The sequence below is a fragment of the Olivibacter jilunii genome (assembly GCF_900607235.1).
Taxonomy (GTDB): Bacteria; Bacteroidota; Bacteroidia; order Sphingobacteriales; family Sphingobacteriaceae; genus Olivibacter; species Olivibacter oleidegradans.
The window spans coordinates 769269-826939 of the sequence record NZ_LR027848.1; the positions used below are offsets into that span (position 1 = coordinate 769269).

Annotated in this window: 48 protein-coding genes (2 of these 48 cut by a window edge); 16 read left to right on the forward strand and 32 right to left on the reverse strand. The window is 41.0% G+C overall.

The annotated features are described in order from the left end of the window. The 5 genes from E0E36_RS03270 to E0E36_RS03290 all read right to left on the reverse strand — a co-directional run. Positions 1-1687 carry the 5' portion of an ABC transporter permease gene (locus E0E36_RS03270; protein ID WP_130854711.1) on the reverse strand. It extends 716 nt beyond the left edge of the window, so only the first 1687 of its 2403 coding nucleotides appear in the window; its start codon is at positions 1685-1687; its stop codon lies off the left edge, out of view. 77 nt (positions 1688-1764) lie between these two features. Beyond that, positions 1765-4209, reverse strand: coding sequence for an ABC transporter permease (locus tag E0E36_RS03275; protein ID WP_130854712.1), 2445 nt, complete (start codon positions 4207-4209; stop codon positions 1765-1767). Positions 4210-4530: 321 nt separating this feature from the next. Next, positions 4531-5184: a hypothetical protein gene (locus E0E36_RS03280; protein WP_130854713.1), complete on the reverse strand. Its 654-nt coding sequence runs from the start codon at positions 5182-5184 to the stop codon at positions 4531-4533. Positions 5185-5247: 63 nt separating this feature from the next. Beyond that, complete coding sequence (locus E0E36_RS03285) at positions 5248-5460, reverse strand: helix-turn-helix transcriptional regulator (protein WP_013664493.1); 213 nt, start codon at positions 5458-5460, stop codon at positions 5248-5250. A gap of 128 nt (positions 5461-5588) precedes the next feature. Beyond that, on the reverse strand, positions 5589-6857 hold the full coding sequence (locus E0E36_RS03290) for a BamA/TamA family outer membrane protein (RefSeq protein WP_242627114.1): 1269 nt from the start codon (positions 6855-6857) through the stop codon (positions 5589-5591). 450 nt (positions 6858-7307) lie between these two features. On the opposite strand from E0E36_RS03290, the gene E0E36_RS03295 reads away from it, so the two are divergent. Next, positions 7308-8597 carry a WG repeat-containing protein gene (locus tag E0E36_RS03295; protein WP_165446907.1) on the forward strand — a complete coding sequence of 430 codons (1290 nt, stop codon included), beginning with the start codon at positions 7308-7310 and terminating at the stop codon, positions 8595-8597. Positions 8598-8700: 103 nt separating this feature from the next. Here the strand turns inward: E0E36_RS03295 and E0E36_RS03300 are convergent, their stop codons facing one another. Beyond that, complete coding sequence (locus E0E36_RS03300) at positions 8701-9786, reverse strand: aminotransferase class V-fold PLP-dependent enzyme (RefSeq protein WP_130854716.1); 1086 nt, start codon at positions 9784-9786, stop codon at positions 8701-8703. 24 nt (positions 9787-9810) lie between these two features. Further along, positions 9811-9942 carry a hypothetical protein gene (locus tag E0E36_RS28150; protein WP_256377652.1) on the reverse strand — a complete coding sequence of 44 codons (132 nt, stop codon included), beginning with the start codon at positions 9940-9942 and terminating at the stop codon, positions 9811-9813. Positions 9943-10072: 130 nt separating this feature from the next. Here E0E36_RS28150 and E0E36_RS03305 point away from each other — a divergent pair, with 130 nt between their 5' ends. The 3 genes from E0E36_RS03305 (at position 10073) to E0E36_RS03315 (ending at position 12473) form a co-directional block, all read left to right on the forward strand. Then, positions 10073-11281, forward strand: coding sequence for an MFS transporter (locus E0E36_RS03305; RefSeq protein WP_130854717.1), 1209 nt, complete (start codon positions 10073-10075; stop codon positions 11279-11281). 79 nt (positions 11282-11360) lie between these two features. Then, positions 11361-12227, forward strand: coding sequence for an NAD(P)-dependent oxidoreductase (locus E0E36_RS03310; protein ID WP_130854718.1), 867 nt, complete (start codon positions 11361-11363; stop codon positions 12225-12227). 3 nt (positions 12228-12230) lie between these two features. Next, entirely contained in the window at positions 12231-12473 is a 243-nt protein-coding gene (locus E0E36_RS03315) for a VF530 family protein (RefSeq protein ID WP_013664487.1), read from the forward strand. Between the two features lie 17 nt (positions 12474-12490). On the opposite strand, the gene E0E36_RS03320 is transcribed toward E0E36_RS03315, so the two are convergent. Then, the gene (locus E0E36_RS03320) at positions 12491-14662 is read right to left on the reverse strand and encodes a xanthine dehydrogenase family protein molybdopterin-binding subunit (protein ID WP_130854719.1); all 2172 of its coding nucleotides are present in this window, start codon (positions 14660-14662) and stop codon (positions 12491-12493) included. Beyond that, positions 14659-15132 carry a (2Fe-2S)-binding protein gene (locus E0E36_RS03325; RefSeq protein WP_013664485.1) on the reverse strand — a complete coding sequence of 158 codons (474 nt, stop codon included), beginning with the start codon at positions 15130-15132 and terminating at the stop codon, positions 14659-14661. The genes E0E36_RS03320 and E0E36_RS03325 overlap by 4 nt, the downstream gene beginning before the upstream one ends. A gap of 138 nt (positions 15133-15270) precedes the next feature. Here E0E36_RS03325 and E0E36_RS03330 point away from each other — a divergent pair, with 138 nt between their 5' ends. The 4 genes from E0E36_RS03330 (at position 15271) to E0E36_RS03345 (ending at position 21841) form a co-directional block, all read left to right on the forward strand. Continuing rightward, a complete protein-coding gene (locus tag E0E36_RS03330; protein ID WP_130854720.1) occupies positions 15271-16314 on the forward strand; it encodes a Gfo/Idh/MocA family oxidoreductase in 1044 nt (347 codons plus the stop codon). A gap of 174 nt (positions 16315-16488) precedes the next feature. Then, positions 16489-17586 carry a vWA domain-containing protein gene (locus tag E0E36_RS03335; RefSeq protein ID WP_013664483.1) on the forward strand — a complete coding sequence of 366 codons (1098 nt, stop codon included), beginning with the start codon at positions 16489-16491 and terminating at the stop codon, positions 17584-17586. Positions 17587-17773: 187 nt separating this feature from the next. Beyond that, the gene (locus tag E0E36_RS03340) at positions 17774-19270 is read left to right on the forward strand and encodes a sigma 54-interacting transcriptional regulator (protein WP_013664482.1); all 1497 of its coding nucleotides are present in this window, start codon (positions 17774-17776) and stop codon (positions 19268-19270) included. A 180-nt stretch (positions 19271-19450) separates the two neighbouring features. Further along, a complete protein-coding gene (locus tag E0E36_RS03345; RefSeq protein ID WP_242627115.1) occupies positions 19451-21841 on the forward strand; it encodes a TonB-dependent receptor in 2391 nt (796 codons plus the stop codon). A 39-nt stretch (positions 21842-21880) separates the two neighbouring features. On the opposite strand, the gene E0E36_RS03350 is transcribed toward E0E36_RS03345, so the two are convergent. The 9 genes from E0E36_RS03350 to E0E36_RS03390 form a co-directional block, all read right to left on the reverse strand. Continuing rightward, the gene (locus E0E36_RS03350) at positions 21881-22894 is read right to left on the reverse strand and encodes a cytochrome d ubiquinol oxidase subunit II (RefSeq protein WP_013664480.1); all 1014 of its coding nucleotides are present in this window, start codon (positions 22892-22894) and stop codon (positions 21881-21883) included. A 105-nt stretch (positions 22895-22999) separates the two neighbouring features. Beyond that, positions 23000-24307, reverse strand: a complete 1308-nt coding sequence (locus tag E0E36_RS03355) for a cytochrome ubiquinol oxidase subunit I (protein ID WP_130854722.1) — start codon at positions 24305-24307, stop codon at positions 23000-23002. Positions 24308-24456: 149 nt separating this feature from the next. Continuing rightward, positions 24457-25458 carry a histidine phosphatase family protein gene (locus tag E0E36_RS03360; RefSeq protein ID WP_130854723.1) on the reverse strand — a complete coding sequence of 334 codons (1002 nt, stop codon included), beginning with the start codon at positions 25456-25458 and terminating at the stop codon, positions 24457-24459. A 255-nt stretch (positions 25459-25713) separates the two neighbouring features. After that, complete coding sequence (locus tag E0E36_RS03365; protein ID WP_130854724.1) at positions 25714-26697, reverse strand: DUF4097 family beta strand repeat-containing protein; 984 nt, start codon at positions 26695-26697, stop codon at positions 25714-25716. A gap of 130 nt (positions 26698-26827) precedes the next feature. Beyond that, entirely contained in the window at positions 26828-29272 is a 2445-nt protein-coding gene (locus E0E36_RS03370; protein WP_130854725.1) for an ABC transporter permease, read from the reverse strand. A 4-nt stretch (positions 29273-29276) separates the two neighbouring features. Further along, entirely contained in the window at positions 29277-29519 is a 243-nt protein-coding gene (locus E0E36_RS03375) for a hypothetical protein (protein WP_130854726.1), read from the reverse strand. Positions 29520-29533: 14 nt separating this feature from the next. Continuing rightward, positions 29534-31918 (reverse strand): ABC transporter permease, encoded by a 2385-nt coding sequence (locus tag E0E36_RS03380; RefSeq protein WP_130854727.1) that lies wholly within the window; start codon positions 31916-31918, stop codon positions 29534-29536. A gap of 377 nt (positions 31919-32295) precedes the next feature. Then, positions 32296-34647 (reverse strand): ABC transporter permease, encoded by a 2352-nt coding sequence (locus tag E0E36_RS03385; protein WP_130854728.1) that lies wholly within the window; start codon positions 34645-34647, stop codon positions 32296-32298. Between the two features lie 80 nt (positions 34648-34727). Continuing rightward, a complete protein-coding gene (locus E0E36_RS03390) occupies positions 34728-35402 on the reverse strand; it encodes an ABC transporter ATP-binding protein (RefSeq protein WP_013664472.1) in 675 nt (224 codons plus the stop codon). A 133-nt stretch (positions 35403-35535) separates the two neighbouring features. On the opposite strand from E0E36_RS03390, the gene E0E36_RS03395 reads away from it, so the two are divergent. Then, positions 35536-35883 carry a four helix bundle protein gene (locus tag E0E36_RS03395; protein WP_130854729.1) on the forward strand — a complete coding sequence of 116 codons (348 nt, stop codon included), beginning with the start codon at positions 35536-35538 and terminating at the stop codon, positions 35881-35883. Between the two features lie 34 nt (positions 35884-35917). Here E0E36_RS03395 and E0E36_RS03400 read toward each other — a convergent pair whose 3' ends face one another. After that, positions 35918-37168, reverse strand: a complete 1251-nt coding sequence (locus tag E0E36_RS03400) for an efflux RND transporter periplasmic adaptor subunit (protein WP_013664470.1) — start codon at positions 37166-37168, stop codon at positions 35918-35920. Between the two features lie 403 nt (positions 37169-37571). On the opposite strand from E0E36_RS03400, the gene E0E36_RS03405 reads away from it, so the two are divergent. The 3 genes from E0E36_RS03405 to E0E36_RS03415 all read left to right on the forward strand — a co-directional run bounded on the left by E0E36_RS03405 (position 37572) and on the right by E0E36_RS03415 (position 40769). Further along, a complete protein-coding gene (locus E0E36_RS03405; protein ID WP_130854730.1) occupies positions 37572-38915 on the forward strand; it encodes a sigma-54-dependent transcriptional regulator in 1344 nt (447 codons plus the stop codon). Then, a complete protein-coding gene (locus E0E36_RS03410) occupies positions 38915-40234 on the forward strand; it encodes a sensor histidine kinase (protein ID WP_130854731.1) in 1320 nt (439 codons plus the stop codon). Before E0E36_RS03405 ends, E0E36_RS03410 begins: the two co-directional genes overlap by 1 nt. Before the next feature lie 97 nt (positions 40235-40331). Next, entirely contained in the window at positions 40332-40769 is a 438-nt protein-coding gene (locus E0E36_RS03415; protein WP_130854732.1) for a low molecular weight protein-tyrosine-phosphatase, read from the forward strand. Here E0E36_RS03415 and E0E36_RS03420 read toward each other — a convergent pair. The 3 genes from E0E36_RS03420 to E0E36_RS03430 all read right to left on the reverse strand — a co-directional run bounded on the left by E0E36_RS03420 (position 40766) and on the right by E0E36_RS03430 (position 43907). Then, entirely contained in the window at positions 40766-41488 is a 723-nt protein-coding gene (locus tag E0E36_RS03420; RefSeq protein WP_013664466.1) for a 2-phosphosulfolactate phosphatase, read from the reverse strand. The two genes, E0E36_RS03415 and E0E36_RS03420, sit on opposite strands and share 4 nt — an antisense overlap. A gap of 37 nt (positions 41489-41525) precedes the next feature. Continuing rightward, the gene (gcvT, locus tag E0E36_RS03425) at positions 41526-42605 is read right to left on the reverse strand and encodes a glycine cleavage system aminomethyltransferase GcvT (protein WP_130854733.1); all 1080 of its coding nucleotides are present in this window, start codon (positions 42603-42605) and stop codon (positions 41526-41528) included. 699 nt (positions 42606-43304) lie between these two features. Then, positions 43305-43907, reverse strand: coding sequence for a ribonuclease HII (locus E0E36_RS03430; RefSeq protein ID WP_130854734.1), 603 nt, complete (start codon positions 43905-43907; stop codon positions 43305-43307). Positions 43908-44124: 217 nt separating this feature from the next. On the opposite strand from E0E36_RS03430, the gene E0E36_RS03435 reads away from it, so the two are divergent. The 4 genes from E0E36_RS03435 to def are packed head-to-tail and all read left to right on the forward strand — an operon-like array spanning position 44125 to position 49708. Further along, positions 44125-44892, forward strand: a complete 768-nt coding sequence (locus tag E0E36_RS03435) for a hypothetical protein (RefSeq protein ID WP_130854735.1) — start codon at positions 44125-44127, stop codon at positions 44890-44892. A 39-nt stretch (positions 44893-44931) separates the two neighbouring features. Further along, positions 44932-47811 carry an outer membrane beta-barrel protein gene (locus E0E36_RS03440; RefSeq protein ID WP_130854736.1) on the forward strand — a complete coding sequence of 960 codons (2880 nt, stop codon included), beginning with the start codon at positions 44932-44934 and terminating at the stop codon, positions 47809-47811. Between the two features lie 35 nt (positions 47812-47846). Continuing rightward, positions 47847-49079 (forward strand): M16 family metallopeptidase, encoded by a 1233-nt coding sequence (locus tag E0E36_RS03445; protein ID WP_130854737.1) that lies wholly within the window; start codon positions 47847-47849, stop codon positions 49077-49079. 56 nt (positions 49080-49135) lie between these two features. Continuing rightward, on the forward strand, positions 49136-49708 hold the full coding sequence (gene def, locus E0E36_RS03450) for a peptide deformylase (RefSeq protein ID WP_013664460.1): 573 nt from the start codon (positions 49136-49138) through the stop codon (positions 49706-49708). A 2-nt stretch (positions 49709-49710) separates the two neighbouring features. Here def and E0E36_RS03455 read toward each other — a convergent pair whose 3' ends face one another. From E0E36_RS03455 to E0E36_RS03495, 10 genes are all read right to left on the reverse strand, one after another. Further along, positions 49711-50313, reverse strand: a complete 603-nt coding sequence (locus E0E36_RS03455) for a trimeric intracellular cation channel family protein (RefSeq protein WP_013664459.1) — start codon at positions 50311-50313, stop codon at positions 49711-49713. A gap of 40 nt (positions 50314-50353) precedes the next feature. Beyond that, positions 50354-50995, reverse strand: coding sequence for a leucyl/phenylalanyl-tRNA--protein transferase (gene aat / locus E0E36_RS03460; RefSeq protein ID WP_130854738.1), 642 nt, complete (start codon positions 50993-50995; stop codon positions 50354-50356). Positions 50996-51013: 18 nt separating this feature from the next. Further along, on the reverse strand, positions 51014-51388 hold the full coding sequence (gene rbfA / locus E0E36_RS03465; RefSeq protein WP_130854739.1) for a 30S ribosome-binding factor RbfA: 375 nt from the start codon (positions 51386-51388) through the stop codon (positions 51014-51016). 24 nt (positions 51389-51412) lie between these two features. Next, positions 51413-52615: a GTPase HflX gene (gene hflX, locus E0E36_RS03470; RefSeq protein ID WP_013664456.1), complete on the reverse strand. Its 1203-nt coding sequence runs from the start codon at positions 52613-52615 to the stop codon at positions 51413-51415. Positions 52616-52920: 305 nt separating this feature from the next. Continuing rightward, entirely contained in the window at positions 52921-55032 is a 2112-nt protein-coding gene (gene recG, locus E0E36_RS03475) for an ATP-dependent DNA helicase RecG (RefSeq protein ID WP_130854740.1), read from the reverse strand. A 17-nt stretch (positions 55033-55049) separates the two neighbouring features. Next, positions 55050-55430 (reverse strand): RidA family protein, encoded by a 381-nt coding sequence (locus tag E0E36_RS03480; protein ID WP_130854741.1) that lies wholly within the window; start codon positions 55428-55430, stop codon positions 55050-55052. 11 nt (positions 55431-55441) lie between these two features. Further along, positions 55442-55588 carry a DUF6728 family protein gene (locus E0E36_RS28270; protein WP_309010511.1) on the reverse strand — a complete coding sequence of 49 codons (147 nt, stop codon included), beginning with the start codon at positions 55586-55588 and terminating at the stop codon, positions 55442-55444. A gap of 95 nt (positions 55589-55683) precedes the next feature. Further along, complete coding sequence (locus E0E36_RS03485; protein ID WP_130854742.1) at positions 55684-57057, reverse strand: OmpA family protein; 1374 nt, start codon at positions 57055-57057, stop codon at positions 55684-55686. A 306-nt stretch (positions 57058-57363) separates the two neighbouring features. Next, positions 57364-57558: a DUF6358 family protein gene (locus E0E36_RS28305; RefSeq protein WP_013664452.1), complete on the reverse strand. Its 195-nt coding sequence runs from the start codon at positions 57556-57558 to the stop codon at positions 57364-57366. 6 nt (positions 57559-57564) lie between these two features. Continuing rightward, positions 57565-57671, reverse strand: partial view of a rhodanese-like domain-containing protein gene (locus E0E36_RS03495; protein WP_013664451.1) — the final stretch only. Its footprint extends 208 nt past the window's final position; 107 of the gene's 315 nt are visible here — the last part of the coding sequence; its start codon lies off the right edge, out of view; its stop codon occupies positions 57565-57567.

Genomic DNA, 57671 nt, shown 5'->3' on the forward strand with positions numbered 1-57671 from the left:
CCAAAAATTCGTTAATGGTGTCAGACCGATGGATGTTCCTGCCGGCTGCCAAACGCATATTGAATGTAGACAAGTATTGGTCGTCTGCATATTTCAAATTGATGCTCCATCTTTCTTCTTCTGTCCGTGTATCATAGCGTACGCCGGTTGTTCTGTTCGATCGGGAAGCAGGAGGTTGAAAATTTAAGGAAACAGCTTGAACACCGTTGACGTTTTCAAGGCGGTTCTTGAGCGTCAACTTTTTATCGGCGTGATCACGATCCGCTTCCGGAATAGGGAGGTTGACAATAGCGCTTTTATCAAAACCAAGATCGGTATTATTGACATAATTTATCTGCCTCGCGATGATTAAAGTGCCAATGATAAGCATCTGTGAAATAGCAAATTGCCCTACTACCAATGATCTCCGTAAAGCAAAACCACCGACCTCGCGTTGAGTTATTTTGCTCCTTAGGGCTTGAATGGGTTTAAAACCGGCCAATACCAAGCCTGGATAAAACCCGGAGAGAAAAATAACAAAAGAAACAACACTTATTAAAAATACGGGCATTTGCCAAGCACTGAATAGATTTAAACGTATTTCGGATTGGAAGAGATCATTGATACTTGGCAAAAGCACCGATGCAAGCCCACATGCGATTAACGTAGAGATCAAAGTAATAAGTGCTGTTTCTGAAATAAACTGCCAAAAAAGTTGTTTCCGTTGGCTGCCCAGTACTTTTCGGATACCGATTTCTTTCGCACGATTGATCGCTTGTGCCGTAGCTAGGTTTGTGAAGTTAATACAGGCAGTAGAAAGCAATAATAGGCCGATAAATAACAACGCGTATAAATAATTTTTATTGACGGCGCCATTATAAACAGGGTTAAAATGAATGTCTCTTAGTGGTTGTAATTTGAAATTCCAAACCTTTGCATCCCGGCCTGGGTAATGTTTTTCTGAAGTTTGCCGCAGCGCTTTTTCAACCACATCCGCGCTTATACCTTCTTTCAACAAGGTGTAACATTGCGTGCCGCTGTATACACCATTCCAGGCATCGTCGCGAGCTAACTCGGGATCTCGATCCTTTAAGTTCGCGAAGGAGAGGAATATTTCACTTTGAAGATCTGTGTTGTTTGGTAAATCTTGTAGGACAGCTTTAACTGTGAAATCAGTGTTATTATTGACTTTGATCACTTGTCCTAAAGGGTTGCTATCTCCAAAATATTTTTTTGCGATTTTTTCAGTGATGATTGCTGTGTTCGGATCTGTAAGGACTTCTGCCGACTCACCTTTTAAAATAGGAAAAGTAAAGATGGAGAAGTAGGCGGATTCTGTATAGGCGATTGAGCTTTCCTCATTAAATTTCTTCTTGTCCGGTGTTCCCGGTAGCGTGACTAAGACATCCCGAAAATTAATCGACCTTGCCGTATATTCGTCGAGATTAAAGTCCTCGCGAAAGGCCTTACCTAAGGGGCTAGGAACGCCAGCGGAATGATCAACAATATCATCTTGCCATTCTGTAACCAAACGATAGATTCGTTCTTTATCTTCGTGGAAATTGTCAAAACTAAAATGGTAATTGACCAACGCGAAAATCAGCAAGGCGCAGGTGATTCCTAAGGTGAGCCCGAATACATTAATGATGGTAAAGGATGTATTCCTTCTAATATTTCGCCAAGCGATTTTTATGTAGTTTTTTAACATAATCGTTATTTGTTATCCGTTATTAGTTCCTAGTAAGAAATGGCAAATAACCAAGCACGAATGACCAGTAACTAAATTTATTCACTTCTCAACGATTTCGTTGGATTGGCCAAAGCTGCTTTAATGGCTTGGAAACTAACGGTCAGTATAGCGATGACAATAGCAGCGGACCCTGCAATAGCAAAAACCCACCATTTAATTTCAATCCGATAGGCAAAATCCTGTAACCATTTGTTCATCGCCCACCAGGCTAAAGGTGAGGCGATGACAATGGCGACAAACACAAGCCTTAAAAAGTCTTTAGTCAGTAATTGTACGATGCCATTTACGCTGGCGCCAAGAACTTTTCGAATTCCTATTTCTTTCGTGCGCTGTTCTGTGGTAAAAGCCGCTAAGCCGAATAACCCTAAACAGGCAATGAAGATGGCTAAGGCAGCAAAACTGGTGAATATATTGCCTGTACGCTTTACATCCATATACATATTGGCATAACCTTCATCTAAAAAGGTATAACGCATGGCTTGATCAGGTGAAAATTTCTTCCATACAGCACCAATTGCTTGCACTGCTGTGCTCATATCTTTACCGTTTACCTTGACAGCAAGCATGGTGGGGCTATTACTTAATGCCATACATAAACCCTCGACTTCATCTTTAAGTGATTCAAAATTAAAGTCTTCTACTACGCCGATAACTGTAAATACACGGCCATTAGTTATACGGGCACCTACAGGATTTTTAAGCCCTAGCTCTTTCGCCAACTTTTGATTAATAATAACGGACTGGGAGTCGGTAGCCATGTCTTTGGAAAAGTTTCTGCCCGAAAGTAACTTCATGCCTAAAGTGGAAAGATAGTTTTCATCAATTTCCCAAAATTGGCCCCCAGTTCCAGCCTCTTCTGTGATTTTTCCTTCTTTCCAAAAAGTGTTGCCATTTCTTTTTACCCCTTCCAATCGTACTGGTAGAAAATCGCTCACCGAAGCACTTTTCACTTGAGGCAGTTTTTGAAGTTCTTCTTTTAATACGTTGATTTGATCGCCAAGGGTACTGGTGCCCTGTAAAACCATCACCTGGTCTTTATCGAAACCTATTTTCTTGTCCAGTATGAAATTCATTTGATTGTTGATAATCAACGTGCCGATGATTAACGTGATGGAGGTGGCAAACTGGAAAACAACCAAACCGTTTCTAAGAACGGGGTTTCTGGTCCCCTGACTTAAGTCCCCTTTTAATACTGCGATAGGACGAAAACCTGATAAATAGAAGGAAGGATAAATGCCCGCAAGGAGACCAACGAAAAGGGCTGAACAGAGAACAACGGGAATTAATTGCCAGCTGGACCACGGGAAGCCAAGTTCCTTTCCAGAGAGGGTATTGAATAAGGGTAACAATAGCCAGGCAAGTAATAGGCCGATGAGGAAAGATAATATACTGTAAAGAGTAGATTCCGCTAAAAATTGGGCAATTAAACCGCTTCTATAAGAACCGACCACTTTGCGAAGACCTACTTCTTTTGCACGATTGGCCGATTTTGCCGTAGATAGATTGACAAAATTAATACAGGCAATTAACAGGATAAATGCAGCAATACCACCAAATAACCATACAAATTTAATGTCACCCCTTTGCATTTGGGGGTAATCGTGTATATCGGCAGAATATAGGTGGATATTTCTAACAGGCTGTAAGCTTAAGCGAAGGTTTTTTTCCATTTCATTTGCGCGGACGTTCCCTGCCTGCTGCATAGTTGGAATGACATATTTGGTAAGGATTTCTTTTGTTAATATCTTTTCAAATTGTGCAACATCAGTCCCTTTCCGTAGTTTAATATAAGTCGGGTAATTCGTTGCTCCCCAATTGTCCTGCTCGCCAGGATAAAACACTACGCCGTTTAATGTAAGTAAAAAGCTGAAGGGTTTTAAATGTGAAGTAGAGGGGAGGTCTTCAATAACTCCCTTAATGGTATAAGGTTTGGATTTATCGTTGTTCAAGTAAACAATCTTTCCAACCGGATTCTTACCCGGGAAATATTTATCCGCTTTACTTTTCGTCATGACCAAGGTATACGGATGTTTCAAGGCTTTTGATCGATCTCCAAAAGCCATGGGTAGCTGAAGCATATCTAGTAACTCCTGATCCATGTAAGTAAATCCTTCTTCATAAACGCTGGTCGGATTATCCTCAATGCTTACCTGATTACTCCCTGCTCCGTAAAATAAAGAATTGGGAAGGATCCGTCCTACCGTTTCGACTTGCGGAAAATCAGCCTTTATCGCTTTACTTAAGGGTGCCTGAAAAGATACTCCTTTCTTTATTTCGCCATTATCATTGAATCGCGCAATAATGCGATAAATCCGCTCTCCATCGGGATAACTTTTATCATAACTTATTTCATGAATAATATATAATGTAATAAGTATACAGGCTGCAATGCTACAAGCAAAGCCACCAATTTTGATGGCAGAATATAGGCGGTGTTTCAGTAAGTTCCGCCAGGCGATTTTTAGGTAGTTTTGAAACATATTATTTATTTTTCAGAGGTGTTTCAGCTATTCGCTGAATCGCTCATGGTTTTATCATTGTATCAAGTATTAAGCCTGCCTGCCGGTAGGCAGGTGTCAAGATATTCTAAAAGCGCCTTTACGATGTTGAGTCTTACTAGTCGGGCGATCTTGTGTCTTGATACTTGCGTCTTATATCCTTTAGCTAGTAGACCAAGAATATCGCCAAATGGAAAAGTGGGCTTTAAATGTGGCTGGAAAGGAATGTAAAGAGGAATAGTGTTCGATTCCGAACAGTTTACTGTCCAAAATCGAACAAATAGTTGAGCTTAATCTAAGCGCTTATTTCTTATCAGGACGATGACTGAAAAAACTTTCCTTAAGCTTTTCTGCATCGATCTTTAGGTCTTCGTCTAAGCGGAAAAGCCAGGCGCGATCACTCAGTAATGGAACATGCTTTTTGGCTTCCGACAAATCAAGTGGTTTAATACGTTTAGTAATCTCTAAAGCGGGCTTGGGCACCTGTAGCACAACCGTATGAAATAAAAACTTAAAATCGAACAAGGGCCAACTGCTTACTTCGTTAATTTTAGCATTATAAATCTTTTGCGTGCTTTTCGGTGCAATTATACCCGCATATTCGCCTACAATTTGTTTTGCTTTTTCCGTGCTGAAGCTTAATAGTAAATCATACGAGGTTTCATTTACTAAATTGAAGATAGCGATGTTCTGTTTTTGGTCGCCGGTAATGGCTAAATAGATTCCTTCTCCTACAAAAGCGCCGGATATTACCGTCGGCTGCTTTTTATCTTCGTCAAAATCCAGCTCTTTCCGGCTTTGCTGCCCATAAACATGGGTTATCTTGGTCGTTTGTACAGGGATTTCAAAACCATCTTCTCCCGTTACTCCCACCAATTCATCATTGATTATTTTTGTAATGTGTCCTTCAAAGTCCTCTTCCACGAAGCGAACAAAGTCTCCTAATTTATATGCCATTTTCTAATTTAATCTTTTGTACAGAGATGTTACATTTCTTTACTCTTATACAGATTATGCTATTTAATGCTGTTTCGTAGAAACAAGTAAGCTACGAACGTCAACCTGTAATGCGTCTGCAATTTCAAAAAGCGACTCTACCGTAGGCTGCATTTTATTGGTGCTCCATTTAGAAACCGTGTTAATGTTTCTGTCTAGGGTTTCAGCAAGCCATTTGTTGGTTTTCCCTTGCTCAGCTAAGACTGCCTTAATACGATTGTATACTTTTTTGTCCATAAATATATTTTCAACACCTATTTATGTGCAATATAGCAAATGAAAGCGATATCAGCTATCTGAAATCTGCTGTCGGCTTTAAATTGTTTATCAATAGCTGATTGCCGATCTCTAAAAACTGATAGCTGTTAAAACACTTCATCCAGTCCGATTTGAAATCCTGAAAAACCTTTACTACGGCCATAGTCAATGGCAATGTTTGTGCCCGAACCTTTATTGAATTTAATCCGTAAACCTCCGCCATAGGCTTGGTTCCAATCTTTAAAAATATTGCTATTAGGGCCTGAAACGGTATTTGCGTTGGTAAATAATACAAAGCCTAACAGCCCGTTATTGGTAATGTCGCGCCGATACTCGGCCTCTAGATAAAATAGATGTCTGCCCCGGAAACGATTTTGATCAAAACCTCTACCGGAACGGTTATACACATCCCAGCCAATACTCGGCAGGTCTAGATAAGGAACTTGACGATTGAGCACTGACCAATAATAACTCCACAAACCAAGCATATTTTGGCGATTGGGGTCCTCCGTAAAACGGATATACTTTCGAAGGTCGAGATAAACAGAACTCCAGAAATGATCATTGCCGAGAAATTTCGGATTGATACGGTATTGAAAATAAGCATAATACCCATCTAATGGGTTGATAGAGTTGGCCCGTGTGTCATAAAGGAAATTAAAACTTAACCCCGAAGATAAACTTCTTCCAAAATCATCGGTACCGTAAGGATAGTCGACATAATCCTTTAGTAATACTCCATTTTTCTCAGCATCGATATTGGTACGGTAATCTAAATTATATCCTAGACCGGCAAAGAAATTCCGCTTAAATTTTCGTAAGGCATGTTGATAGAATCTGAAATAGGTATAGTCTACCAACATTTTATCATCTTCACTATGTTGCCGTCCTAAGCCCCAGGTATATTGCGGATATTTCATTAGGCGTGTATCTCCGATAATTACCCATTCATTGTTTTTTAACCAAACATAAGAGCGAATCGGGAGGCCAAAGCGCCCTTTAAAGTTGGTATAGGGTGTAAAAGTCACGCGAGACATGTTCGTTGTTTTACGATTGCCGGTAAAGAAACCCGCAGTCGTAGAGGTGATCAGAGCTTGGCCTCCCCCGGGTACAGTGGTGGAAAAAGGGAGAAAGGAAAAGTAAATCGACTTTCCGCTGCTATCAGGGCCCTTTGGAGGCTCTATATTGAGAAAATCTTTTGCTATATCAATAAGATCTCGTTGTTTTGTGGTGTCTGCTTTCGATCTTGAAGGCTCCAATTCATATCCCGGCCGTTGTGCGAAACTAAAATTGTAAAGTATAGTAAAAAGAAGTGAAAAAGAAATAAGTTTACTATAAGGCACATCATGTCGGATATGCAGATGACGTTTTTTCATGTAAGCCTTTCCCATCTATAAATCATTAAAAGATGCGTGGTTCTTCATCCTTGCCTCCCAAACATACTTCATTTTTAGTATATACGAAAGTCATTTAACAGTTTTAGCCACTTGAACAGGCTTACTGAGTTACCGTTATTGTTGTAAGCCGGAACGTAGGGAAAACAGTAAAACCTGACGAAAAGTTTAAAGCCTAGGGACGAATTGCTTTTTTGTGTTGATAAAAACCTGATAATTAGGTTAATAAATTAGTGTCAGCTGACTGAGTGATACTGACGAAATGATCATTATTTAATATAGGACCTTTGCGTTAATTATTAATTTTGAATAGGCACTCTGATGTTTAAAACCCCTGTTTCCCGTGATGAGAGATGCAGCTACCATTACTTATTTTTGCGCCAAGAAGGAACCTATAATAAATTTAAGGAACCGCTATCATTCAATTTTTATATGAAAAAAACATTACAAAGAGGTTTGTTTTTGCTGCTTGGCCTATTCATCTGTCCAATCGGTTTCAATAGCGTGCAAGCACAGGAAATAAAAAAAGTAAAAGCCTGGGTTGTCGGATATGACATCGCTTTTGACATGCCAAGGAAGGACTCGGAAACTATGACCGAGGAGGAACAACAAATGGTGGCAATGATGGAATTAGGGAAGGCTATGAGCGGAGCAAAGGAAGGCGAGCCTTTGCTAAAGGCTTATGTAACAGCAAACAAAATGCGAATTGAACAAAAAGGGATCGTTTCTTCCGTTCAAATAAGTAATTTAGAAGACAGCATTTCTTACAACTTATATGCTGAAACCGAAACAGCATACCGTACAGCTTTGGCGACTCCGAAAGTAAGTACAGAAATGAAAGGTGACAGCATGATTGTGGTAAGTTCTGCGGATGGAAATTTGCGATTTTCCGATGAAACTATGGAGATTCATGGTTTTAGCTGTAAGAAGGCCATATTGGAAATGAATGTTGGCGATGTTAAGCAAGATATGACTATTTGGTATGCCGAAAAACTACCGAAACTTTTTTGGGGTGAATATGATTATTTGGAAAAGATTCCGGGAATGGCCTTGAAAATTTCGACGAATACCAACGGTATGGATGTAGGTATTAAAGCAGCTTCTGTTAAAGAAGAGTTAGTCGACGACACCCTATTCACCATACCCGCTCATTACACCATAGAAAATTCGTTCGACTTGTCAGGCGATACCGCGGCTGTGGATAGTACGGTGGAAGCAGAAGAAGATTATGAATTGGCCGAGGGATATCATTGGACCGACGATGGTGAACTATGGGGTATAGAAGATGATGCCGGAAATGTAATAGTAGAACCGCGCTATCACGACCGTTATGGTTATCGAGCCGGTCTGGCGCCGGTCTCTCGAGATGACAAGTTTGGCGTGGTTGATAAGACAGGTAAAGAAATAATACCATTGGAATATGAAGGGATTTTTGTTGCGGATGCGGATCGTTTATGGGCGATGAGGGATGGCCTGTATGCCCTCATAGATACCACGAACAAGGTGATTGTTCAACCAAGTTATCAAACAGGATCGCTGTTTGTCGACGGCGTTGCTTATGTACAAAAAGGTGAAAAGATTGGCTTTATAGATAAAAATGGCAAGGTCGTCGTTCCTTTTATTTACGATGAAGCGGAAATATTCATCGATGGGAAAGCTTGGGTAAAAAAGGGAGAAGAAGAATTTTATATCGATAGTAAGGGGCAAAGAGTTCAATTTTAGGTTTGGTTTTATGAAAATGGCCTCTTGTGAGGCCATTTTTTTATACGCTTCCTAAAGAAACCCAACCCTAAATGATCACTTTATTTGCTAACTTTCGAAACACTCAGATAGACTGATCAAGGATATCCAATATTTTATTTAAATCATCGACGGTATTAAAAAAGTGGAATCCGACGCGTACGCCCGAACCGCGACGTATGCAAACAACGTTTGCTTCTTGAAGCCGTTTATGAACCGTATCATCAATCGATAAACTGAAAATGGAAGAATGTATTGGCCGTTTTATGACGCTATTGGCCAAAAGGCCACGATCGGAAAACGCAGCGAAGGCTTGAACAGATAATGTTCGGATCCTGTTCTCGATCGTCTGCATCCCTATCTGGTTAAAATAAGCGACTGACTGCGCCAGCGTGCCGAAGGTTAGGGTATCCTGATGTCCAGGTTCAAAGTATAAAGATAAATGCGTTCTGCCTCTTAAGAAGGGTTCTGTTGGAAGTTCCTGCCCTGATGCAAGTCGATACAATCGATCAGCAATACGACCTCTCAAGAACACAAAACCATTACCATATCCGGAAAGCATCCACTTGTAGCCGCTTGCTCCCAGAAAGTCTAAACCGGAATTTTTAAAGTCAAAGCGTTCTGTACCGCAATATTGGGTGCCATCAGCAATTAGCAATAGTTCGGGATACTCGGCCTTTAATTTTTTAATGAATTCAAAATTTAACTTGATGCCACTTATATACTGCACGAGGCTGAAAGCGAAAACCGTAGGCTTAAACTCGCTGATTTTTATCAATATGCGATCTTCCAGATTTTCATCCACTTCGACAGTCTCTACCTTGAAACCTCTACTCTTTACGGCATAATTTACCGAAGGATAATCTCCTTCTAGCAATAAGAAGCGTTCGGAAGAGGCTAGGCCATCCAAAAAGGTGTTCATACCAAAGGAGAAATTAGGAACTAAAAAGGTATAGTCGGCATCCGCTTGAAATAGAGATGCCAAATTTTCTCTGACTCCTTTAAGAAAGTCCTCTTGGTTTATCCGAAAAGAGCTTCCGTTCCGGAAGTACGCTTCGTCATGTTTTCGTCTCCAATCTAAAACGTCCTTTGATAAAATGCCGGTACCTGGCGTATTAACGTACGTGCAGCGATTCAATAGTGGAAACTGTTCGTGTGTGTCTAAAGTCATGTGTCCAAAATAGCTAAATTTTCTTTATTGTGAAAGGCGGGAATCGGTCTCCTCGTTCCCATTTTGCTGCTGTTCGGGCTTGCTAAAGAGTTTCTGTTGCGCATAAACAGTGTTAACACCTAATGCTAAAGCTAGCAAGAGTATGTTTCTTTTCATTTGTGAAATGCTTAAATTGTTTTCTCTGTGTAAATATGAAAAAAACATAGCTATTTATTTAAAATGCATGGCAGAAGTTGGATGAGAATGTACTAACTTTGCAGAGTGTATTTTAGACACTAAGTAGCTTATGAACAAAAACTTACTTCCATTAACTTTAGGAGGATTAGGTATAGGGATAACCGAATTTGTGATGATGGGACTTTTGCCCGATATCGCTCGCGATTTAGCGGTTTCTATTCCGAAAGCCGGCTATCTCATATCCGCATATGCATTGGGGGTTGTAATTGGGGCTCCGTTATTGGTAGCCATTGCCGGCAAATATCCGCCAAAGAATATATTGATCGCCTTAATGGTGATGTTTACGGCTTTTAACGCTTTTTCTGCTTTTGCGCCGGATTTTAATACCTTGTTTATTGCCCGTTTACTTTCGGGCTTGCCACACGGGGCTTTCTTTGGTGTAGGGTCTGTCGTAGCAAGCCGTATAGCCAAAAAAGGAAAAGAGGCGCAAGCCGTTTCCCTTATGTTTTTAGGTTTAACCATTGCGAATATTGCCGGAGTTCCTTTAGGTACATACATTGGCCATAATTTCTCATGGCGCTTTTCTTTTGCTATCGTCGTAGCTGTGGGGTTGATTACCTTGTTTAGCTTGAAGGCCCTATTACCGGCGTTATCAGCTAATGCTGACAGAAATTTAAAAAACGAGCTCAGTTTCTTTAAAAAAACCGAAGCTTGGTTGATTATATTTATGATCTCTATTGGAACAGGAGGCTTGTTTTGCTGGTATAGCTATATCGCTCCAATGATGACGAGTGTAGCCGGTTTTTCAGCGGATGCAGTGACCTACATTTTAGTATTGGCAGGGGTTGGAATGATGGTTGGAAATCTTTTAGGAGGTTTTCTGGCAGATCGTTTTTCCCCCGGAAAAGCCTCTGCTGCTTTGCTGGTTGTAATGGCTATAACGCTGATCATTGTACATTTTGTTTCCTTCAATCCGGTTACAGCGTTGATTATGACCTTTGTTACCGGAGCAGTAGCCTTTGCATTGGCGGCACCTATTCAGATGCTAATGATCAATACGGCCAAAGGGGCTGAGATGATTGCCGCTTCTGTTAGTCAAGCTAGCTTTAACATAGGAAATGCCTTAGGTGCTTTCTTGGGAGGTTTGCCGCTCGTCTATCACTTTGATTATACATGGCCAGCAGTAGTTGGTGCTGCTATGGCATTCGTCGGCGCCCTCTTCGCTTTTGCTTTTATTAAACGAAAAAAGCTGATCAACCCCTCTAAGCCTTTGGAAGAAGTGCTGGTATGCGAGGGGGCCGCATGTGATTGTATTTAAGTATTAAACAATTATCTTTGTTATCTGTTATCTCAACATTCGTTGAAAGCAACTCTTTATGTCAGAAATATTGATTTAAATGACCGACACGATAGGATGGATAGGCTTAGGGAACATGGGATATCCCATGGCAAAAAACTTGCTCAAAGCTGGTTATGCTCTAAATGTTTACAATCGGACTGCATCCAAGGCCGAAGGTTTGGTAAATGACGGAGCCACTTTAGCTAGTAGTATCAAGGATTTATGTGTAGAGAGTGAGGTTATTATTACGATGCTGTCCGATGATCAGGCCGTGAAGGGTATATTCCTAGGTGAAGGCGGCTTACTTAATTGCCAAGCGGAAGGGAAGCTGGTTATAAACATGAGCACAGTGTCGCCCAGAACGTCTTATGAGTTAGAAGAAATGAGTAAGGCAGTAGGCGCAAGGTTTTTAGAGGCACCTGTTTCGGGAAGTGTTAAACCGGCTGAAGACGGTACACTATTGATTCTCGTAGGAGGTGATGAAGATAATTATCGTGCTGCTCAACCGATCTTCGAAAAACTTGGAAAACTGTCTTTTTGGCTTGGAAGTGTGGGCGCCGGATCGTCTGCAAAATTGGCGATCAACTATTTTTTGGCTCTTACGCTGGAGGGTTTAGCTGAAACCGTTTTATTTGCGAAGAAAAACGGAATAAAAGCCGAAGATATGTTGCGTATCGTGAATGAAGGTGCCTGCGGAAGTCCGTTAACAAAGCTAAAAACAAACGCGATTGTCACTAATAGCTATCCGGCCGCCTTTGCGCTAAAACATATGGTGAAAGACCTTCGATTGGCCGTGGAGCAGGGAATCGACTTTCCATTAGCTCAGCCGCTCGCCGAAACCTATAAAAAAGCCTTTGATAAAGGGCTTGGAGAAGAGGATGTGATGGCCATTATAACCTATTTAGAAACTTTGTCAGCAGACTAATCGATGCCACGAGATTTTCATAAAGAGCAACCCAATAATCCCTTGCATGGAGTTACCTTGGAAATGGTTGTTAGGCGTTTGGAACAACACTATGGATGGAAAGAACTTGCACGTTTAGTACGCTTAAATTGTTTTGCTAACAATCCAAGCGTCAAATCAAGCCTCCAATTTCTTAGAAGAACGCCATGGGCCAGGGAAAAAGTGGAAGCGTTGTACATGGAAACAAAATTTGAGGAAAGCGATTAGCTTCCTACAGGGGGTGGTTACCACTGCAATTTATTGGCCCTTAAAGGCAGATTTCTTAGGCGCTGGCCAGTTGCTGCAAACAAAGCATTGGCTATGGCCGCTGCGGTAGGGCCTTGTGCGGCTTCGCCGGCACCCATTGGTTTTTCTTCCGGTCTATCAATAACAATTACCTCAGTTTCAGGAACGTCAGAGAAGCGCATAATGGGATAGCTTTCCCATGTATCACTTTGTATACCATCCGCTGAATACTTCACCTCCTCGAATAGTGTCCAGCTTGCCGACTGTATCATACCGCCCTCAGTTTGATTTTTTAGCCCGTCAGTATTGATCGTTTGACCGGCGTCAATGGCACCGGTTAATTTAGTGAGCTTAAAAGTTTTACGACTGCGATCTACTGCAACCTCAGCAATCACTGCAAAATAGGCCGCGTGATTTTTATACTGGGCAAATGCTAGCCCAAAACCGTAGTCTTTTCGTTCCTTTCGCTGCGACCAATTGACTTTATTGCATACTGCTTTTATCACGGCAATGGCTCGTGCGTCGTTCAAGTGTTTTAAACGGAAGCTTGCAGGATCTTGTTTACCGCGCGATGCCAGCTCGTCTATAAAAGACTCCAACGCAAAGATGTTGGCATAGGCACCGAGACTTCGCAGTGCGGACGTTCTTAACGGACCTTGGAAGGCATAAGCTGTCACTTTTAGACTATCCGTGTTGTAAAGCGGGATCGCATTTCGATAAGCCCCACCGGATACGCCGTTTTTTTCAGCTTGTTTCTTTGGATGGATGTACTGTGCTGCAAGTAGCAATGAAGCTTGTCCCCCAGGGCGGACGCTGTGGGTATCTGACCATAATTGGGTTTCAAGATAGCTTATTTTTCCCTCATGGAGACTTCCATTTAGCTGGATTCGCATAGCTGATCCGTACGGTTCCCAGCAATGTTCATCTTCGCGCATCCATTGTAGACGGATAGTGCTCTCCGGTAATGCTTGCGAAATTAAGACAGCGTCAGCCGCTACATCATCAGCGCCGTTATGACCATAGCAACCGGATCCGGGGACACCAATGACATGAATGGATTCTTCAGGTAAGTCCACCAGGTCCGATAGACTCTTCCTAAGTGGGTAAACGCCTTGGCTGTGTGTCCATACTGTTAATCCCTTTGAACTCCACCTAGCTAGTGCACACGATGGGCCGATGGATCCATGCATATGATATGGACGGGTATAAGTGGCTTCGATGGTTGTTAAATTAGGTTTATTTGTGTCTCCCTTTGCTTCCACCACTTTCACTTCTTTGCTCCGATGTACCATATCTTCAAACAGGATCTGTTGAGAAGGTAAAACGCCTGTTTTCCATTTACTGAAGGATCGAAGGTATTCCCATGCCCGAATGGCGTGATACTCTTCTTGAGCCACTACTGCCAGAAAATCGCCGTTCCTGATAATTTTTCTTATTCCATCCATTTTTGCAACCTCCTTTTCCGGGAAAGATAGAAGCTTGGCATCATAAGAAGGGGGGCGAACTACCCGAGCATGCAGCATATCGGGAAAACGGAGGTCCTGTATATAGTAAGAAGTTCCGGTTACCATGGTACGTATATCTTCTCGTGGCACGCTTTTTCCGATAAGTCGATAATCTTTTGGATTTTTAAGGGGTGCGTTACCCGAAATCGTTCCTTGGATTGCCTTCCCTTTCAGCAATTCCCAATAGCTAATCGATTTGTCGGGTTGCGATGGATCAAGAACGAGCCCATCGTTAACAATCAATGAAGTAAACGGGCTACGAAGCTTTTCCGCGGCCATTCTAATCAATCGATAACGTGCTTCTGCCGCCGCTTGGCGTATGCTCATTCCACTATTTTCTATAGAAGCGCTTCCGGCAGTATATCGTTCATCTGGTGTGCGTTTCGTGTCAGCTATAATGATGTGAATGCGGCTAAGGTCGACATCCAATTCTTCTGCAGCTATTTGTTTCAGCGCAATGCGGATTCCCTGGCCAAGCTCCATTTTTCCGGTCAACAAGGTTACTTTTCCTTCGTCGGATAATTTTAACCAAGCATCAATGTTGTTGCTATCTATCGCTCGGGCAATTTTAGCCCCTCCTTTGCTAGGTGTACAGCAAAGAAAGGGTAAAAGATGAAAACCAATAATCAGCTGGCCGGTGGTCGATATAAACTCTTTTCTGTTCATAGCGATGCTTTTACTGTAAGCGAGGCACGACGAATCGCCCGCATAATCCGATTATGACTACCACATCGGCATAATACTCGTTGTAAGGCTATTCGGATTTCCTCATCCGTGGGATTGGAATTCTTCTGTAACAAAGCTTTGGAGGCTATAATCATCCCGTTAAGGCAATAGCCGCATTGGGCCGCCTGCTCCTTAATAAACGCTTCCTGAATCGTATCGAGCTGTTCGCCTTGGCTAATACCTTCCAAGGTAGTTATAGAACTATCCGCTAGGGAGTGGCAGGGTCGTTTGCAGGAGGGCATGGCTATGCCATCTATCAGTACCATGCAGGAGCCGCATCGCTCAACGCCACAACCGTATTTCGGTCCGTTTAATTGTAAATTGTTTCGAAGCACATAAAGTAAGGGAGTTTCAGGGCCGACCCGTAATGAATAGTTTTTTCCATTTACTTTTAGGTTAATCGTATCCATGGTTCGTTTATTGAAAAAAGGAGAACAATTTCATCTATTCTTCACTTTAAGATAACTGATTCCTAATAAATTTGTTTCAAAGAACCGAAAGTTCGGAAAAATAGACTAGGTTTGAAATAAAACCAATAGAATTTATCGATGCATACCATTAAAACTGCTTTATTATCTTACGGAATGTCAGGGAGCGTCTTCCATGCGCCCTTCATAGATTTACATCCGGGCTTTGAGTTAACAGGCTCGTGGGAACGAAGTAAAAAGCTTATTCAAAAAGACTATCCAACGGTTGCTAGTTATCCGTCGTTTGAATCCATTCTAAACGATGCATCAATCGAACTGGTAATTGTCAATACCCCTACCGGTACACACTACAATTTTACAAAGAAGGTGCTCGAAGCAGGTAAACACGCCGTTGTTGAAAAGGCTTTTACGATTACAGCCGCCGAAGCAATAGAATTAGAAGCGTTAGCTAAGGAGCGTAACCTTAAATTAGCGGTTTTCCAAAACCGGCGATGGGACAGTGATTTTAAAACAGTGAAGAAGATCGTAAAATCAGGTGTTTTAGGCGAAATTGTAGAGGTTACATTTTCTTATGAAGCTTATTTGCCTAAATTAAATACGAAGGCACATTTAGAGGAACCTTCGCCGGCGGCAGGTTTGATAAGAGATCGTGGTCCTCATATGATCGATCAAGCCTTATCCCTTTTTGGCTATCCAAGGGCGCTCTTCGCTGATCTAGCTATAGTGCGAACCAATTCGCAGGTAAATGATTACTTCGAATTAATCTTGTATTATGAAGATAAAAGAGTACGGTTAAAGGGCGGCTTTCTTGCACGGGAAATGGCTCCCTCGTATATTGTACATGGCAAGGAGGGCTCTTTTCTGAAAAGCAGGGCAGATAAACAAGAGGATAGGTTGCTAGCGGGCGAGAAACCCAATACAGATAACTGGTGTGAAGAGCCGGAAAGTGAGTGGGGAATATTGCATGCTGAACGTGATGGTAAGGCATTCAGGGAAAGGGTCCCTTCTGAACGGGGAAACTATCTGGATTTCTTTGAAGGAGTTTACCAGGCTATTGTTAATAATCAAATAGAACCGGTTACCGCGGCAGAGGGTGTTCAAACGATGAAGTTGATTGAAGCGGCTATCGAAAGCGCGGATACCGGCTGTGTAGTGAAGCTGTAAGAGCGCTTTCAGATTTCGGAGATCAGCTATCAGTCTTAACTTAAGTAGGAGCTGATAGCTGAACACTGATTTCTGAAGACCTATAGCTAAAAATGACCTTTAGCTTAGAAATAATCTCCAAGGAAACTTTTATCTTCGGATAAGTGTTCAATATAAGAAAAGGAAGGAGCAGCTATGAGAGGATTTCGCTTTTCGGAATTCGTTCCGACAGATATGCCAAAAGGGGGCTTCGATAGTCTGTTAAAATTGTTTAGTCAATTACTTAATTATACGGCGGGGGATGCGGCGGAAGCGTTAGCATGGATGAATGAGCTGGATAAGCAGTATAATCTGACGACCGATGAATATGGAATGGGAGACTTTATTGAGGACCTTAAAAATAAGGGCTATCTTCAAGAGAATCCGCAAGATGGCTCATTCCAAATTACGGCTAAAACGGAACAAACTATTCGGCAGTCGGCCTTAGAGGAAATCTTCGGGAAATTAAAAAAATCAGGCAAGGGAAACCACGGAAGCAATCGCAGCGGAGTAGGTGAGGAGAAAAATGCTGATCGGAGGGAATACCAATACGGAGATAGCCTTGACCAAATTGACATAACAGCTTCCATCCACAATGCGCAGATTAATCACGGATTGCAAAATTTCACCTTAACGGAGCGTGATTTAGAAGTCGAGGAAAGAGATTATAAGACACTTACCTCCACAGTGCTGATGATTGACATATCGCACAGCATGATTTTGTACGGAGAGGATCGAATTACACCGGCGAAAAAAGTTGCGATGGCTTTAGCAGAGCTGATCCGAACTAAGTACCCAAAGGACACACTCGATATCGTAGTTTTTGGAAACGATGCTTGGCCTATCGCATTGAAAGATTTGCCCTACTTGCAAGTAGGACCTTACCATACGAATACCTATGCGGGCTTGGAATTGGCGACTGATTTGCTGCGAAGACGCAAAACACATAACAAGCAAATCTTCATGATCACAGATGGCAAACCAACTTGCTTGAAGGAGAACGGAAGGTACTATAAAAATAGTATGGGTTTAGACCGCAAGGTTATTAATAAGACACTCACCATGGCGGCACAATGCAAACGGTTAAAGATACCTATCACCACATTTATGATAGCTCGGGATCCCTATTTACAGCAGTTTGTCCGACAATTTACCCAAGTGAATGGCGGGAAAGCCTTCTACAGCTCTTTAACGGGATTAGGTGAATATATTTTCGAGGACTACATTAGGAATAGAAGGCGGACGGTGAGGTAAAATAGCTGTCAGAAATCAGCTATCGGTTTTCAGAAGGAAAATTAAGATTGTTGTCCGTAACGAAGGAATATCAATGACTGATTACCCTGTAATTGATCTAACTCGGGTAAATTAGTAATAAAAGGTTTAGTATGAATTAAATCTGCCGAAAGCTGATTGCCTACGGCTGATAGCTAATAATATAACTATGATCAAAACATTAGGTGAGTTAAAAGCATCTGGATATAAAAGTAAATCCGTTAAAGAAGAATTAAGAGAAAATCTGATCAAACAGTTAAAAAGTAAAGAAGAGGGTTTTGAAGGCGTTTTGGGATATGATGAAACGGTTATACCTGAACTGCAAACCGCTATCCTTTCGCGTCATAATATCCTTTTACTAGGTCTTCGGGGCCAAGCAAAGACAAGAATAGCACGTCTAATGGTTAACCTATTGGATGAATATATACCCTATGTAGAAGGAAGTGAAATATTTGATGATCCCTTGAATCCGATTTCCTGGTTCGCCAAGAGTGAGATAGCGGCGAAAGGCGAAGATACACCAATCGCATGGTTGCATCGGAGCGAGCGTTATACGGAAAAGCTGGCAACGCCGGATGTGACCGTTGCTGATCTGGTAGGTGATATCGATCCCATTAAAGCGGCTACCCTAAAACTTACCTATAATGACGAACGTGTTATCCACTTTGGATTGATACCGAGAGCACATCGAGGTATTTTTGTAATCAATGAATTACCGGATTTGCAGGCAAGGATACAAGTAGCCCTTTTTAATATGCTACAAGAGAAGGATATTCAGATTCGAGGCTTCAAGTTACGGTTACCGTTGGACATCCAGTTTGTGTTTACCGCTAACCCGGAAGATTATACAAATCGTGGGTCCATTGTAACCCCCCTAAAGGATCGGATCGAAAGTCAGATATTAACACATTATCCAAAAACAATTGATGTATCCAGAGCGATTACCTTTCAGGAAGCAAGGCTTTCTCCCCAGCAGAAAAGCTTAATTGAGGTCGACGGCCTACTGAAAAACTTGATTGAGCAAGTGGCTTTTGAGGCGAGAAAAAGCGAGTTTATAGACCAGAAGTCCGGTGTATCTGCACGTCTGACAATCTCGGCCTATGAAAATTTAGTAAGTACCGCCGAGCGCCGAATGCTTATATCCGAAGAAGAAAAAACTTTTGCTAGGATATCTGATCTTATAGGGATCATTCCAGCTATTACAGGGAAGATAGAACTGGTTTATGAAGGCGAATTGGAGGGGCCGATTCATGTTGCGAATAAACTAATCAGTAACGCAATAAAGACATTGTTTGCTCAATACTTCCCCGATCCTGAGAAAATTAAGAAAACAAAGGTTACGAATCCATATCAAGATATTATCGATTGGTTTACGGCGGGCAATAAATTGGATATCAATGATGCTTTATCTACGGAAGAATATGCCATGATTCTAAATCATGTGCCTGGATTGAAAACCGTTGTTCAGGAGTTTCACAAAAAGCTAAGTGACAACCAAAAGTTGCTTCTGATGGAGTTCGTTCTGCACGGATTGGCGGAATATTCTCAATTGAACAAAAACATCATGAACGGAGGGTTTGCCTTTTCAGATATGTTCGGTAGTCTTTTCAATTCGTCATTTGAACAGGATGAAGATGACGAATTGGATGATGAGGATTTTAGGTAATCTCCTAACTCTTCTGATTTAGCTTCGGCAATAGTAAAAATTAAGACTAGACTGATTGCTGATAGCTAAAACTGTCCTACTAATTGCTTATTTAAAATAAGTCTAAAAATGTATTGACAAATTTTGAAACAAATTGTAGGTTTGTGCTCAATTTGTTTAACTAGATTTATTCTAAATAAAGTGAAAAGACTACTATCATTCAACCTAATTGTAGTACTTAGTTTTTGTTTTATGCATTTGGCCCATGCGCAAATTAAAGGAACTGTACGCAATCAATCAAACGAACCGGCGGCGGGTATATCCCTCTGGATTAAAGGTACCCGAATCGGGGGAAAAACAAATAGCGCAGGTGGATATGAAATTCAGGGTGTCAAGGCGGGCGAGCATACGCTCATTTTATCAGCTGTCGGTATTCAAAAACAAGAACGGCTCATTCATTTCGATGGAAACGAACTGATTGAAGATTTTGTAGTGCAGGCAACCAATGAACAACTCCAAGAGGTCGTTATTTCCAGTCAGAAGAAGCAGTATAAGGTGGATACTACTTCAACAAGCTTGCGCTTAAATGAACCATTATTGGAAATCCCTCAAAATATTCAAGTTGTGACCAATAAGGTGTTGGCCGATCAACAAATCGTTAGTATGAGTGACGGGCTGATTCGCAACGTTAGCGGAGCTGTTCGCTTAGAGCATTGGGGTGATTTGTATGCGAACATCAACATGCGTGGTTCGCAGATCCAAGCGTTTAGAAATGGGTTTAATGTTGTCGGTTCTTACTGGGGGCCCCTAACCGAAGACATGAGCTTTGTTGACCATATCGAATTTGTCAAAGGACCCGCCGGGTTTATGCTGGCTAATGGTGATCCAAGCGGATTGTATAATGTTGTCACCAAAAAGCCTACCGGTATTACAAAGGGCGAAGCGAGCTTTACGGTAGGAAGCTTTGACTTATTAAGAGGAACACTCGATTTGGATGGAAAATTAAGTAAGGACGGAAAGCTCTTGTATAGATTGAATGTTATGGGCCAGAATAAGGCCTCGCATCGTCCCTATGAGTATAATGATCGGTATAGTATTGCTCCCGTCATCTCTTATCAAGTAGATGAGCAAACCAAGCTTACCGCTGAATATACCTTGCAGCATGTACGGATGACCGAGGTTGGGTCTTACTATGTGTTCGGGCCGGAGGCGGGCGGCTATGCCACGCTACCGGTAGATTTTACCATGACGAATCCGGGTATTCCACCCACCAATATCGATGACCACAGTTTATTTCTAACCTTGGAACATAAGTTTAATGATCATTGGAGATTAACTGCACAGGGATCGTATTTCTTCTATGATCAGGTTGGCTACAGCTCCTGGCCCTCAAAAGTTAATGCTGATAGAACATTGATAAGAAATGTAGGTATCTGGGACGCCCAAGGTCGTATGGGGCTCGGGCAGGTTTTTGTAAATGGTGATATACAAACGGGTTCCGTCCGGCATCGTATACTTGCCGGTATCGATATGGGAAAAAAGACTTATATTGCTGATTGGGGACAATCACATGATTTAGACCGCGATAGTGCCACTTTGTACTTTGATCCACTTAATCCCTCTTACGGAATTCCGACGAATGGACTACCAAATTTTGATAGAAGCACTGATTTAGAGGCGAGAGCTTTAGCAGCAGGTGGGTTGCAAGGTCAGCGCTATACGGGATTATATTTTCAGGACGAACTGGGTTTTTTTGAGAATAAACTAAGATTGACACTGGCAGGACGTTATACTTATGTACGCCAATATTATGGTGAAAGTGCAGACGAAGCGAAACGCTTTACTCCACGACTAGGACTAAGCTACTCGATTCATCCGAGTGCTTCCGTTTACGCTGTCTATGATCAGGCTTTTGTTCCGCAGAGCGCTTCCGGAACAATTGAAAATGGAGGGAAGTTGAAACCCATAACGGGTAATAATACCGAATTCGGAATCAAGAATGAGTGGTTTGACGGTAATCTAAGCACAACATTATCAGTTTACAGAATTTTGAAAAACAATGAACTCACCACAGGCCCTAATAGCACACCCACCAACCCTACCAGCATTGTTTTAGGACAGAAGAAAGCCCAAGGTTTTGAGTTTGATGCTAGAGGAAGCATTGGTGCAAATCTAAGCGTCGTTGCTAATTATGCGTATACTGATTCGAAGGTCAATAAAGTTACTCCAGGCGTAACAAGTGTGACGGTAGGTCAGGTGATGCCGGGCTTCGCTAAACATGTAATTAACGGGTGGTTAAATTATAAACTGCCGGTGAAAGCGCTAAATGGAGTGGGCGTATCCATGGGCTATACGGGATTGTTAAATCGTGCGACAGATAACTGGGGTGAAGGACAGCTAAGATTACCTGACTACCATAAAGTAGATGGTGGCATTTTTTGGGAAGGGAGGAAAATGCGTATAACGGCTAATGCCTTTAATATCTTCGATAAATACTTATTTAGTGGCTCCTATTATAATTGGTTGAGCAGTTATTACTGGCAAACCGAAGCTCCAAGAAATTATAGGTTAACGGTTACTTATAGCTTCTAAAAAGAGAAGGCCGGCAGATGGTGTTGGCCTTCTCTTTTTTTAATGGGCAATGCCCTTCTTCTTTTCAAAGCTATAAATTAGGTAAAATAGGGCCGGCAAAATAAAAATACTTCCCAGTAGGAGTGCCCAGGCCAACGCTTCTATTGTTTTATTTAAACCGGCATCTTCAACTAGGGATAGCGACGCGCCTCCTTTCAAAAGGATTATCTTTGGAAAGTGAATGTAGGTGGCGGCCAGCAAAATCATGCTTACCTGGAAGCCTGCCAATAAACGGATGAGAATCGCTCGATTTTTACTTAAAGATATCCACAAGAATATTAAGGAAATACTGGCCGCTCCAATCGCCAATGAACCTATCCAATGTCCGAAAATCCAATCCAACAAAGGGATTTGCTCATAATGTGCAGCAATAAAAACAAGCCCTCCTGCCACGAAAGCCGCTACAATCATTTTTTTAGCCACACGAATAAAGTGCTGTCTGTCATCTGAAGAATGCACTTCGCCAATAATGTAAATGGCGGCTAAAAAGCCGCAAATACATACCGTGAAAAGCCCTACCGCTATCCCGAAACTATTTAGCCAGCTATCAACGTAAGCCGACAAAAAATTTGTCGCGCCCACATCTATCTTACGGCTGACGGTGCTTGCGGCAATGATGCCAAGGAAAAAAGGGGTAATAGCACTGGAGTAAACGAAAATGCGATTGTATATGCTTTGCATACGATCTTCAACAGCGTCGTAATTTCGAAAAACAAAGGCTGTCCCCCTCGCGATAATTCCCAGCAACATGGCCGTCAACGGAATATGGACAAAAATGGACATGGTTGTATAAATTTTCGGAAAGCCAACAAACAAAATAACAATGGCTATGATAAGCCACATGTGGTTTGCCTCCCAAATGGGACCGATAACACGATACATGGTATGCCGTGTCTTGCTTTTATGCTCGCGCTTGCTTATTAATTCAATAATACCGGCACCAAAATCTGCCCCGCCTAATAGCAGGTATAACCAAATGGAGGTCCAAAGAAATGCGATGACTATGTATAACATGTTAACGGTTTTCGGCTTTCAGCTACCAGCTGTCAGCTAGGTTCAATCTTTAATACTAATTTTATTCTTTTCTTTAATGAGCCGAGAGCTGATCTCCGATAGCTTCTACACATCATAAACCCACCCAACCATCTTAATTTGCCGGTAAAGTAGAAACGCCACGATGATCGACAAGGAAACATATACGGCTGTAAATAAATAAAAAGAATAAACGATTCCGGGCATGGGCGTAACTGCATCAACAGTTCGCATAATACCATAAATAATCCAGGGCTGCCTCCCAATTTCAGTGACCATCCATCCCGCCTCAATAGCAATAAAACCTAAGGGAATGGCGAGGATGAATAAGTTTAAGAGCCAGGGGCTACGCAGCCATGAGCGCTTCTTAGCCAGGGTGATGAAATAAATGATAGAAAGTGACAGCATCAGCATGCCGAGTCCTACCATTACCTGAAAGGCATAGTGTGTAATAGCTATTGGAGGATGATAATTTTTCGGGATTTGATCTAAACCGGTAACAATTGCTTTGCTATTTCCATGAGCCATCCAACTTAATAAGCCAGGTATCTTCACGGCATATTTTACCTCGTTTGCCTTCTCATCTACGAGACCTCCAATAATTAAGGGTGCTTCTTTTTCTGTTTTGAAATGCGCTTCCATTGCTGCAAGCTTGGCAGGTTGTCTCTTTGCAACATCTTTTGCCGATATATCGCCGCTCAATGGTTGCAATACCGCAGCAACAGTGGCAAAAATAGCCGCAATCCGAAAAGCCTTTTCGTGAAAATTGATGTTCTTTCCTTTTTTGATCATAAACGCGTGAACCCCTGCGACTGCAAAACCGGTTGCTGCGAAGGCCGCTAGGGTCATGTGAAGCGCCTGTGAAAACCAGGCATCATTGAACATAGCATCTATTGGATTAATGTTGGTGTATTTGCCATCTACATATTCAAAGCCCGCCGGACTGTTCATCCACGCATTAGCCGCCACCACGAGTATACCCGAAGCCAAACCACTTACCCCTACAATAACGCCTGTAAACCAGTGAAACCACGGATTGAATTTATCCCATCCATACAAGAAGAATCCTAAAGCGATAGCCTCAATGAAAAAAGCCGTTCCTTCCAGTGAAAAAGGCATTCCAAAAATAGGCCCGGCATGTTCCATAAAGGTTGGCCACAGCAAACCTAGCTCAAAAGAAAGTACCGTACCGGAGACCGCCCCCGTAGCAAAAAAAATCGCGACTCCCTTACTCCACGCCTTCGTGACGTTTTTATATACCTGTTCGCCTGTCCGAAGCCATTTATAATGGGCAATGGCCATAAAGAAGGGCATTACCATACCAATACAGGCAAAGATAATATGAAAGCCAAGGGAGAGGGCCATTTGAGAACGGGCGGCGAGGAAATCGTCCATAACGAGCGGTTATTAAAATGATAAAACGTAAACTCAGGGCTACTGAACTTCCTCAAAGATAGGGCTTATGCCGTTAATAAATGCAGCTTCTTTATGGATAGAAGAGGAATTTTTTATTTAGAATGGATATACATTAACTTTCCACTGGTTTATGGTTTGGATAAGTGTCTCCAATAATTCACCATACCCCAAGAGACAGCGCCTTCATAGGTAAGGGTTTTGTCGGGGGCGATCTTTACGAAATACATGCCGGTCCAGTTGAAAGGAGAGACGTCGGGAAATGTTGGATAACCGCCACTAATGATAATTTCATTAATGGGATGATGGGTGGATAGCAAAGTGATTTCGTTATCTATTGGCGTTCCTTGCAATATTCTAATTAAGCCCTTAAACAGATCTCCTTTATTATGTGAAGGATGATTCAGCAAACTATCTTGTTTGATCGGCAAATTAAGTTCCATCAGTTCCACCGTCTCTATTGCACGATTGAATTCGCTGGCGTAGACCCGACTAATAGGGTAGCCAAGCGCTTTAAGATTGGCCCCTAACTCGCGCGCGCGGATCCGCCCTTCTTCATTCAATTGGCGTGCCAGTGCTTTGTCCTTTGATTTCCACCAGTTAGCCGGACCGGCATCATCATGATTCAAAGAATAATCCACGCCCTGATCGGCATCCGCATGACGTAAAACAAGCGCATATGTCTCGTTACTAACAGGCAATTTTTGTAAGGTTGCCCAACCTTTTAAGTAGGAATTATAAGTGTCAGTAGCTCCTTTTCCATTATAGGTGATTTGGGGCTTATCATGGTTTGTGTCGGTAGCCCCCAATAGATAAAAGCGCGTTTTGTTTTCGGGTTGTTCTTTGGGAGCAATATCAATAGCAACCACCTCTCCCGAGGTTAGGCGTTTTACTAAACCGTTAGCATCCATCTTGACACGACTATCATCGGAGCTAAAGATAGCATCCCTGTTCGTCGTTATTTGGAAGTTGTTTTTGTTTACGAAAAGGAGTTTTCCGTCATATTCAGCGGAAGTAATTTGGATGCCGGGTAATTCATGATCATCGCTTTTTTTACAAGCGCTTAATAAGAGAATGGATAGCCAAAGAATGTTTACGAAATGCCTTTTGCGAAGAGAAAGTAGTATCATCATTTTTATTATCAACGATATATAAGGCTTCACTCCCCAACGAAGGGATGAAACTATCCAGGAGCGATTTAATAATTTGTCTGCTGCTGTTATCTATAAAAATACGACGAAACGCACGATTTATTTGGCACTATACCCGTTAATTGAAGAAAAGATGAACTGATATCACAGAAATGCGCAGGTTTTTGGCTGGATAATGAGGTTATATGCCACAAAATGTATTAAAAATTGTGGCATATATAGTGAAAGGTTAATCTACTAATTTGCTTCAAGGTTTAAATTCCCGACACTTACGTGGACATCCACGTCAGCTCCACCTCCGTTCAATTTCCCTACCACACGATCTTTTTCCTTCGTTCCTGCAAAGTTATTTAAAGAGGGAAGATTAATCTTTCCTGCTGATAAATTCAAGTCTAAGCCTTTATCCATAGGAAGCTGGAGGTTAACACTTCCGGCAGAAACATCGATTTTTAAGTATTTATCTATATTTACCATATTAACCGAAGTACTGCCGGCGCTTGTTGCCAGATCAGCACTACCTGCCATGCGATCAACCCGAATACTGCCGCCAGAGGTTTTTGCCAGTAGTTCGCCACTAATATCATTGGCTCCTATACTTCCACCGCTGGTCCGCGCATCAATTTTTCCTTTTAAATTACTCAATTTGATGGAACCGCCTGATGTATGTAGTAGCAGATTCCCCGTAACATCATCTGCATTAATACTTCCGCCACTGGTTTTTAGGTTTACATTGTTTTTTACATGAGCTACTTTGATACTGCCGCCGGAAGTTGCTCCTTCGATATAACCATTAATGCCATTAAGGGAAAGGCTACCACCACTGGTTTTCAACTTTGCTGATGCTGCTTTAGGCACATAAGCTTTGAACGAAATGGATACCGACTTCTTCCAGTTTTTAAACCCGCTTTTTGGTCTGGCAATTGCGATGAGTTGCCCGTTATTGGAACTAATTTGTAAGTCGTAACTGTCTTTTAGCCGTTGCTCGATTTCTTCTTTGCTTAGGCGATTATTTCCGTTATTACCTTGCACAAATACTTCAAGACGAGCTTCGGAGTCATTTACACCTTCAACCGTTAAACTACCGCCGGAAGTTTGTAGATCTACCGAGCGGATATTTTCACTTCGCAATGATTTCGTTAAATAGGGCGAAGGAGTATCTTGTGCCGATGCCAAAAAATAGCTGCTATAAATGGCAATGAAAAAAAGAGTAAGCTTATTCATGATTTTTTTTCTAAAAGACGCAAATCGAAATTAAATGTTGCATGGCGGTTAGCTGTGAGATTTTTGCTGTCAGCAATCTGTTTTTAATTAAACAGAAAACCGATATCAGATGGCTGCTAGCTTCTAAAAGCTATTCATCCCGCAAACTATTTACCGGATTAGCTGCGGCTGCTTTGAACGTTTGCACACTCAATAATAAAACTGCTAACAAAAGCATTCCCAATCCACTCACTAGAAAAACCCACCAGCCGACAGGCGTTTTATAGGCAAAATTGTCAAGCCACCGATGCGCGGCCCACCAAGCTAAAGGAGAAGCGACAATAAAAGCGATAAGGATGAGTTTGATAAAATCCTTCGCCAATAGGCTAATAAGTTGAACAATAGATGCTCCCAACACTTTGCGAATGCCTACTTCCTTTGTTCGACTGTTTGTGGTATAAAGCACCAAACCTAACAGGCCCAAACAACTAATTAAAATAGTTAAACCTGTTGCCCAGTTTAACAGGGATGCGGTAGCTTGCTCTTTCTCATAAAACTTCTTAATACTGTCTTCCATAAATTCATAATTAAATTCCCCGTCGGGATAGTTCTCCTTAAAAAGTTCTTCCATATCGGAAATTGTTTTCTGCCAGTTCATTTCACCGGAATGGGCGGATCGAAGTTTTACGTGAAAAATATCTCCCCAGCGGTTTTGAAAAATGAGCGGTGCTAATTGTGCGTGCAAATTCTGCGTATGAAAATTCTTCACAATGCCAACAATAGGAACTTCTTTGTCATTGTATTTAAGGAATTGACCTAAAGCTTCTCCCGGTTGCCGAAAACCGATCTCTTTTGCGAATTGTTCATTAACCACAATTTCTGTTAACGAGTCGCTCGCAATCGCATTTCGCCCGGCAATGATTGGAATATTATATAGATCAAGAAAGTCATCGTCACCCCATCTAACATGAACAGTCGGTTTTAACTCTTCTTTCCCGTTGAAATAGCTAACATTGGCAAAGGCTCCGCCCGCTGTAGCTGGTGCAAGAAATCCATTGCTAACAGATGCAATACCCGGAATTGCCTGTAAGCGTTGCTTGAATTGCATGCGGTGGGTGGCGATGGTATCTCTGGGGGTGCGAAAAGTAAGAATGGCTTCTTTGGCAAAACCCATATCTGCATGGAGTACGAAATAAATCTGTTTACTGATAATCAAGGTAGATATAACAAAAAATTGCGCAATAACAAATTGAGAGACGGTTAACCCTTTTCGTAACAGCGCTTGTCTTGACTGCCCCAAGCTGACTAGTTGCTGGTTCTTCAAAACCTGTATCGGATTATAACCGGATAGAACAAAGGCTGGATATAACCCGGCAAGGACGCTAACTAATAAAACAATGAGTAGAACGGAAAACAACATGCTTGGATAACCTAAGAATGAGAAGGTGAGGCCTTCCGGTATAAAGGCAGAAAAGGCCTGTAGTAACAGCGGTATAATGATAATGGAAAGGACGGTAGCAAATGTTGTCAGAAAAAAAGTTTCTCCTAAGAATTGAACGACCAGTTGTTTTTTGTTTCCGCCGATCGATTTCCTAATACCAACTTCCTTGGCGCGTGTTGATGCTTGTGCCGTGCTTAAGTTAACATAATTGATACACCCCAAAAGCAATAAAAAGCCCGCAATGGCGATTAAGCCATACAAAGTGGGTTTATGAGCGATTCGGATATCCATTCCCTGATAGCGCTCATCAAAATGTATGGTAGATAAGGGCTGTAACGCTAAATGAAGTTCGGAAAAAAAATGCTCTTTTTTGGAATGCTTTGCGAGTATCGTGTTTAGTCCTTGCTCTATTTGGGATGGCTGAGCCTGTGGCGATATTTTAACAAGTAAATTTGAGTAACCCATCCAATCGTCCCAAACGTTTAACATGAGGTCGTCTTTCAATGACGTTTTCTCTAATGTGGGTAGTGATATAAACTCCTTACTTCGAAAATCGGTAATTTTTTCTAAATCATCTACAACTCCACTCACACTCACTTCTATATCCCTATACCTTAGGGTACTTCCTGGCACATCCTGCAAATCCTTTTTGGGAAAATAAATCCCGGCCCTACTCTTGGTAAGTACTACTTGAAAAGGTTGTGTCAAGGCAATGGTAGGATTACCGACTAACCACTTATACCCCATTAAGGCTAGATAGTCAGAATTAGTAAAAATAATGCTTTCTTGTTTTTTAAAAGTCTTTTTGTTGACGCTTCCTGCCGGCACTTCAACATCTGCTTTTGCATCACCGGGAAAACTATAAATGGGAATTACTTGCTCAATACCCGTTATTTCTCCTTGAGCTGCCTGAGCCAAAGAGGCGGGTACAGCGGCAGAATGTCCCTCAAAGCCATCTCGTTTTGTGTCTAATACAATTCGATAGATCCGATCTTTATCCAGCTGAAATTGATCGAAACTAAACTCATAATGAACAATCATGGCGATGACTAAGGATGAGCTGATACCTATCGCTAATCCAACGATGTTAACGAGGGAGAAAAATTTGTGTCTCCATAAATTCCGCCAGGTAGAAACAAAATAGTTTTGTAACATAATGTTAGCTTTTAAGGTGTTTCAGCGATTCATCAAATAACCAATAACGAATAACCAATAACGAGTAACCAATAACCAATAACCAATAACCAATAACGAATAACTGATTACCAATAACGAGTAACCAATAACGAATAACCAATAACGAGTAACCAATAACCAATAACCAATAACCAATAACGAATAACTGATTACCAATAACGAGTAACCAATAACGAATAACCAATAACCAATAACTGATTACCAATAACCAACACCAAGTTACTCATTGCGTAATGACTCAACAGGGTTGGTCAATGCTGCGCGTATAGTTTGCGACCCAATAACGATCAAGGCAATACCAATGGCAATGCTTCCCGCCAATATAAAAATCCAGATATTGATGGTGGTTTGATATTCAAAATCATCCAACCATTTATCCATTAAAAACCACATCAATGGAGACGCAACAAGCAAAGCGATTATTACTAATTTCAAGAAATCAAAAGATAACAACTTTACGATGGTTGATATATTGGCCCCTAAAACTTTCCGTATGCCGATTTCCCGATATCGCTGTGTGGTATGATAGGACACCAAACCTAACAAGCCCAAGCAGGAAATAAAAATAGCGAGCATTGCGAAATTGAAAAATAAATTACCGAATCGATTTTCTGAACGATATTGCCTATCAAAAAATTCGTCAGCAAAAAAGTATTCAAAAGGACGATTCGGAATAATCTCCTGCCATTTTTTTTCAATTGACTTCAAGGCCGTGTTTATATGTTGGCCATCTATTTTGAGTGATACCATACCGCCTCCGTTTCCTTGCCCATAACGCATGCTGAGGGGCTCTATTTTCGACTGTAGGGATTTAAAATGGAAATCTTTGATCACTCCGATGATTTTACCTTCGCTTCCCCATTGAGAATATTTTTTACCAATGGCGTCCGCTGGTTTTGCATAACCGAAGAGTTTAACGGCACTTTCATTTAAAATCATAGCTTGCGCAGTATCTGTTCCAAAGTCGGGCGAAAACATGCGGCCGGCCACCAGTTCAATTTTATATAGGGGAAGGTAATTATAGTCTACAAAATAGACCGGGAGGTTTGCGATCTGCATATCGCCTTGCTTGTTCTCAATTTCAGAATAAGCCACCGGGTTCCCACCACCCGGGACCGATCTGGATACAGCGCTAGCTAATACGCCAGGCACGCTGGTTATTGCGTCCTTTAAGATTCTGCTCTTGGCATCTCCGTTTGTTTGCAAAACCAATACTTGTTCTTTATTGAAGCCCAGATTTTGATTTCGCATAAATGCAAGTTGACGGTTTACAATCAAGGTGCCTGCAATCAGCGCAATGGAAACCACAAACTGTACCACAACTAAGGTTTTTCTCAATAGTAAACCTTTTGTGTTAGACGAAAATTTACCTTTTAACACGGTTACGGGTTTAAAAGAGGATAATACAAGCGCTGGATAAATACCTGCAAGTAACCCGATTAAGCAGGCTAACAAAAATAAAACGAGGATGTACACGGGATGGAGAAATATACCTCCACTAATTTCCTTGCCCGCAAGAAAATTAAAATAGGGAATCAAGACCAGACAGAGTAAAATGGAAATTATAAAAGCTAATAAACAGATTAATACGGATTCACTGATAAATTGCCGGGTAACCTGTATGCGATAGGCACCAACCACTTTTCTGATTCCTACTTCTTTGGCTCTTTCAACCGCTCTGGCTGTGGAAAGGTTAATAAAATTAATGCAGGCAATAAGTAGGATGAATAGCGCTACAATAGCAAAAACATAAACATTGTTGATATTGCCGTTTTCAAAACCACCTCGTTTTGAATAAAGATAAACGTCTTTAAGAGGCTCTAAAAAGAGGGTGTAATGCATCTTGGACTGATCCATTTCCTTACCGACACGGTTAGTTAAAAAAGCGGGAAATTTAGCGGTTAATAAGGAAGGATCAGTATTCGGTTTAAGAAGTAAATAAGAAGTGAAACCAAAATTACCCCATTGCTCATCAAATTTAAAATTAGCCATTTTAATCAGGGTGACCATAGAAACAAACACGTCTCCTTTAAACTGCGAATTTTCAGGAATATCTTTCATCACACCTGTAACTTTGCTGTTGAAACCTTCATCGGTCAGTAGCAAACTTTTACCGATTGGATTTTCCTTTCCAAAATATTTTTTGGCTGCCGATTCGGATAGAACCACGCTAAAAGGCTCTTTTAATGCCGTTTCCGGGCTTCCTGCTAGTAGCGGAAAATCAAATAGTTGGAAAAGGGAGGAGTCAGCAAAGAATACGGCGCTTTCCTGATATTTGATATTATCTTTGCGTATTAACAAACTATTGGGCAGTAAACGCACGTAGTTTTCGATCTCCGGAAGATCTTTAGCGGCATACATTGCCATGGGGCCTGACGTGATATTCGCATTGATGGTTTCTGTGGGTGTCTTGACATCGCACACCAAGCGATAAATGCAATCAGCTTTTTCATGATACCGGTCGTAACTTCGTTCGAAATTGACGTAAAGCGCAATAAGAAAGCAGGCCGTCATCCCAACTGCCAAGCCACAAATGTTGATAATGGAAAAAGCTTTGGTTTTCCAGATATTCCGCCAGGCGATTTTTAAATAGTTTTTTATCATGATTTTTAGCGTTTAGCTGCCAGCTATCAGGCATAAGCCGTTAGCGCTATAAGCAGTGATCGAATCTATTTTGTCGTTACTTAGAGTTACTGCTCAATTAAAATGACAGCGCTTAAACTAACGGATAGCCCCACTATGTTAATAACAGCATAGCTTTTGTTGTTAAACAAATTTCTAAATACAGTTTTAAGATAATTCTTAAGCATAGCTCATTAGCTTTTAGGTGTTAGTATTCAGCCCCTTGATCTCGATCTTATCTGTCAAAGGGCCAAAACTTTGTTGTCAGCGTTGTTAATTGACTTATAACGTATAACTGCTGCCTACCGCAAGCAGATAAAACGTATAACTTCAGGAAAACAGCTAAAAGCCGCAACTCATTACTCCGTTCGAATTGCCTTTATCGGATTGTTTTTTGCCGCTTTTAACGATTGTCCGCAAACGGTAAGTCCAGCGATGGCAAAAGCTATAAGTCCTGCGGCAATGAAAACCCAACCTTGAATCTCCGTACGATACACATAATTCTCTAACCATTTACTCATCATCCACCAAGCGATTGGAAACGACAGGATGAACGATATGCCGACCAGCTTCATGAAATCTTTTGATATCAATAAAATTATGTTGCTTACGCTGGCTCCTAAAGTTTTACGGATACCGATTTCCTTAAACTTGGTTTCGGCTGTATAGGTTACCAAGCCAAATAAACCTAGACAAGAAAGTAGAATCGCAATGCCCGCAAAGATGTTGAATAGCCTGCCTGCGCGCATATCGCTTTTATACATATTGTCAAAAGCCTCATCCATGAATTGGTAGTTGAAATCATAATCGGCATTGTATTTCTTCCATAAAGTTTCTATCGCTGCAATCGCCTGTTGTGCTTGTTGTGGCTTTATCTTAACATACATCGCTTGCCAACCCCAGTTCTCGTTCATAAAAATGAGACAGGGCTCAATGGCAGTTCGCATATTTTTGAAATGAAAATCTTTGACAACCCCTGCAATAATGCCAGGCTTGTCATGGAAACTAATGGTTTTTCCCACAGGATTTTCTATGTTCATCTGGGCGATCGCCTGTTCGTTTAAGATGTAATAACCGCTATCTGCAGGTGTTCCCGAGAAGCCTTTTCCTTCAACCAACCTCATGTTCAATACCTGTAGGAAATTTCGATCGGCGGAGATCTGATTGATCATAAAATTGCCCATATTATCGGGTTTCCCTTCCCATACAATGTCCCCGGTAGCGCTTGCGAGATCAATAACGCCTTGGCTTGATACCGTTACGCCTAAAATGCTTGGATTGTTTTCCAACTCGCTCCGAACAGCAGCGTAATGCTTTCCGAAATTATAGGCACCGAAGGTTAAAATATTCTCTTTGTCATACCCTAAGTTTTTATTCTGTATAAAGGAAAGCTGTTTTGCAATAACAATCGTAGAAACAATGAGGACAACGGAGCAGGTGAATTGCAATACAACTAATACTTTGCGGAAAGAGCCACTGCTACCCAATCGAGGCAAAAGGCCCTTAAGTCCTAAAGCAGGATTAAATCGTGATAGTGTTATTGCGGGATAGATTCCGGCCATTAGTAATACTAATATCAAGGCAGCACCAAATAATGCCCAAACGCGGCTATCAAATAAGCTAAAGCTCATTTCCTTTCCCGACAACTGGTTGTAGATAGGCATGGCTAAAAAGCTGAACAACCAGGAAAGGAGCATGGAGATTAGAAAAACAACCAGTGATTCGGTTAAGAACTGTAAAAACAGATGCGTACGATTGGCGCCTACTACTTTCCTTACACTTACTTCTTTGCTTCGCCTAGCAGACCTTGCTGTAACAAGGTTTACATAATTGATACAGGCAATTAATAAAATTACGAGGGCAATTAAGGTAAATATTTTAACTTGGCGCATGCCTTGTTCGTCTCCTTTGGGATCATAAAGATGAATTTTATGTAAGGGCTGCATTAAATAGACAAGGTCTTTAAAGAAATCGCTCGACTGGTTTTTTTTATGAAGAGCGGCTAGTTGTAGCCCAACTTCTTTTGCGTTTACTTCGGATTTTAGAAGAAAATAGGTGTCGTAGCCAAAATTTCCCCAATCGGCGTTGATTGGATTGCTCTCGCGACCTTCATTTAATTGATCAAATGGAATGAAAAAATCATTACGTATGCTCGAATTTTTCGGTATATCCTCAATAACACCCGAAACCCGAAAGCTGATACCCTCAAGCGCTTTTACCACTTTGCCAACAGCTTCTTCTTTGCCGAAAATTTTTTCGGCTAGCGACTTGCTTAGGACAATAGAATGTTTATCGGGAAAAGGTTGTTTTTCGTTTCCTGCAATCAATGGAAAGTCAAATATGGAAAAGAAGCTGGGATCGACATAGTAGACGCTTTCTTTGAATTTCTTACCTTTGTAATCCACTAAGGTTTCCTGCCAAGTATTGATTCTACAGGCGTCTTCTACGGCGGGCAATTCATTTTTTCCGAAAACAGCCAAAGGAGCAGAGGTACTCCATATTTTCGTCATTTCCTTGTCAATGGCGCCCGATGCCCTGAAAATTCGGTCACCTTTGCTGTGCATCTGATCGAAACTTAGCTCATCCCAAACCCATAATAAAAGTAATACAGAAGCCGCTAGACTTACCGATAGGCCAATAATATTAATGGCCGCATAAAGCTTGCTTTTCGCCAAGCTTCTGAAAGCGCTTTTAAAGTAATTCTTTAGCATAGCTATTCCTTTTAATCAGATTTCAGCCCGTCAACTTTAATTTAGCCCTAATTGCTAGGGTCTAAAGCCGAAACCCTACTTTACGCCACCGTAGTCATCACAACTTGCCCGTCCAGCATTCGGATAATGCGATCGCTATAACGCGCATCATGTTCGCTGTGGGTAACCATTACAATGGTAGTCCCTTGTTCGTTTAATTCAGTAAGCAGCTGCATTACCTCATTACCGTTATTTGAATCCAGGTTACCTGTCGGCTCATCCGCGAGGATAAGCTTAGGATTATTAACCACCGCTCGGGCAACGGCAACCCGTTGCTGTTGACCGCCGGAAAGTTGCTGTGGAAAGTGGTTTCTACGGTGCATAATCTGTACCTTCTCAAGCACCTCTTCCACTCGTTTTTTGCGTTCGGCGGCCGGCACTTTCGTATAAATCAGCGGGAGCTCTACGTTTTCAAATACAGTTAGCTCGTCAATCAAGTTGAAACTTTGGAAAACGAAACCAATATTGTGTTTACGCAAGTCTGAACGTTTCCGCTCGTTAAAGTGGGCCACCTCTATATCATTGAATTTATAACTGCCTTCGTCTAGATCATCTAAAAGGCCTATAATATTCAACAATGTGGATTTACCACATCCTGAAGGACCCATCACTGCTACAAACTCACCCTTTTGTACTTCTATACTTAGGTTGTTGAGCGCTACCGTTTCCACTTCCTCAGTACGGTAGAATTTTTGAAGTTCAGTTATTTTGATCATGGTCATTTAGCTATAAGCAATCGGAAATCAGCTTTCAGTTTCCTTTTTTGTGTTAGAATTTTTAAACCACACCAACTGCCTTTTATTTATTATTTTTATATTTAAACCTCTGTTTTTAATCTGAATTTCTTTTATGCGCGACTTTACCACGCTAGATTTTTGGCTTCGTAGTCATAAGTTGACGTTAAAAATTTATCATCTGACCAATCGCTTTCCTAAAGAAGAGCTCTTTGGTCTAACTTCTCAAATGAGAAGATCCGCATTATCGATTCCTTCCAATATTGCTGAAGGCTGCGGGCGAAATTCAAATAATGAATTAAAACGTTTCCTCACAATAGCAAGCGGTTCCGTTTCCGAGTTACAATATCAACTCATTTTATGTAAAGAACTAAAACTTTTAGATACAAATACCTCTGTAGAACTAAATAATGAAATCATCATCATCAGAAAATTAATCCACAGTTATGTTTCGAAATTATAACATAAGCCGATAGCCGACAGCTGAAAACCGATAGCTATTTTACCACCAACTCCTGCACCTTATCATACGTTTCGTAACTGGAAGTTACCACCTTTTCGCCGGGTTTCAAACCTTGAATCACTTCATAATAATCTGGGTTCTGTCTTCCTAATTGCACATCAGCGCGGTAAGCTGTTTTGCCGTCCGAGCTCAACTTAAATACCCAGTTTCCGCCTGTTTGTTGATAAAATCCGCCTTTTGGTAACAACACTGCTTTTGTTTCATCACTTAAAGCTAAACGTATTTGCAACGTTTGTCCACGTCTGATGCCTTTTGGCGTTTCACCATCAAATTCCATATCCACTTGAAATCTGCCGTTAGCGACCTGTGTATAGACCTTTTTAACACGTAACTTATAGGTTTTACCCGACAAGGTGAATTCACCATCTAAATCTGGATAAATACGTGAAATATAATGCTCATCAATATCAGCTTTTACCTTAAAGCCACTCAGCACATCTAATTGGCCAAATCGATCGCCCGGATTCTTCTTTTGTCCAATTTCTGCATCAAAAGCTGTTAATTGGCCATCTATCGGCGCCCTAACAATCAAATCGCCTACTTTACGACGCATTAAGTCAAGCGCACTGCGTGTCCGTTCATAGGTTTCACGGCTTTCTCTTAATGATTGCTGCGTCCGGATAGAGTCCGTGTGCAGGTTTTCTCTACTCAATTTCATGCGTTCAACCTGATACGTATATTCGTTACGCGCTTTTTCAAACTCTTGTCGACCAATTGCTTTTTGGTCGTATAAATGTTTCTTTAGATTAAATTCTCGGGTTGCTTCCTTAAAGCCGTTTTCTACCTCTGCCATTTGGTTGCGCGTAGCGATAGACGCTTGTTGCGCGTTTGTTTGAGATATCTGCGATTGCGTTAGCAAGTTTAATACCTGTGTTTCCTGGTTGACCAAGCTCAATTCCAAATCCGTGTTCGATAAACGCATAATGGGATCGCCTTTTTTCATGATGGCACCGTCTTCGACAAATTTCTCCTCTACGCGTCCCCCTTCGGATGCATCTAGATAAATAGTACTGATTGGCATGACCATACCGTTTACGGGGATAAACTCGCGGAACGGACCTTCGGATACTTCTGATATAGTTATTCTTTCTGCGTCAACATTTAATTTTGATTTTCCCGAGGTAAAATAATAGCTAGAGAAAATCAAGGCACCAATGCCCACAATCCCTGCAACGGTAGCTATCCGCTTATTATTCCATTTCTTTTTTGGTAGTGCTCTGTCCATTTTTATTCTTTATGCGGCAAGAAAATATCCTTTTTGCTCGTTTAACAACTATACAAGCTTGTGCCATAAAAATAGGCTGCTAATAATCAGCTTTTTACGTGTTTTTTCGGTTTTGGTACTGTCCGATATCGTACACTTTATGTGCGCTTGCGTACAGCATATATAAAGTGTTTTGTAACATTTTTTCTGATAATCAGTCTTTTAATAATAATGGTATAGTTATATCTTTACATGAACCAGTTGTCTGCTTTCAGCCGTTAGCTATCAGACTAAATATTACAGAAAAAAGATACATAATATATATATTATAAATCAACACAGTTTGACGCCCCTGCATACCGCTTGTTTGCTAAAAGCGTACGAGTCTGATTGCTGAAAGCTGATTACCGAAAGCTAAAATAACATGAAACACGCCAGAATACTAATTATTGACGATGATCCTGATGTATTAACGGCAGTCAAATTGCTGTTAAAAAGAGAAGTCAGTGAAGTGATTGCAGATAAAAACCCCGAGAATATTCCTGCCATCCTGTCGAGACAGCCTATTGATTTGGTACTACTTGATATGAACTTCAAGAGTGCTATCAATACCGGTAATGAAGGGTTGTATTGGTTAAATCGGGTTAAGTCGCTCCGTCCGGAGCTGCCTGTTATAATGATCACCGCCTATGGTGCTATTGATTTAGCGGTTACATCATTAAAGCAGGGAGCTACCGATTTCATCGTAAAGCCATGGCAGAATGAACATTTGCTACAAGTAATCGGAGATATCTTAAATAAAAAACCGGGCAAAAAGAAGTCGGAAACACCACAAGTTGCGCAAAGTGACATTATAGGTGAATCGGAAGTAATGAAAAACCTGATGCATAAAATCACGAAAATTGCACCAACAGATGCCAATATTCTTATCCTGGGTGAAAATGGAACAGGGAAAGATGTGATTGCAGACATGATACATCGTGAGTCTAGGCGGGTTTTAATGCCTTATGTAAAAGTTGATGTTGGCGCTTTGACGGATACACTCTTTGAAAGTGAACTTTTTGGCCATAAAAAGGGCGCTTTTACAGATGCAAGGGAAGATCGCGTAGGACGCTTCGAAGCAGCTGATAAAGGGACTTTATTTTTAGATGAAATCGGAAACATTTCTTTACAGCAGCAGGCAAAATTATTAAGTGTGCTTCAAAATAGACAAGTTATTCCACTGGGAAGTAATACACCAATTCCTGTTGATATACGTTTATTGTGTGCTACTAATGTGCCGCTAGTGGCATTGGCTAACGAAAGTCGCTTCCGAAAAGACTTAATCTACCGCATCAATACCGTGGAAGTGCAAGTACCCCCTTTGCGGGAAAGGGGAAACGACATCTTACTTTTGGCTCGCCATTTTATGAAAAAGTATGCTTCTAAATATGCAAAGCAGTTTCCCGACTTGGATAAACGTGCAGAAGACAAGCTTCTAAATTATCATTATCCGGGGAATGTTCGCGAGTTACAGTATAGCATTGAGCGGGCAATTATTATGTCAGACGGTGAGACATTAAACGCAGAAGACATTATATTCTCTCCAATTGAGCAGGCCGGCGGCCAGGCAAAAATAGAGCATGATGCCTATAATTTAAGTGAAATGGAGAAAAATGCGATCATGAAGGTAATCGAAAAACACAATGGTAACATTAGCAAAGCCTCGCAGGAATTAGGACTAACACGTACGGCTCTTTATAGAAGATTAAGCAAGTATAATATCTAATGAACCGTTTGCGTCTTTTAATTACGTTTAGAGCGTTTTTACTTTTTCTTATCATTGGTCTGTTATGCTGGTTGCTTCTTACCGGTTATTACCTTTATGCATTGCTGGTTCTTCCGGTGTCCTTGTGGATGCTTAGTTTAAACTTTCGTTCGCAATTGCGCGCCTATAGAGAACTGGAAGAATTCGCAGAAGCGGCCCGCTATCGCGACTTTACCCGCTTCTTTCCCCTTCAGAATGCCGGACCTGAAATCAGGCCACTTCGTGGTGCTTTTAATGAGATTAATGGTGTATTCAAAAAAATAAGTAGTGAACGCGAAACCCAATACCAATACCTGCAAACTATTTTAGAAGTAGTAAACACCGCCATCCTTTCTTATGATGAGCGAACAGGAAAAGTCGTTTGGATGAATGAGGCTTTTAAAGAATTATTTAATATCCCTTATATCTCCGTTATTGAAGGATTGAACAAGCGTAATCCTGACCTATATCGGAAAGTAACGGAAGTGTCGTCAGATAAAGCGGACGTTTTTACGGTACCAACGCCAAAAGGCGTACTCAAACTTCAGTTTTCTACAAGTAGTTTTCAAACACCGGAAGGACATTATCGGTTATTAGCTTTCCAAAATATTAATGAGGCGTTAGATGAAACTGAATCGAGGGCTTGGCAAAAATTGTTAAGTGTTTTAACGCATGAGATCATGAATTCGATTGCGCCAATATCTTCCCTTGCTGATACCTTGAAAAACCGATTAGAAACGTTACCAAACAGCGAAGAGCTTGATGATATACGCTTAGGTACCGAAACGATTAAAAGAAGAAGCGAGGGTTTGCTGAAATTTGCAAGTACTTATAGAAGCCTCAACAAAATTGCTCAGCCGGAATTAACAACCGTTTATGCCTCGGATTTGTTCGAAAACCTTTATCAATTAATGGAACCTTCGCTTATTCAGAAAAATATTGAACTGGACATCATCCTGAAGGATCCCATCCTCCAATTATCCTTAGACGTCAATTTAATAGAACAGGTACTTATCAATTTGTTGTTAAATGCTATGGAGGCAGTAAAGGATATAGAGAAACCTTATATTAGCCTCTCCGCGCTAGCAAATAACGGTAGTCCACAGATTAAGGTGATGGATAATGGAAAGGGGATACCTAAAGATTTGCTGGAAAGCATTTTTGTTCCTTTCTTTACTACCCGTAAAAGCGGAAGTGGCGTTGGTTTAACACTCAGCAAACAGATTATGCTCATGCATAAGGGAAACATTAGCGTCCACTCGGAGGAAGGGAAAGGAAGTGTGTTTACATTGCAGTTTTAGTCGGCTGTCGGCTATGAGCAGTCAGTAATCGGATAAAATTAAACAATGAAAATCGGCTGTCGCTGAAAGCTGATGGCCGAAAACTGAAGGCAAAAAAATGAAAATACTCGTAGTTTGTTTGGGGAATATTTGTAGATCTCCACTAGCTCATGGAATATTAGCCCATTTAGCGAAAGAAAAAGGATTAGATTGGGAGATTGATTCGGCAGGAACGGGAGACTGGCATGTTGGAGAATGTCCGGATAGGAGATCGATAGCCATTGCAAAAAAATATGGCGTCGACATCAGCGGGCAGCGGGCTCGCCAATTTAATCGGATTGATTTTGAATGTTACGATAAGATTTTGGTGATGGATCGGAATAATCTGCGTGATGTATTGGCGATGGCTCATTCGCCGGCCGATCGCGCAAAAGTAAGCCTCTTCTTAGAAAATGATATTGTGCAGGATCCGTACTATGATAACAACCTGTTTGATCCGGTCTATAAGATAATTGCAGCGCGTTGCGAAACCTTGCTAAAGGAGTTAGCCAGCTAACTTTCTAACACCACGAGTCGATCTCCTTTTAAAACCGGGATCGTATTCAGCAGATCAACCTGTAAGCAAAAGTCAATATCTTTTTGGATCCCTAAGTGCTGTAATCGTTTACTATGGGCACTTTGAGCAAGAAAGTCGGCCAGGTCGTTTGCCGCGGCTAGATACAGATTTTCAGCAGCAATGGCTGCGTCATCTCCTTTTTGATGGCTATCCTTCAGTTTGTTTATAACCGCACCGGCAAAGACCGTGTCTTCTAAGTTAAAATTATCTTTCCACCCGGCACATACTAATAGGACAGGATCATCTTGTCGCCGTAACCAGTTACAAAGCGCGGTAAGATTCAAAAAAGATCCGATGACAACATTTTTGGCTTCTCGTGATAAGTGAATAGCCTTTGTACCGTTGGTAGTAGTCAATACAATGGTTCTGCCGTTGACTTTCTCGCTAACATAAGAAAACGGAGAATTGCCGAAATCAAAACCATCTACTACTTCACCATTTCGCTCGGCAGCAAGTAAATATCCATGGTCTTTATAAATAGCGCAAGTAGATACTTCCGCCACAGGAATAATCCCTTCAGCTCCGTTGGCCAATCCGTAGCACATAGAGGTAGTAGCTCTAAAAATATCGATCACCACCACAATGCTATTTCTGATGTCGTGTAAATGAATGAGCGCAGGGCTCAAGCAAACGTTTATTTCCTTAGTTTGGTCAAGCAAAATATAAATGTTTTTTTCGGATGATGTAAATGACAGCTTATTTAATAAAAGGGGGCTTACTTACCACAGCCTTTACTTTTTTATCTCTTATTTTGACGTAAATTTCAGTTCCTTCTTTGCTATATTCCTTACTTAGATAACCTAATCCGATTGATTTTTGAAGCGTTGGAGATTGGGTGCCGGAAGTAACATGCCCAATTGGTTGGTCGTTTTCATTAACAAGTTCGTAGCCATGTCTTGGAATGCCGCGCTCAATCATTTCAAATCCAACTAATTTACGCTGTATTCCTTCTTCTTTTTGTTTTTTTAAGTTTTCAGCATTTACAAAGTCCTTTGTAAATTTGGTTACCCATCCCAAACCCGCTTCGAGTGGTGAAGTGGTATCATCGATATCATTTCCATATAAACAGAAACCCATTTCAAGACGTAGCGTATCGCGTGCCCCTAAACCAATTGGCTTGATTCCAAAAGGCTTACCGGCGTTCATAATAGCCTCCCACACTTCTTTCGCATGTTCATTGTCAACATAAATTTCGAATCCTCCGGCACCGGTATATCCTGTAGCGGAAATTAACACATTATCTATGCCGGCAAATACACCTTTTTTAAAGGTATAATATTCCATTTCTCCCAAATCTAGGCTTGTTAGGCTCTGCAATGCTTCTGTCGCTTTAGGGCCTTGTACTGCGAACAGGGAAGTTTTATCAGAAATGTCTTTCATTTCAACACCAAAGGTGTTGTATTTTGAAATCCAGTCCCAATCCTTTTGTATATTAGAGGCATTTACGACGAGTAAATACGTTTTTGCGTCTATACGATAAACCAGAAAATCATCGACAATACCTCCTGTTTCGTTGGGTATACAGGCATATTGAATTTTCCCATCAAAAAGCTTTGACGCATCATTGGAACTTATTTTCTGTACTAATTCCAATGCTCTTTCTCCTTTTAATATGAACTCGCCCATATGGCTTACATCGAACACGCCTACACCGGTACGAACCGTTTGATGTTCATCATTGATACCCGTATATTGTACGGGCATGTTGTAGCCTGCAAAGGGTACCATCTTAGCACCGAGCGCTATGTGTAAATCCGTGAGGGCGGTAGTTTTCATGTTAGAACAAATTAAAAAATCAAAAAATGCTGCGCAAACTTATACAAAATAAGGGTACTTGCAAAAACTTGTTTTGTTATGCAGGGATTTAGCTTTAAAAAAAGAACTTTTTTCTTAATCAGCTTTTTCTTGATAAAAAGCTGACCAAAACCGAAGAACGAAGTGATGAGTTCATGAACACTTTTGAAAGTAAACAAGAGTGAATAAATCAAGGCTATGGATGCTACCTTGCACCTGATGGCAAAGCATCACTGGCGCGGATTGGAGCCGTTTCACTTCTTCAATCCGCTTGGGTACTACAATATGAACATATGTACAAATGCTTTGCTGCTCGTTGCGTCGGTATCCTCCAAGGCCATTCTTCTCACGCACAGGGCTGTATTTAGGGCTGAAAATAAATACGTTCGGTTAAGAGTAAAATCCCTACGTTCTGCTAAAGTATCGCCTAGGAAATTTGCGGTTTGCACGTTGATGCACTACCTCTTGTAGCAAAGTTCCAAGCGATGAGTCTTTGGTTACTTTTTTCATCATTTGTTAGTTTTCAATGGCATTCAAGCTACTTCGTGGTCTGCGGAAGAAAGTGACAAAAAAAGGTTCTTTTAATATAAACACCTTCATCTATATGTTAAAGACGAAATCAACCAACTGGAGTTCATCGAAGGTAACGCCTGTTTTGTTATGAAGGCGCTCCATAAGCAATTAAACAAAAGAAAGACTTAACTGAGGATCTGTAATCCTGAAGGTTTTACGATGGTGTGGGGTTAAGCCATACTTCAGAACGGCATCCCGATGCCTTTTTGTGGGGTAGCCCTTGTTTTTTAACCAGTCGTATTCAGGATGCTCGTTGGCTAAATTGTCCATATAATCATCGCGATAGGTTTTTGCCAAAATGGAAGCGGCGGCTATTGAAAGATACTTTCCATCACCTTTTATAACACACTGATGGGGAATATTTTGGTATCTTCTGAAACGATTTCCATCAACTAGAATATATTCGGCCTGCATTTTCAATGCATCTAAAGCTCGATGCATCGCAAGAAAAGAAGCGTTTAATATATTGATCTGATCAATTTCTTCCGCGCTCGCACTCGCAACAGCAAAAGCAAGGGCTTCATTTTCTATCATTTCCCTCAAATCATAGCGCTGAGCTGCGGATAATATTTTCGAATCATTCAGAATACCGTGCTTAAATGAGGAAGAAAAAATAACGGCTGCAGCGAAAACCGGGCCCGCCAGGCAACCTCTTCCAGCTTCATCGCATCCAGCTTCAATTAATTCATTTTGAAAGGTAGATAACAGCATGTCTATGATACAATATTGATGGGGCACAAATGAAGCAAAGATAAGAATTTTTCTAGCTATTAGATGTTAGCTGTTAGTGCATAAATTTGTGAAGGCGCTTGATTGGCTAGTGCCTAACGCCTAAAGGCTAATAGCTAGATTCTATATATTTTTTATGTTACAATTAAACCAAAAAAATGTGAACCAGTCAAAAAGCTGCTTTACTATACAAAAAAACATGGGATTTCAGAAGACAAACTTGTTGATCTGTACTTGTCTGTTGTTAAGTTTCTGTTCCGTATACGCGCAGAAGAAGAAATCCATAGTTCCTACGGCGATTGACTTTAGATCCGATATTCAGATAGATGGGGATTTATCGGAATGGGGAGACAGCTTGCGGAATTATTATGAGAAGCAAGACCTCCAATATGAGATAGCAAATGACGAGAAGCAGATATATGTGGCAATGCGTGTGAAAGATGGCAGTTGGCAGACGCAAGCCTTGCACCAAGGGTTTAGCTTCCTCGTAAATAAGGAGGGAAAGAAGAAGGAAGGGGCTTCGATTATTTTTCCAATTCCCGATCGTGAGTCTTTGAGAAGCTTGGCATCAAAAGATAAGGACGAGAAACCGGCCGATATACGGGAGGGGATTTTGAAAGCAGTACGAGCCATTTTCATTGTCGGAATGGCGGATGTCGTGGATGGCCCCATCTCACTGGAAAATAACTATGGTATTAAAGCGACTGTGAAAATTGACAGTTCGGACGCGGTATGTTATGAGGCAGTTATTCCCTTCGAACGAATAGGATTGGAACAGGAAAGAGATAAGGAGGTAGCATTTAACATAAAAATAAATGGCATTATCATGCGTACAGTAGGAGGTGGGCAACCAATGGGACGATATGGTTATGGTGGATATGGATATTACGGTACTCAACCAAGTAGAAAGGAGACACAGCAAGAACCTGGGACGTGGATTATCTTACCACTCGCTAAACCCAAATAAAATAGTCGTACAGATACTAAATATACAATCATTAATTAAATGTGCTTAAAAAAAATCAACCAAATTGTTAGAAGTATTTTTCTTCTCTCCCTCTTCGGAATAAGTCTTTGTTCTTTTCAAGCGCAAGCACAGACAGGTAAAGTAGTTAACGGTGTGCTCAGGGATAGTACAGGGCTGAGTGTGATTGCTGCCTCCGTTAAACTGATGTCGCCGCAGGATACGCTTCAGGTGAGCAGCGACGTTGATGGAAAATTTAGCTTTAAAAATGTAAAGGCAAGCAGTTTCAATTTGCTGATTACCAGTTTGGGTTTTAGACCATTTAACAGAAGTTTTTCCTTCAATGGACAGCATTCGCTTGATTTACCCCCATTAGTTATGTCGTTCGAATCGAAACTTTTAGAGGTAGTAAATGTAACAGGAGGTACTTTAGTAACGATGAAAGAAGACACGGTGGAATACAATGCAAAAGATTACCGGGTGCGGCCAAACGCAATGACGGAAGAACTTATAAAGAAACTGGATGGAGTAGAAGTGGATAAAGATGGTAACGTGCAAGCGCAGGGTGAAAGTGTCACGCGGGTTAGAATTAATGGAAAAGACTTCTTTGGCGGGGATGTGAAAACAGCAACAAAAAATTTACCGGCTGATATCATTGAGAAAATACAAATCGTGGATGATTATGGCGATCAGGCAAATCTAACCGGTAATAGAACAGGAGAGCCCGAGAAAATATTGAATATAACGATAGCGGAAGAAAACAATAACGGTAATTTCGGGCAGTTTGGTGCAGGGATGGGCACGAAGCCGGCGGGAGATAATGGATATCGATATCAGCTGGGAGGTATGTACAATTCATTTACCGGGTCACGCCAATTTTCTGTCTTGGTCAATGCAAATAATAATAACAACCAAGCTTTTGATTTCAATGCAAGAGGCAGTGGAGCCAGAAGGATGCCCGGAGGGGGAGGAAGAAGAATGGGAGGCGGTTTTGGCGGTCCGGGAGGTTTTGGTGGAGGAAGCAACGGCTTAACCGATTCGTATTCAGCGGGCTTCAACTATAGAAAAGATTTTAATGATAAATGGACTACCTATGGCAACTATAGCTACAATCATAGTGATAATAACGTAATCAGTGCCAATTCCATTCAAGACTTTTTTCTTGATACAACGATTTTAAGAAACACCAATGCTACCAGTAATGCGATCAGTAATAATCATCGATTCGACTGGAATGTAGAATATAAACCGAATGATAAATTATTTATCAAACTTTCGCCTACATTTAGCATTGGCAACAATAATACAGGAAGTTATGAATTTACCTATCAAAGTATAAATGATACACTTTCTAATAAAATCGAAAATATAAACCATGATAAATCCTTTACACCAAATTATGGTGGTAGTGGCTTATTGAACTACAAGATAAACGATAGGGGTAGGAATATCTTTTTTAATTTTTCGCTAAATTCAGCCAGAACAGAGCAAGACCTGGATAGAATTATCAATAATATTACTTTCAGCAGGGACTTAGACAGCGCTGCTATTTACCAAAGGCAGTTGGTAGATTTGAATAATAAGGGGTTCAATGGGGGTACGTCCGTCTCGTATATTGAACCGCTTACTGACAAGAGCAATTTAGAGTTTAGTTACGATTTTAATTTCGCAACTTACGATAACGATCGGCAAGCGAACTCAATGGACGTGGAAGGAAATAGCATACCCAACCCATCCTTAAGCAATTTTTACGCGTATACCTTTTCAACTCATCGTGCCGGAGTTACCTATCGCTATAGAACAGATAAGTTCGTTTATCAATTAGGGGCTACCGTTTTACCTACCAGGCTAACAGGACATACAACCTTGGCTGGTCAAGATTTATCGTTCGGACGAAACGGCTTTTACTTTGTTCCGGTAGCTCGTTTTGAATACAAAGCTTCACGAACCCGCTCATTAAATGTGGAATATCGGGGGAATGCAAGCGAGCCGACCTTCTCGCAATTACAACCAATAACGGATGTTTCAAATCCAAATTTTCCTACGACGGGTAATCCTAATCTAGCTGCGGAGTTCAACCACACGCTAAATCTACGTTACCGTAACTTTGATTTCAAATCGGGTAATATTTTCTTCGCCGTATTGAATGCGAATGTTATCGAAGATAAAATTACGACTAATCGTATTACAACGATGGACGATAGTTTAGGAGTCGTTCAGGAAACGAGATACCTAAATACTGGCGGGAATTATAATGCCCGCGGTTTTTATCACTATGCGAAACCCTTTAATAATCGTAAGTATGTAGTTTCCTTAAGAGGATCCGCCAATTTCAATAATAACATATCCTATGCAAATTCTGTGGAGAATGAGGCTAAGAATTGGGTATTAAATCAAGGGCTCAATGTGCAGATCAACCCTAAAGACTGGCTGGAAATTCGACCGGGAATAGACTTTACCTATAACACCACAAAAAACAGTTTACAGAATCGGAGCAATCAGAATATAACGACTTGGGCCGCCTCTATGTATGGTAATATTTATATCACACCCACCTTATTATGGAACTTTGATGTAGCTAAAACGAGTAACAATGGCTATGAAGGTAATGTTCAGGCCAATCCTTTAATTATCAATACGTTTATTGAGAAACAATTCTTTAAAAACAAAAACGGAATGTTGCGCCTGCAAGCCTTCGATTTGTTAAACGAACAGGTGAGTATATCGAGGTCTGTTACCGAAAATAGAATTTCGGATAGCAGAACAAATCGACTCGCTCGTTATTTTATGCTATCTTTTACGTATCGCTTTCAAAAATTTGCAGGTAGAACGGGAGCTATGCCAGATGATAATGGCCCTGGACGTTGGGAAAGAGGTGGTCGGTCTATGAGTGGACCAGGGGGAAGGCCGGGTGGATTTTAATATACCCACAATTTTATCTAAGTTTGTCCACCACAATGGATCATCACATCATTCATTTATCGAACGGTATCCGCGTTCTTTTGAAGCCTGCAGATACGGTTGTATCCCATGCCTGTATTTTAGTCAACGCAGGAACACGCGATGAACGTCCTGAACAATACGGAATGGCTCACTTTATCGAGCACTTGTTGTTTAAACGCACGGAAAGACGAAATACAAATCAGATTCTGAATCGCCTTGAGCTCGTAGGGGCAGACCTTAATGCATACACAACCAAGGAATATACGTGCGTGCACGCATCCTTTTTAAAGGAACATTTGTCGCGCGTACTAGATCTTTTTGAAGATATTATTTTCCACTCCGTGTTTCCTGAATCAGAGATGGAAAAAGAGAAAAGCGTAATCCTGGACGAAATAGCATCTTACCAAGACAGCCCTGAGGACGCTATCGCAGACGATTTTGAAGATATGTTGTTCGATCAGCATGCTTTGGGCCATAATATCTTAGGAACCAGCGAATCACTGAAGGCGATAACCAGACAGGATATTTTCCAATTCTTGAAAGAAAATTATTGTACTGATCAAATTGTTTTAGCAATAACCGGGCAATATGATTGGAAGAAAATAAAAAAATTAACAGAAGGCATATTAAGCAATATTCCCGCAAATCTTTCTGCACGGGAGAGAAATATGACAATTAATTATAAGCCAATACAACGAAAAATTGTGAAACCAATTGTACAGGCGCACGTGAGTTTAGGAAATGTAGCCTATTCTTTACACGATGATCGTAAGGTTGGCTTAATGGTATTAAACAATTTGCTCGGCGGAATGGGAATGAGTTCTAGGTTGAATCTCCAAATCCGTGAAAAATATGGAATAGCTTACACCATTGAATCCAATTATACACCATACACGGATACCGGAATATTTTCCATTTACTATGGTACAGATGGAGACAAGGCCCATCAGGCTCAAAGGCTAGTCAATAAAGAGCTTAAAAAGCTACGCGATACCAAACTGGGAAGCTTACAACTCCATCAGGCTAAGCAAAAGTTTATCGGCCAGATTGCTTTAGGGGAGGAGAATCGGATGGGAGTGCTTATTTCGATGGCAAAAAATTTGCTAGACTATGGCAAGGTAAACACGCTGGAAGAAGTAGTAGAGCAAATAAATAGGGTGAGTGCGGAAGAGCTTCTGGCAATTGCAAATGAAGTATTCGAAGACGCAAAACTTAGTGAGCTCGACTTTATCCCGGAGCAGGAATAGCTATATAGTGGCCTTTTACGTTTTGACTTTTGACTTTTTAATTTTTACTTTGCAACATGAAGTTACCCATAGTAGCATACGGAGATCCGGTATTAAAACGAAAAGCTATCGATATAGATAAAGATTATCCTGAACTGGAGAATCTAATAGCAAATATGTTCGAAACGATGTATGCTGCCCATGGTGTTGGTATAGCTGCACCGCAAGTCGGGCTTTCTATCCGACTCTTTGTCGTGGATGCGTCTCCTTTTGCAGAAGATGATGCCCCTGAATTGAAAGATTTTAAAAAAGTGTTCATAAATGCGCATATCGAAGAAGAAGAGGGAGAGAAGTGGGAGTTCAATGAAGGTTGCTTAAGTATCCCTGATATTAGAGAAGATGTAAGTAGGCACTCCATTATACATATAAGGTATTTTGATGAAAATTGGGTAGAACACCGTGAAAAATATGATGGCCTTGCCGCCAGGGTTATTCAGCACGAGTACGACCATATTGAAGGTAAACTGTTCACTGATAGATTAAGCGTATTGCGTAAGGCGATGTTGAAGTCTAAACTGGACGCCATTTCAAAGGGCCATGTAAAAGTGGATTACAAAATGAAGTTTCCTGCTCTTAAAAAGAAACGCTAAACTTATCCGCCAATGATGGGCAAAGAAAGTTTGTAGCGTACAGAAATGATTCGGATAATAAAAATAAGCGAAGCACTTAGGAAAGCATTGAGGTTGTCGTCCATACCAAAACTTGATAAGACAATAAATGAAATAGCGCCCGATAGACAGGCGGTGGCATAAATTTCCCGCCTAAAGATAAGTGGTGTTTCATTCATTAAAGTGTCGCGCGTTACCCCACCCATTACCGCGGAAAACATACCCAATACAATAGCTGCGATCTCGCTGCTGTCTGCAGCAAGTGATTTCTGCAGACCGACAATGGTAAAAAAGCTGATACCCAAGGCATCAAACATAAACAAGGTCCTTCTCAGTTTACCAAGGTATCGGTGCGTTGTGATGGCGATAATAACACCAATCAAAATAGCTAGAAGGTAGTTTCCGTCATCTACCCAAACGGGGCGTGTGTTCAAGAAAATATCCCGTAAACTACCGCCGCCAATAGCAGTGACAAAACCGGTAAAGGCAGCACCAAAGATATCTATCTTGTGATCAGCTGCCGTCATCGCTCCGGAAATAGCAAAGACTAATGCACCGATTAAGTCTATCTGATAAAGTAAGTCCACAAAGGCTATGTTTCTTTATTACTAAACTAGCTTTTAAATACTAAGTTTGCAATAGCTGATAATAGCTTTTCGCCGGAATTACTTTTGCTCCCATGGATCGGAGATGCTCGCTTTCGATCTGGCAGTCTATGAGTTCAAACCGATTGGAGGTGCAAAGTTCAATTAAGGCTAACTTACTGGCATTCGGTGCTAATGAAAACATGCTTTCGCCGCAAAAAACATGGTTTCTTTTTCCGCAGATAACCCCATATAAGCCGCCTACTAATTGTTCCTTTTTCCACACTTCCACTGACATGGCAAAGCCCTCTTGGTGCAAGTTAATATAGGCCGTTTGCATATCTTCCGTAATCCAGGTTCCCTGTTGGCCCTTTCTGGGGCTCAATGCACAGTGACGAATAACCTGTGCGAAAGCTGAATTATAAGTAATCCGATAGCTATTGCTGCGCAGTTCCTTACGCATGCTTTTGCTGATTCTTAAATCTTGTGGCAATAGTATAAAACGATTGGGGGGTGCATACCATAATATAGGTGTGCTTTCATCATACCAAGGGAAGATCCCTTGTGCATAAGCACATCGAAGGCGTTCTGTTTTAAGGTCGCCTCCGATTGCAAGTAAGCCATCCTCCTCGGCTAATAAGGGATCCGGAAACCAAAAATCCTCCTCGTTAAGTTGAAAAAGCATGTTTAGCTAATAGCTGGCCTAATCCTCTTGTCTCGGTTCTTTACTTATTTTTTCAAAAAGCTTATCCATCCGTTCCACATATTCGTTTGTATCATCTACAAAAAATTCAAGTTGAGGAACAATGCGAGCTTGGTTCTTAATACGACCTCCTAATTTATATCGGATTTCACCGGCATGACTTTTTATGTTCGCAATCGCCTCTTGCACGTTTTTCGCATTGAGGAAACTCAGGTAGATGCGAGCAATGGCCAAGTCGGGTGTCACCCTTACTCGTGTCACTGTCACCAGTGTATCAGGAGCCCATACCATCCCTTCCCTTTGAAATATATCAGCCAAATCTTGCTGGATTACACTAGCAAAACGTTGTTGTCTTTTACTCTCTGTTGATGCCATGTTTTCAATTTCTTTTATGAATGATTAATATAACAAATTATTGTACGGGTAGCGGGCTGTATGAATTTTGATTACCTTGTCGTATAAGAGCTGTCGGAATTCTTCAACGTTCTTTTTTTCTGTGGCAGAAATGAAAACGGCAGGGCTGCTGTGTTTAGCCATCCAACTGTTCTTAAAATCGTCAATAGTGATGTTTTTCTTCGCCTGCTCATCGCCGTTATCATCACGCGCTACTTCGGCAGGTTTGTAAGCGTCAATTTTGTTAAAAACGGTAATCACCGGTTTGTCTATTGCACCTAAATCTTTTAATGTCTCATTTACGGTATTAATGTGATCTTCAAAGTTCGGATGTGAGATATCAACCACGTGGACCAAAATATCAGCTTCACGAACTTCATCCAAGGTTGATTTGAAGCACTCCACTAAGTGATGTGGAAGTTTTCTGATAAATCCAACGGTATCAGATAGCAGAAATGGCAAGTTGTCGATAACAACCTTCCGAACAGTGGTATCCAGTGTGGCAAATAATTTATTCTCTGCAAAGACTTCCGATTTTGAGATCATATTCATGATCGTCGATTTGCCGACGTTCGTGTAACCAACTAATGCAACGCGAATTAGTTCACCTCTATTTTTCCGTTGGGTTTCATTTTGCTTATCAATCTGCTTTAGCTTTTCTTTTAATAAAGAGATCTTGTTTAAAATCATCCGACGGTCACTCTCAATCTGGGTTTCACCGGGTCCTCTCATTCCGATACCACCTTTCTGACGTTCCAGGTGGGTCCACATTCGCGTCAGACGAGGAAGTAAATACTGCAATTGAGCGAGTTCGACTTGTGTCTTTGCCTGCGCCGTTTTTGCGCGGTTAGCAAATATGTCTAGTATGAGATTGCTCCGATCCAGTATTTTAATCTTCAGTTCATTCTCGATGTTTCTTAGCTGAGAAGGGCTTAGTTCGTCATCAAATACAACTATATCTGCTTCCTCCGCGTTTACATATGCTTTAATTTCGTCTAATTTTCCACTGCCTACAAATGTAGCTCTGTCCGGCTTTTGCATCCGTTGTGTAAAAGTATTGATGGTCTCGCCTCCTGCGGTTTCGACAAGAAAAGCGAGTTCCTCGAGATATTCTTTTTCCTGATCTTCCGTTTCATTGGGTGTTATGATCCCCACTAAAACAGCCCGCTCAGGCTTTATTGCTGTGTCGTATATTTTTCTTATCGCCATAGTGTTCTTATGGAATTAAAATTACTAATAATAGTTCTATAACTTATGTTTATACGCAATTTTAACAATACATATAAACGTTCTTTCTTCATTGCTTATGAAAGAATCGTGCCTGAAACATGGATGAATACGTTGAAATGATTTTTATCAGTAGGTGAAACCCATACCTATCAAAATACCGCATTTGCGCCCAGGTTCTTTTGGCAGCGATAATATGATATGGAAGGGATTACATAACTGATACTTATTATAGGGTGAAATGATTTAATGGTACAAAGATACGACTTTTGCTTTAAAAATACATGTTATGAAATTTTATCCCAACTTATTCCTTTACTTTGCACCAGAAGGTGATCGCGAAGTAACCGATTTTTCGGGTCTTCAAGCTTCGGATCTTGTTTAAAGATATGAATCACTAGATTTCTCGCTTCTTGCAGCAAAACCTGATCAGTGCTTAAATCGGCTAGTTTAAGATCTAATATACCACTTTGTTGTGTGCCGGCAATATCTCCCGGGCCTCTCAGCTTAAGATCGGTTTCTGCTATCTCGAAACCATCGTTCGTTTTAACCATAGTACTTAGCCTGAGTTTACCCTCTGTACTTAGTTTGTTGGAAGACATCAGGATACAAAAGGACTGCTCTCCGCCTCGACCAACCCGACCACGTAGCTGATGCAATTGTGATAAGCCAAATCGCTCTGCATTTTCAATAATCATGACGGTAGCATTCGGCACGTTTACGCCAACTTCTATTACAGTAGTGGCAACCATAATCTGTGTTTCTCCTTTTACGAAACGCTGCATCTCAAAATCTTTATCTTTAGCCGGCATCTTTCCGTGGACAATGCTGATTTTGTATGTTGGAAGAGGAAATTCACGAGCTAGGTTTTCAATTCCTGCCTCCAAGTGCATTAGATCCAGTTTTTCGCTTTCTTTGATTAATGGATACACGACATATACCTGTCGTCCTTTAGCAATTTCATCCCGCATGAAACCAAACATCCTTAATCGGCTACTTTCGAATAAATGAAGCGTTTTGATGGGCTTCCTACCGGCGGGGAGCTCATCAATCACAGATACATCCAAATCCCCATAGAGCGTCATGGCCAAGGTACGAGGTATAGGAGTCGCCGTCATAACAAGCATGTGCGGAGGTGTTTGATTTTTGCGCCATAATTTGGCCCTTTGTTCAACACCAAATCGATGCTGTTCGTCAATTACGACAAGCCCTAAATTCTTAAATTGTACGGTATCTTCAATAAGCGCATGGGTACCAACCAATATGTCTAAAGATCCGTCTAGTAGGTTTTCGTGAAGAATTTTCCGCTCCTTTTTAGGCGTCGATCCACTTAACAGTTTAATGGAAACAGGTAAGTCGCCAATTAAAGAAATTAAACCGTTAAAATGTTGTTGAGCAAGAATCTCGGTAGGGGCCATCATACAAGCCTGACAGCCGTTGTCGACAGCCAACAACATAGTCATGAGTGCTACCACCGTTTTTCCACTGCCCACATCTCCTTGTAAGAGGCGATTCATTTGCGCTCCCGTATGCGTGTCATGCCGAATTTCTTTAATTACCCTTTTCTGTGCGTTTGTTAGCGGAAATGGTAGGTGCTCTTGATAGAAGGCGTTGAAATTACTTCCAACTTTATCGAATATATGGCCTTTGAACTTATGGGTCTGAAGCAGCTTGTTTTTTAACAATTTCAATTGTATAAAGAATAGTTCTTCAAACTTTAAACGTCTTTCAGCTGCCTTTAATTCCTCTACACTGGACGGGAAATGAATATGGGTGATCGCTTCTGCTTTTGAGATCAAATGCTGTTCTTTTAGCAGGTAAGATGGCAGGTTTTCCTCCATTTTTTTTGAAGCCCAAGCAACTAGCCCTTCTTGCAGTCGTTGAATCCCCTTTGTATCTAAAAAGGATTGCTTGAGTTTTTCGGTTGACCGATAAACGGGTTGTAAACTTGGATTACCCACGTTTTTATTAGCCGCATTATATAGCTCCATCTCCGGGTGCGTCATAGACAATTGGCCATTAAAAAGGGTAGGTTTCCCAAATATAACATATACCGATCCGATTTTCAGACTCTTTTCCAGCCAACGGATGCTCTGAAACCAGACAAGCTCCATTAGTCCGGTTTCATCTTTAAATTGCGCAACCAGTCGTTTTCCTCTTTTCTGTCCTATCTGTTCTACGGCGGTTAATCTACCGAGAATTTGGACTGATGGCATGTCCGGATGTAGATCCTTTATCTTATAATATTTCGTTCGGTCGATATAACGGAAAGGGTAATAGTGTACAAGATCGCCAAAAGTATATATTGCCAGTTCCTTTTTGAGCAAATCTGCCTTTTGTGGACCGACACCTTTTAAGTATTCTATTGGTGTATGTAAACCATATTCAATCACAGGCATCCGTACCGACTTTGCAACTAGGCTTTCCAGGCAATACAAGAAATTTCAACATCCACTCCTTTAGGGAGCCCTTTTACGGCAATCGTTTCCCGTGCCGGGGCATTCTCCGTAAAGTATTCACCATAAACTTCATTTACTATATTGAAGTTAGCCATATCTGTTAGGAAAATACTCGTTTTAACCACATCTGCAAAAGAGTAACCCGCTTCCTGCAGAATAGCATGTAGATTTTCCAGCACTTGTTTGGTTTGTCCTGCGATACTGTCTAGAACTAAATTGCCCGATTCGGGAGATAAGGCTATTTGGCCGGATATATAGAGTGTATTGCCTGCTTTAACCGCTTGATTGTACGGACCAATGGGGGCAGGGGCGTTGTTTGTATTAATGATTTCTTTCATTTGATCTAGCATTAATTGAGGAAAAACCAGTCGATCAATTTATATAGAACTCCAAGTAGAAAGAGAACAATAGCTATTTTATTGATAGCATGCATTACCTTCAAATTGAAACTCTTTTTGGAGTTATTCTCTTGGTTCTTCTTTGGGAAAAAGTACATGTTACGAAATTAACCCAGATCGATGAGAATTCAAAGAAAAAACCCTCGGAACATTGTCCCGAGGGTTTCTATAATAACCTGCTTAATAGACAGGATTATTTTTTGAATTGTACGTTACGGTTCAACTGACGACCTTCTTCAGTAGCATTAGATGCAACTGGTTTAGTTTCGCCGTTACTTACCACATTGATTTGTGATGCAGCAACACCAGAGTTAACTAAGTAATTTTTAACAGAGTTAGCACGGTCTAAACCTAACTGGTAGTTGTACTCAGTTGTTCCTTCTTCAGAAGCATTACCTTCTAAAGTAAGTGTAGCACCGCTAGCACGTAAGTCAGAAGATACTTGATCTAAAGTTGGGTAAGAGCTGGTTTTCAATACAGAGCTATCGAATTCAAACTGGATGTTAGAATAAGAACCAGTTGAAAGAGCTGTTGTATCAGGCTCAGGGAATTTAATTGGACATCCTGATCCATCAACTTGCGTACCGGCAGGAGTGTTAGGGCATTTGTCGAATTTATCGGCAACACCATCACCATCTGAGTCAGTGCTTAACGCTTGAACAGTTGATTCAAGAGCGCTTACACGTTGTTTCAACGCATCAACTTCGTTTCTCAATTCCGGATCTTTCAACTCATCGTAAAGAGTAGCTACCGGATTAGCCCAAGTCAAATCTTGTTTGTCTTTGCTTCCTAATGAGAACTCTAAACCAGCATGAGTATAAGAGAATTTGTCGTTGCTGGTTCTGCCTTGTACTGGCCCAAATAAATATTTGGTATCAACAAAGTTCATGGTATAACCTAAATCCAAAGCTACGCGATCAGATAACTTGAATTTCAAACCTAAACCAACTGGAACAAATGCTTCACGAGTGTAATCTTTGTCTCCTTGGAATTCGCGGTCGCCAGCGCTTTCACCCCAGTTACCTTTGTTATCCCATGCAGTACCGGTTCCGTCATTGTTAGAGTACATTACTGGGTTGAAAGCCATCAATCCGTAACCTACACTTGCATAGAAATTAACCGAATTTTCTCTTCTTAGGAAATCGATTGTAGCAAATTGGAATACACCATTTAAGCTAACAGCATATTGTACATCAGTTTCTGCTGATTGATACTGTTGTCCATTCCAAGCATTTGTTGTTGCAAATGGTTCAGCATTATGTGTGAAAATACGTCCTCTGTTAGCATCTAATTGCAAACCGAACCAGCTCGAGAATTGCTTACGTACGTTAATTCCGTAATATTCTCTAACAGGCGCTTCAAATAGTCCCACTTTGTTACCAAAAGCGTTAGATCCTCCAATCAATACATTTGGAGTGGTTATACCGCCATTGATACCAATGGACCAAGTTCTGTATTGGCTTCTTCCGCCAAATACTTTAGCATCTTGTGCTTGAGCTGCCCCAGTGAAACCTAAGGCGGCAATCAAAGAGCAAGTAACTGCTTTTTTGATTGTAGAATAGTTCATACTTCGTTCTTTTAAAGGTTAAACAGTTTTAATTGTATAATTTGTATACAAAAATAGTTATTAGTTTTATTCATGCAACAATAGCAAATACTATTCCAAAAAAAAAGACGGGCTCAATTTGTTGTTGTTAGCCCTTTTTGAATATATATTGCACCATTTGTTGTTGTATAAACGCTTGTTTTAAAGAGTCTTGCGGCTGCCACGGCTTGTTTAGATAATTATAGACAAACTGAAAAATGGCCGAAAAAAAATAGCAAAAAAATGTCTACTATTGCTACAATATTGACTCAAATATAGTACAAAAACTCATTTTTTGCCGTTTCTGATCAATTCTTTCACCCTTTTAGCGAGTTTAATCTTCAAGTATATAAGAGCCGCGATTCCCAAAACGCTCACCGCCATGATGCTATACTGTTTACCATTATAAGATGCAATGGTACAATACGCAAGTACAAGAATCCCAATATTTAGAAAAATATTATAAAGAATTTGTTTCCCCATTTTTGTTTAATATACCTCCATATCCGGCTCAAAGGTGTCACGCCAGGCGAGAATGCCGCCTTCTAAGTTAGAAAGATTTGTATATCCCTCTTTTTCTAGCATTAGAATAGCCT

Excerpts from the sequence above, each read along its gene's own strand:
- E0E36_RS03410 (WP_130854731.1), top strand. The coding sequence starts at position 38,915 with ATGAACCGTTTGCGTCTTTTAATTACGTTTAGAGCGTTTTTACTTTTT.
- E0E36_RS03405 (WP_130854730.1), top strand. The coding sequence starts at position 37,572 with ATGAAACACGCCAGAATACTAATTATTGACGATGATCCTGATGTATTA.
- E0E36_RS03330 (WP_130854720.1), top strand. The coding sequence starts at position 15,271 with ATGCATACCATTAAAACTGCTTTATTATCTTACGGAATGTCAGGGAGC.
- hflX (WP_013664456.1), bottom strand. The coding sequence starts at position 52,615 with ATGGCGATAAGAAAAATATACGACACAGCAATAAAGCCTGAGCGGGCT.
- E0E36_RS28270 (WP_309010511.1), bottom strand. The coding sequence starts at position 55,588 with ATGTACTTTTTCCCAAAGAAGAACCAAGAGAATAACTCCAAAAAGAGT.
- E0E36_RS03340 (WP_013664482.1), top strand. The coding sequence starts at position 17,774 with ATGATCAAAACATTAGGTGAGTTAAAAGCATCTGGATATAAAAGTAAA.
- E0E36_RS28150 (WP_256377652.1), bottom strand. The coding sequence starts at position 9,942 with ATGAAAAGAAACATACTCTTGCTAGCTTTAGCATTAGGTGTTAACACT.
- E0E36_RS03480 (WP_130854741.1), bottom strand. The coding sequence starts at position 55,430 with ATGAAAGAAATCATTAATACAAACAACGCCCCTGCCCCCATTGGTCCG.
- E0E36_RS03365 (WP_130854724.1), bottom strand. The coding sequence starts at position 26,697 with ATGAATAAGCTTACTCTTTTTTTCATTGCCATTTATAGCAGCTATTTT.
- def (WP_013664460.1), top strand. The coding sequence starts at position 49,136 with ATGAAGTTACCCATAGTAGCATACGGAGATCCGGTATTAAAACGAAAA.
- E0E36_RS03440 (WP_130854736.1), top strand. The coding sequence starts at position 44,932 with ATGTGCTTAAAAAAAATCAACCAAATTGTTAGAAGTATTTTTCTTCTC.
- E0E36_RS03385 (WP_130854728.1), bottom strand. The coding sequence starts at position 34,647 with ATGCTAAAGAATTACTTTAAAAGCGCTTTCAGAAGCTTGGCGAAAAGC.
- E0E36_RS03295 (WP_165446907.1), top strand. The coding sequence starts at position 7,308 with ATGAAAAAAACATTACAAAGAGGTTTGTTTTTGCTGCTTGGCCTATTC.
- gcvT (WP_130854733.1), bottom strand. The coding sequence starts at position 42,605 with ATGAAAACTACCGCCCTCACGGATTTACACATAGCGCTCGGTGCTAAG.
- E0E36_RS03335 (WP_013664483.1), top strand. The coding sequence starts at position 16,489 with ATGAGAGGATTTCGCTTTTCGGAATTCGTTCCGACAGATATGCCAAAA.
- E0E36_RS03325 (WP_013664485.1), bottom strand. The coding sequence starts at position 15,132 with ATGGATACGATTAACCTAAAAGTAAATGGAAAAAACTATTCATTACGG.
- E0E36_RS03400 (WP_013664470.1), bottom strand. The coding sequence starts at position 37,168 with ATGGACAGAGCACTACCAAAAAAGAAATGGAATAATAAGCGGATAGCT.
- E0E36_RS03430 (WP_130854734.1), bottom strand. The coding sequence starts at position 43,907 with ATGCTGTTATCTACCTTTCAAAATGAATTAATTGAAGCTGGATGCGAT.
- E0E36_RS03285 (WP_013664493.1), bottom strand. The coding sequence starts at position 5,460 with ATGGACAAAAAAGTATACAATCGTATTAAGGCAGTCTTAGCTGAGCAA.
- E0E36_RS03305 (WP_130854717.1), top strand. The coding sequence starts at position 10,073 with ATGAACAAAAACTTACTTCCATTAACTTTAGGAGGATTAGGTATAGGG.
- E0E36_RS03360 (WP_130854723.1), bottom strand. The coding sequence starts at position 25,458 with ATGATGATACTACTTTCTCTTCGCAAAAGGCATTTCGTAAACATTCTT.
- E0E36_RS03320 (WP_130854719.1), bottom strand. The coding sequence starts at position 14,662 with ATGAACAGAAAAGAGTTTATATCGACCACCGGCCAGCTGATTATTGGT.
- E0E36_RS03280 (WP_130854713.1), bottom strand. The coding sequence starts at position 5,184 with ATGGCATATAAATTAGGAGACTTTGTTCGCTTCGTGGAAGAGGACTTT.
- E0E36_RS03315 (WP_013664487.1), top strand. The coding sequence starts at position 12,231 with ATGCCACGAGATTTTCATAAAGAGCAACCCAATAATCCCTTGCATGGA.
- recG (WP_130854740.1), bottom strand. The coding sequence starts at position 55,032 with ATGCCTGTGATTGAATATGGTTTACATACACCAATAGAATACTTAAAA.
- E0E36_RS03370 (WP_130854725.1), bottom strand. The coding sequence starts at position 29,272 with ATGTTACAAAACTATTTTGTTTCTACCTGGCGGAATTTATGGAGACAC.
- E0E36_RS03435 (WP_130854735.1), top strand. The coding sequence starts at position 44,125 with ATGGGATTTCAGAAGACAAACTTGTTGATCTGTACTTGTCTGTTGTTA.
- E0E36_RS03355 (WP_130854722.1), bottom strand. The coding sequence starts at position 24,307 with ATGGACGATTTCCTCGCCGCCCGTTCTCAAATGGCCCTCTCCCTTGGC.
- E0E36_RS03275 (WP_130854712.1), bottom strand. The coding sequence starts at position 4,209 with ATGTTTCAAAACTACCTAAAAATCGCCTGGCGGAACTTACTGAAACAC.
- E0E36_RS03380 (WP_130854727.1), bottom strand. The coding sequence starts at position 31,918 with ATGATAAAAAACTATTTAAAAATCGCCTGGCGGAATATCTGGAAAACC.
- E0E36_RS03445 (WP_130854737.1), top strand. The coding sequence starts at position 47,847 with ATGGATCATCACATCATTCATTTATCGAACGGTATCCGCGTTCTTTTG.
- aat (WP_130854738.1), bottom strand. The coding sequence starts at position 50,995 with ATGCTTTTTCAACTTAACGAGGAGGATTTTTGGTTTCCGGATCCCTTA.
- E0E36_RS03290 (WP_242627114.1), bottom strand. The coding sequence starts at position 6,857 with ATGAAAAAACGTCATCTGCATATCCGACATGATGTGCCTTATAGTAAA.
- rbfA (WP_130854739.1), bottom strand. The coding sequence starts at position 51,388 with ATGGCATCAACAGAGAGTAAAAGACAACAACGTTTTGCTAGTGTAATC.
- E0E36_RS03395 (WP_130854729.1), top strand. The coding sequence starts at position 35,536 with ATGCGCGACTTTACCACGCTAGATTTTTGGCTTCGTAGTCATAAGTTG.
- E0E36_RS03415 (WP_130854732.1), top strand. The coding sequence starts at position 40,332 with ATGAAAATACTCGTAGTTTGTTTGGGGAATATTTGTAGATCTCCACTA.
- E0E36_RS03485 (WP_130854742.1), bottom strand. The coding sequence starts at position 57,057 with ATGAACTATTCTACAATCAAAAAAGCAGTTACTTGCTCTTTGATTGCC.
- E0E36_RS03310 (WP_130854718.1), top strand. The coding sequence starts at position 11,361 with ATGACCGACACGATAGGATGGATAGGCTTAGGGAACATGGGATATCCC.
- E0E36_RS03300 (WP_130854716.1), bottom strand. The coding sequence starts at position 9,786 with ATGACTTTAGACACACACGAACAGTTTCCACTATTGAATCGCTGCACG.
- E0E36_RS28305 (WP_013664452.1), bottom strand. The coding sequence starts at position 57,558 with ATGGGGAAACAAATTCTTTATAATATTTTTCTAAATATTGGGATTCTT.
- E0E36_RS03350 (WP_013664480.1), bottom strand. The coding sequence starts at position 22,894 with ATGTTATACATAGTCATCGCATTTCTTTGGACCTCCATTTGGTTATAC.
- E0E36_RS03390 (WP_013664472.1), bottom strand. The coding sequence starts at position 35,402 with ATGATCAAAATAACTGAACTTCAAAAATTCTACCGTACTGAGGAAGTG.